The sequence below is a fragment of the Flavobacteriales bacterium genome, assembly GCA_021739695.1.
Classification (GTDB): domain Bacteria; phylum Bacteroidota; class Bacteroidia; order UBA10329; family UBA10329; genus UBA10329.
Map to the genome: position 1 here is coordinate 57,672 of JAIPBM010000006.1, position 57,671 is coordinate 115,342.

Annotated in this window: 63 protein-coding genes and 1 tRNA gene (2 of these 64 cut by a window edge); 20 read left to right on the top strand and 44 right to left on the bottom strand. The window is 42.5% G+C overall.

Translation table 11 applies throughout. The features are described from left to right. Window positions 1-442: the 3' portion of a glycosyltransferase family 39 protein gene (locus tag K9J17_05120; GenBank protein ID MCF8276097.1), read on the top strand. 1,397 nt of this gene lie to the left of the window's left edge; the window shows 442 of its 1,839 coding nt (coding positions 1,398-1,839); the start codon falls outside the window, past its left edge; its stop codon occupies window positions 440-442. On the opposite strand, the gene K9J17_05125 is transcribed toward K9J17_05120, so the two are convergent. The 3 genes from K9J17_05125 to K9J17_05135 form a co-directional block, all read right to left on the bottom strand. Next, the gene (locus K9J17_05125; protein ID MCF8276098.1) at window positions 439-1,365 is read right to left on the bottom strand and encodes a SpoIIE family protein phosphatase; all 927 of its coding nucleotides are present in this window, start codon (window positions 1,363-1,365) and stop codon (window positions 439-441) included. The genes K9J17_05120 and K9J17_05125 overlap by 4 nt on opposite strands. A 71-nt stretch (window positions 1,366-1,436) precedes the next feature. Next, complete coding sequence (locus K9J17_05130; protein ID MCF8276099.1) at window positions 1,437-2,579, bottom strand: FIST C-terminal domain-containing protein; 1,143 nt, start codon at window positions 2,577-2,579, stop codon at window positions 1,437-1,439. Between the two features lie 152 nt (window positions 2,580-2,731). Further along, complete coding sequence (locus K9J17_05135; GenBank protein ID MCF8276100.1) at window positions 2,732-4,546, bottom strand: UbiD family decarboxylase; 1,815 nt, start codon at window positions 4,544-4,546, stop codon at window positions 2,732-2,734. A 47-nt stretch (window positions 4,547-4,593) separates the two neighbouring features. Between K9J17_05135 and K9J17_05140 the strand changes: the two genes are divergently transcribed. Then, window positions 4,594-6,060, top strand: a complete 1,467-nt coding sequence (locus tag K9J17_05140) for a glycosyltransferase family 39 protein (protein MCF8276101.1) — start codon at window positions 4,594-4,596, stop codon at window positions 6,058-6,060. On the opposite strand, the gene eno is transcribed toward K9J17_05140, so the two are convergent. From eno to K9J17_05315, 35 genes are all read right to left on the bottom strand, one after another. Next, entirely contained in the window at window positions 6,047-7,342 is a 1,296-nt protein-coding gene (eno, locus tag K9J17_05145; GenBank protein MCF8276102.1) for a phosphopyruvate hydratase, read from the bottom strand. The genes K9J17_05140 and eno overlap by 14 nt on opposite strands. 26 nt (window positions 7,343-7,368) lie before the next feature. Next, the gene (gene carA / locus K9J17_05150; protein ID MCF8276103.1) at window positions 7,369-8,478 is read right to left on the bottom strand and encodes a glutamine-hydrolyzing carbamoyl-phosphate synthase small subunit; all 1,110 of its coding nucleotides are present in this window, start codon (window positions 8,476-8,478) and stop codon (window positions 7,369-7,371) included. A gap of 83 nt (window positions 8,479-8,561) precedes the next feature. Beyond that, complete coding sequence (gene rplQ / locus K9J17_05155; protein MCF8276104.1) at window positions 8,562-9,110, bottom strand: 50S ribosomal protein L17; 549 nt, start codon at window positions 9,108-9,110, stop codon at window positions 8,562-8,564. Between the two features lie 77 nt (window positions 9,111-9,187). Beyond that, on the bottom strand, window positions 9,188-10,180 hold the full coding sequence (locus tag K9J17_05160; protein MCF8276105.1) for a DNA-directed RNA polymerase subunit alpha: 993 nt from the start codon (window positions 10,178-10,180) through the stop codon (window positions 9,188-9,190). A 26-nt stretch (window positions 10,181-10,206) separates the two neighbouring features. After that, complete coding sequence (gene rpsD, locus K9J17_05165) at window positions 10,207-10,812, bottom strand: 30S ribosomal protein S4 (GenBank protein MCF8276106.1); 606 nt, start codon at window positions 10,810-10,812, stop codon at window positions 10,207-10,209. A gap of 22 nt (window positions 10,813-10,834) precedes the next feature. Then, a complete protein-coding gene (gene rpsK / locus K9J17_05170; GenBank protein ID MCF8276107.1) occupies window positions 10,835-11,224 on the bottom strand; it encodes a 30S ribosomal protein S11 in 390 nt (129 codons plus the stop codon). A gap of 25 nt (window positions 11,225-11,249) precedes the next feature. Then, window positions 11,250-11,624: a 30S ribosomal protein S13 gene (gene rpsM, locus K9J17_05175; GenBank protein MCF8276108.1), complete on the bottom strand. Its 375-nt coding sequence runs from the start codon at window positions 11,622-11,624 to the stop codon at window positions 11,250-11,252. A gap of 33 nt (window positions 11,625-11,657) precedes the next feature. Beyond that, window positions 11,658-11,774 carry a type B 50S ribosomal protein L36 gene (ykgO, locus tag K9J17_05180; protein ID MCF8276109.1) on the bottom strand — a complete coding sequence of 39 codons (117 nt, stop codon included), beginning with the start codon at window positions 11,772-11,774 and terminating at the stop codon, window positions 11,658-11,660. A gap of 7 nt (window positions 11,775-11,781) precedes the next feature. Continuing rightward, window positions 11,782-12,000: a translation initiation factor IF-1 gene (gene infA, locus K9J17_05185; protein ID MCF8276110.1), complete on the bottom strand. Its 219-nt coding sequence runs from the start codon at window positions 11,998-12,000 to the stop codon at window positions 11,782-11,784. A gap of 6 nt (window positions 12,001-12,006) precedes the next feature. Continuing rightward, window positions 12,007-13,356: a preprotein translocase subunit SecY gene (gene secY / locus K9J17_05190; protein MCF8276111.1), complete on the bottom strand. Its 1,350-nt coding sequence runs from the start codon at window positions 13,354-13,356 to the stop codon at window positions 12,007-12,009. 6 nt (window positions 13,357-13,362) lie between these two features. Beyond that, window positions 13,363-13,809, bottom strand: coding sequence for a 50S ribosomal protein L15 (gene rplO, locus K9J17_05195; GenBank protein ID MCF8276112.1), 447 nt, complete (start codon window positions 13,807-13,809; stop codon window positions 13,363-13,365). 19 nt (window positions 13,810-13,828) lie between these two features. Continuing rightward, a complete protein-coding gene (gene rpmD, locus K9J17_05200; protein ID MCF8276113.1) occupies window positions 13,829-14,005 on the bottom strand; it encodes a 50S ribosomal protein L30 in 177 nt (58 codons plus the stop codon). A 22-nt stretch (window positions 14,006-14,027) separates the two neighbouring features. Then, window positions 14,028-14,531: a 30S ribosomal protein S5 gene (gene rpsE, locus K9J17_05205; protein MCF8276114.1), complete on the bottom strand. Its 504-nt coding sequence runs from the start codon at window positions 14,529-14,531 to the stop codon at window positions 14,028-14,030. A gap of 19 nt (window positions 14,532-14,550) precedes the next feature. Next, complete coding sequence (rplR, locus tag K9J17_05210) at window positions 14,551-14,904, bottom strand: 50S ribosomal protein L18 (GenBank protein MCF8276115.1); 354 nt, start codon at window positions 14,902-14,904, stop codon at window positions 14,551-14,553. A gap of 5 nt (window positions 14,905-14,909) precedes the next feature. Further along, the gene (gene rplF / locus K9J17_05215; protein ID MCF8276116.1) at window positions 14,910-15,467 is read right to left on the bottom strand and encodes a 50S ribosomal protein L6; all 558 of its coding nucleotides are present in this window, start codon (window positions 15,465-15,467) and stop codon (window positions 14,910-14,912) included. 20 nt (window positions 15,468-15,487) lie between these two features. Beyond that, window positions 15,488-15,886 (bottom strand): 30S ribosomal protein S8, encoded by a 399-nt coding sequence (gene rpsH / locus K9J17_05220; protein ID MCF8276117.1) that lies wholly within the window; start codon window positions 15,884-15,886, stop codon window positions 15,488-15,490. Window positions 15,887-15,902: 16 nt separating this feature from the next. Then, entirely contained in the window at window positions 15,903-16,172 is a 270-nt protein-coding gene (rpsN, locus tag K9J17_05225) for a 30S ribosomal protein S14 (protein MCF8276118.1), read from the bottom strand. Between the two features lie 6 nt (window positions 16,173-16,178). Continuing rightward, window positions 16,179-16,727: a 50S ribosomal protein L5 gene (gene rplE, locus K9J17_05230; protein MCF8276119.1), complete on the bottom strand. Its 549-nt coding sequence runs from the start codon at window positions 16,725-16,727 to the stop codon at window positions 16,179-16,181. Further along, window positions 16,727-17,044, bottom strand: a complete 318-nt coding sequence (rplX, locus tag K9J17_05235; GenBank protein ID MCF8276120.1) for a 50S ribosomal protein L24 — start codon at window positions 17,042-17,044, stop codon at window positions 16,727-16,729. Before rplX ends, rplE begins: the two co-directional genes overlap by 1 nt. A 17-nt stretch (window positions 17,045-17,061) precedes the next feature. Beyond that, window positions 17,062-17,430 (bottom strand): 50S ribosomal protein L14, encoded by a 369-nt coding sequence (gene rplN / locus K9J17_05240; GenBank protein MCF8276121.1) that lies wholly within the window; start codon window positions 17,428-17,430, stop codon window positions 17,062-17,064. 3 nt (window positions 17,431-17,433) lie between these two features. Further along, the gene (gene rpsQ, locus K9J17_05245; GenBank protein MCF8276122.1) at window positions 17,434-17,697 is read right to left on the bottom strand and encodes a 30S ribosomal protein S17; all 264 of its coding nucleotides are present in this window, start codon (window positions 17,695-17,697) and stop codon (window positions 17,434-17,436) included. A gap of 1 nt (window position 17,698) precedes the next feature. Next, window positions 17,699-17,896 carry a 50S ribosomal protein L29 gene (gene rpmC / locus K9J17_05250; protein MCF8276123.1) on the bottom strand — a complete coding sequence of 66 codons (198 nt, stop codon included), beginning with the start codon at window positions 17,894-17,896 and terminating at the stop codon, window positions 17,699-17,701. A gap of 14 nt (window positions 17,897-17,910) precedes the next feature. Then, on the bottom strand, window positions 17,911-18,333 hold the full coding sequence (gene rplP / locus K9J17_05255; protein ID MCF8276124.1) for a 50S ribosomal protein L16: 423 nt from the start codon (window positions 18,331-18,333) through the stop codon (window positions 17,911-17,913). A gap of 29 nt (window positions 18,334-18,362) precedes the next feature. Then, window positions 18,363-19,064, bottom strand: a complete 702-nt coding sequence (gene rpsC / locus K9J17_05260) for a 30S ribosomal protein S3 (protein ID MCF8276125.1) — start codon at window positions 19,062-19,064, stop codon at window positions 18,363-18,365. 7 nt (window positions 19,065-19,071) lie between these two features. Continuing rightward, window positions 19,072-19,464 (bottom strand): 50S ribosomal protein L22, encoded by a 393-nt coding sequence (gene rplV, locus K9J17_05265; GenBank protein ID MCF8276126.1) that lies wholly within the window; start codon window positions 19,462-19,464, stop codon window positions 19,072-19,074. Window positions 19,465-19,491: 27 nt separating this feature from the next. Then, complete coding sequence (gene rpsS / locus K9J17_05270) at window positions 19,492-19,758, bottom strand: 30S ribosomal protein S19 (protein MCF8276127.1); 267 nt, start codon at window positions 19,756-19,758, stop codon at window positions 19,492-19,494. Between the two features lie 7 nt (window positions 19,759-19,765). After that, window positions 19,766-20,590, bottom strand: coding sequence for a 50S ribosomal protein L2 (rplB, locus tag K9J17_05275; GenBank protein ID MCF8276128.1), 825 nt, complete (start codon window positions 20,588-20,590; stop codon window positions 19,766-19,768). Between the two features lie 6 nt (window positions 20,591-20,596). Further along, the gene (gene rplW / locus K9J17_05280) at window positions 20,597-20,887 is read right to left on the bottom strand and encodes a 50S ribosomal protein L23 (GenBank protein MCF8276129.1); all 291 of its coding nucleotides are present in this window, start codon (window positions 20,885-20,887) and stop codon (window positions 20,597-20,599) included. Between the two features lie 7 nt (window positions 20,888-20,894). Continuing rightward, window positions 20,895-21,521: a 50S ribosomal protein L4 gene (gene rplD, locus K9J17_05285; protein ID MCF8276130.1), complete on the bottom strand. Its 627-nt coding sequence runs from the start codon at window positions 21,519-21,521 to the stop codon at window positions 20,895-20,897. Between the two features lie 2 nt (window positions 21,522-21,523). Continuing rightward, on the bottom strand, window positions 21,524-22,159 hold the full coding sequence (gene rplC, locus K9J17_05290) for a 50S ribosomal protein L3 (protein MCF8276131.1): 636 nt from the start codon (window positions 22,157-22,159) through the stop codon (window positions 21,524-21,526). A 30-nt stretch (window positions 22,160-22,189) separates the two neighbouring features. Continuing rightward, on the bottom strand, window positions 22,190-22,495 hold the full coding sequence (gene rpsJ / locus K9J17_05295; protein ID MCF8276132.1) for a 30S ribosomal protein S10: 306 nt from the start codon (window positions 22,493-22,495) through the stop codon (window positions 22,190-22,192). A 41-nt stretch (window positions 22,496-22,536) separates the two neighbouring features. After that, entirely contained in the window at window positions 22,537-24,639 is a 2,103-nt protein-coding gene (fusA, locus tag K9J17_05300; GenBank protein MCF8276133.1) for an elongation factor G, read from the bottom strand. Between the two features lie 18 nt (window positions 24,640-24,657). Beyond that, window positions 24,658-25,131, bottom strand: coding sequence for a 30S ribosomal protein S7 (gene rpsG, locus K9J17_05305; GenBank protein ID MCF8276134.1), 474 nt, complete (start codon window positions 25,129-25,131; stop codon window positions 24,658-24,660). A gap of 20 nt (window positions 25,132-25,151) precedes the next feature. Continuing rightward, window positions 25,152-25,535 (bottom strand): 30S ribosomal protein S12, encoded by a 384-nt coding sequence (gene rpsL / locus K9J17_05310; protein MCF8276135.1) that lies wholly within the window; start codon window positions 25,533-25,535, stop codon window positions 25,152-25,154. A gap of 342 nt (window positions 25,536-25,877) precedes the next feature. Further along, a complete protein-coding gene (locus tag K9J17_05315; GenBank protein ID MCF8276136.1) occupies window positions 25,878-29,405 on the bottom strand; it encodes a gliding motility-associated C-terminal domain-containing protein in 3,528 nt (1,175 codons plus the stop codon). Between the two features lie 181 nt (window positions 29,406-29,586). On the opposite strand from K9J17_05315, the gene K9J17_05320 reads away from it, so the two are divergent. Together K9J17_05320 and K9J17_05325 are read left to right on the top strand one after the other, a co-directional pair. After that, on the top strand, window positions 29,587-31,929 hold the full coding sequence (locus K9J17_05320; GenBank protein MCF8276137.1) for a UvrD-helicase domain-containing protein: 2,343 nt from the start codon (window positions 29,587-29,589) through the stop codon (window positions 31,927-31,929). After that, a complete protein-coding gene (locus tag K9J17_05325; protein MCF8276138.1) occupies window positions 31,926-32,897 on the top strand; it encodes a hypothetical protein in 972 nt (323 codons plus the stop codon). Before K9J17_05320 ends, K9J17_05325 begins: the two co-directional genes overlap by 4 nt. Here K9J17_05325 and K9J17_05330 read toward each other — a convergent pair. Continuing rightward, a complete protein-coding gene (locus K9J17_05330) occupies window positions 32,883-35,192 on the bottom strand; it encodes a TonB-dependent receptor (protein ID MCF8276139.1) in 2,310 nt (769 codons plus the stop codon). The genes K9J17_05325 and K9J17_05330 overlap by 15 nt on opposite strands. A 197-nt stretch (window positions 35,193-35,389) precedes the next feature. Between K9J17_05330 and K9J17_05335 the strand changes: the two genes are divergently transcribed. Genes K9J17_05335 through rsmD form a run of 3 tightly spaced genes read left to right on the top strand, consistent with a single transcriptional unit; the run spans window position 35,390 to window position 37,528 of the window. Beyond that, complete coding sequence (locus K9J17_05335) at window positions 35,390-36,154, top strand: hypothetical protein (GenBank protein MCF8276140.1); 765 nt, start codon at window positions 35,390-35,392, stop codon at window positions 36,152-36,154. 4 nt (window positions 36,155-36,158) lie between these two features. Continuing rightward, the gene (locus K9J17_05340; GenBank protein MCF8276141.1) at window positions 36,159-36,998 is read left to right on the top strand and encodes a DUF3822 family protein; all 840 of its coding nucleotides are present in this window, start codon (window positions 36,159-36,161) and stop codon (window positions 36,996-36,998) included. Continuing rightward, entirely contained in the window at window positions 36,989-37,528 is a 540-nt protein-coding gene (gene rsmD, locus K9J17_05345) for a 16S rRNA (guanine(966)-N(2))-methyltransferase RsmD (GenBank protein MCF8276142.1), read from the top strand. Before K9J17_05340 ends, rsmD begins: the two co-directional genes overlap by 10 nt. On the opposite strand, the gene K9J17_05350 is transcribed toward rsmD, so the two are convergent. Genes K9J17_05350 through K9J17_05360 form a run of 3 tightly spaced genes read right to left on the bottom strand, consistent with a single transcriptional unit; the run spans window position 37,517 to window position 39,292 of the window. Next, window positions 37,517-38,230: a methyltransferase gene (locus K9J17_05350; GenBank protein MCF8276143.1), complete on the bottom strand. Its 714-nt coding sequence runs from the start codon at window positions 38,228-38,230 to the stop codon at window positions 37,517-37,519. The two genes, rsmD and K9J17_05350, sit on opposite strands and share 12 nt — an antisense overlap. Further along, complete coding sequence (rimM, locus tag K9J17_05355) at window positions 38,223-38,741, bottom strand: ribosome maturation factor RimM (GenBank protein MCF8276144.1); 519 nt, start codon at window positions 38,739-38,741, stop codon at window positions 38,223-38,225. Before rimM ends, K9J17_05350 begins: the two co-directional genes overlap by 8 nt. Window positions 38,742-38,743: 2 nt before the next feature. Next, window positions 38,744-39,292, bottom strand: a complete 549-nt coding sequence (locus K9J17_05360) for a 30S ribosomal protein S16 (protein MCF8276145.1) — start codon at window positions 39,290-39,292, stop codon at window positions 38,744-38,746. Window positions 39,293-39,795: 503 nt separating this feature from the next. Here K9J17_05360 and dnaE point away from each other — a divergent pair. From dnaE to K9J17_05385, 5 genes are all read left to right on the top strand, one after another. Continuing rightward, the gene (gene dnaE, locus K9J17_05365) at window positions 39,796-44,148 is read left to right on the top strand and encodes a DNA polymerase III subunit alpha (protein MCF8276146.1); all 4,353 of its coding nucleotides are present in this window, start codon (window positions 39,796-39,798) and stop codon (window positions 44,146-44,148) included. An 84-nt stretch (window positions 44,149-44,232) separates the two neighbouring features. Further along, window positions 44,233-44,550 (top strand): thioredoxin, encoded by a 318-nt coding sequence (gene trxA, locus K9J17_05370; protein MCF8276147.1) that lies wholly within the window; start codon window positions 44,233-44,235, stop codon window positions 44,548-44,550. Between the two features lie 83 nt (window positions 44,551-44,633). Then, window positions 44,634-45,575, top strand: coding sequence for a DUF58 domain-containing protein (locus K9J17_05375; GenBank protein MCF8276148.1), 942 nt, complete (start codon window positions 44,634-44,636; stop codon window positions 45,573-45,575). Continuing rightward, window positions 45,575-46,333 carry a hypothetical protein gene (locus tag K9J17_05380; GenBank protein ID MCF8276149.1) on the top strand — a complete coding sequence of 253 codons (759 nt, stop codon included), beginning with the start codon at window positions 45,575-45,577 and terminating at the stop codon, window positions 46,331-46,333. Before K9J17_05375 ends, K9J17_05380 begins: the two co-directional genes overlap by 1 nt. Before the next feature lie 63 nt (window positions 46,334-46,396). After that, window positions 46,397-46,470: transfer RNA gene (locus tag K9J17_05385), tRNA-Asp, on the top strand. Window positions 46,471-46,659: 189 nt separating this feature from the next. Here the strand turns inward: K9J17_05385 and K9J17_05390 are convergent. Beyond that, window positions 46,660-49,311 (bottom strand): ATP-binding protein, encoded by a 2,652-nt coding sequence (locus K9J17_05390; GenBank protein MCF8276150.1) that lies wholly within the window; start codon window positions 49,309-49,311, stop codon window positions 46,660-46,662. A 404-nt stretch (window positions 49,312-49,715) separates the two neighbouring features. Between K9J17_05390 and K9J17_05395 the strand changes: the two genes are divergently transcribed. The 8 genes from K9J17_05395 (at window position 49,716) to K9J17_05430 (ending at window position 56,169) form a co-directional block, all read left to right on the top strand. Beyond that, on the top strand, window positions 49,716-50,663 hold the full coding sequence (locus K9J17_05395) for a nucleotidyltransferase (GenBank protein MCF8276151.1): 948 nt from the start codon (window positions 49,716-49,718) through the stop codon (window positions 50,661-50,663). Continuing rightward, entirely contained in the window at window positions 50,664-52,286 is a 1,623-nt protein-coding gene (locus K9J17_05400; protein MCF8276152.1) for a ThiF family adenylyltransferase, read from the top strand. Further along, entirely contained in the window at window positions 52,276-52,758 is a 483-nt protein-coding gene (locus K9J17_05405; GenBank protein MCF8276153.1) for a Mov34/MPN/PAD-1 family protein, read from the top strand. Before K9J17_05400 ends, K9J17_05405 begins: the two co-directional genes overlap by 11 nt. Continuing rightward, window positions 52,739-53,476, top strand: coding sequence for a hypothetical protein (locus tag K9J17_05410; GenBank protein MCF8276154.1), 738 nt, complete (start codon window positions 52,739-52,741; stop codon window positions 53,474-53,476). The genes K9J17_05405 and K9J17_05410 overlap by 20 nt, the downstream gene beginning before the upstream one ends. A gap of 4 nt (window positions 53,477-53,480) precedes the next feature. Beyond that, window positions 53,481-54,269, top strand: a complete 789-nt coding sequence (locus K9J17_05415) for a nucleotidyltransferase domain-containing protein (protein ID MCF8276155.1) — start codon at window positions 53,481-53,483, stop codon at window positions 54,267-54,269. A gap of 35 nt (window positions 54,270-54,304) precedes the next feature. Then, the gene (locus tag K9J17_05420; protein MCF8276156.1) at window positions 54,305-54,574 is read left to right on the top strand and encodes a helix-turn-helix domain-containing protein; all 270 of its coding nucleotides are present in this window, start codon (window positions 54,305-54,307) and stop codon (window positions 54,572-54,574) included. Further along, window positions 54,574-54,861, top strand: a complete 288-nt coding sequence (locus K9J17_05425; protein MCF8276157.1) for a hypothetical protein — start codon at window positions 54,574-54,576, stop codon at window positions 54,859-54,861. Before K9J17_05420 ends, K9J17_05425 begins: the two co-directional genes overlap by 1 nt. Before the next feature lie 183 nt (window positions 54,862-55,044). After that, window positions 55,045-56,169, top strand: a complete 1,125-nt coding sequence (locus tag K9J17_05430; protein MCF8276158.1) for a Fic family protein — start codon at window positions 55,045-55,047, stop codon at window positions 56,167-56,169. Between the two features lie 552 nt (window positions 56,170-56,721). Here K9J17_05430 and K9J17_05435 read toward each other — a convergent pair. Then, window positions 56,722-57,671, bottom strand: the 3' portion of a protein-coding gene (locus K9J17_05435; GenBank protein ID MCF8276159.1) for an SEC-C domain-containing protein. Its footprint extends 2,854 nt past the window's final position; 950 of the gene's 3,804 nt are visible here — the last part of the coding sequence; its start codon lies beyond the right edge, outside the window; it ends in the stop codon at window positions 56,722-56,724.

Sequence of the window (57,671 nt, forward strand, 5' to 3'; positions counted from 1 at the left end):
AGAAAAGGATCAGCCGAGCTACATTTTCAATTTTGAAAAATCAGATGTTTGGAACTTCAATCCAGATGAAATCTTCAAAGATTCACTAGGAAATAGAACCGTTCTTATCTCATCCGAAAACCCATACGGACCAACATTTGCAACCAACGCATTCTCCTTATTGAATAAAGGAATTGAGGAAGTTCTTATTCGTATTAAGATTAAAGGTTTTGATACAGCCCCATCGTTTCAAATGGTTTATGAACAGGCCAACGATACGGCACGCTACGTTTGGGAGTCGGACGAAATAAAGCGACAATTCAAAACTTTAGGGCCGAAGTGGGGCGTGTTCAGCTATAAGCTGACACCTACAGAAGATGAAAAAGACATGATAAAAATCTACCCTTGGTTACCAGATGGTGGACATATAGAAATGTCAGCGATGGAAATCAGGTATCGTTAAAGACGCATTCCAATCAAGAGCACGTCATCCAATTGTACGAGATCACCTTTCCATTCGTTAAAACGTTGTTCAACGAATTTCAACTGTTTTCTCGGGCTCAATTCATGAATATCGAATAGCAGCGAGCGGAAGTTATCGTACTTGAATTTTTTTCCGATAGGTCCACCGAATTGATCGGGATAACCATCTGAAAAGATGTAAACCATATCGCCTTCAATCAGATCGAACGTGTGATTGGTAAACAAGCGAAGACCATCATCCAAAGCAAGTCCAATAGGAAATTTATCTCCTTTGGTCTCCAATAATTTTCCATCGCGGATGATGTAAAGCGGATTGTATGCTCCAGAATATTGAATCTGTTTGTTCTTATAATCGATGCTGATCAAGGCAATGTCCATTCCGTCTTTGATACCGGCTGTCCCTTGATGATCTTCGTCCTTTTGATGTCTGAGCGTTGAACTAACTCCACGATTCAAACTATCGAGAATGAGCGCAGGAGTTGTCAGCCCTTCTTCCCGAACAGCAGCGTTTAGCGCATTATTACCAATGATTGACATGAAAGCACCTGGAACTCCGTGCCCTGTACAGTCTACAGCAGCAATTAGAATCTTGTCATCATATTCTTGCAACCAGTAAAAGTCACCACTAACGATATCTCGCGGACGGTGGAACACAAATGATTCTGGCAATGCACTATGGAAACGGTCTTCGGATGGAAGAATAGCCTCTTGAATCAGTCGCGCATAATGAATACTGCTGAGCAGATCTTCATTCTTCTCGTTCAAAAGGGTTAAGGCATTACTGATCTTGCTTTTAGATTGATTAAGCTCAATTGAACTTAACTCAATGGCCCGTTGAAGAAGCTCCAAGTTCTGTTCATAATGATCATACGCGTCACTGATAATAGCTAAAAGGCCCTCCATCTCTTTCGGGATGGGGGCACCTCTCAGATACTTTCGAATCTGCCTATTAAGAAGTTTGCTATTATACACGTTTATACCTCGGCAAACGTAGTTATTGTCATGGTTTGATTATGCAATTCACACCTCGATGATTCAACAACTGGCGAAATTTCTCCGTAAGAATAGAATCCTGCAATGGTAACATCATTACCCAACACAGATTGCACTGCCTCAACTTCTTCATCTATCCGTTGTCCGAGAATCAGTTTCCGACCAACACAACTGATAAGCAATGCAAGTTTATCGTTTGATGATGAACCTCCTTTTTGGGTCGTATGCTCAGCCGCCAAATTTGCTCCTTCAATCAACTTGTCGAAATTTGCTTTCATCAATCGAACATAGCAGCCTTCAGGAATATCCCCAGCAAAGGTCATGCTGTTCTTTTCTTCGTCAACCGCAAGAACTGTTCGTACGATTGTATCTGAATCCTCATCGAACTTCAATCCTAAAGGAAAAAGCAGTGCTGAACCCGGAAGCTCTGCGGCCTTATCTCCCAAATACATTTTGTACAGATCCAAAGCAGATTGCCCGTCCAACTCATAAAGAACATTTCCTTCTGAACGGGTAACCAAACGCTCGGCCCCGAAATTATCCCAACCACCTACAGAACCGTAGCCAACTTCCAGGTCAGACCCATAAAATCCAACAGCAACGATCAAACTTTCCTGCGGAGCACCGTTCAATCCTACCAAGGTTTTTTCAAAATTGGCAGCATCGCCAGCTAAACCGCCAGTGCAAGGCACGTTTTGCGCTAAAGCAGAATTGATTCCTTTAACAATCTCGCTTCCGTTCACGTGTAAACCATCAGATAAAAGGAACACGTGACACAACCCTTCTCCACTCAGCTGTTGAGCGAGTTTAACCCCAGCGTCCGCACTATCCTTCGCATCGTTGATGTTCATGGATGTGACCTTGACTTTGGTTTTTTCGAAACTAACTGCAGTAACAACAAGAGACTCATCATACACAAGATCTTCCATTATCTCGCCTGATGTGCTGCCCATAAGAATTTGGGCCGATGGATAAAATTGTCTCAGTTCCTCGTACTTCGAGGCATCTTCCAGAATTTTTCTAGAACCAAATGCGAACACAATATCGGCTGAATTTCCGATGTTTTCCATTTTGATCTCTTGCCATCCACCTTCAGCAGTCCACTGTCTTTGTTCTGTTTTCATTTACTGGTTGCGTTTATTACCATTTCGAACGCCCGAAGAAGAACAAGGTTACGATTGGATGTGTATTCGAGCAACTTTGAATAATTTCTACGCAAATTACGTATTCAGCTCTGTGACAAATACGCAATTCAGCTTTGCATTATGGAAGAACCTTAAATAATTCCTGCAAGCGAAGCTCCCTTCACTCCTAGCCTATCCACTCTTTTTTCAATCGCATCATCTTTTACTAGAAGCGGTGCGTGATGAGGCTTAATTCGCGCATCGAACACAACCGAACTTCTACATCCCCAATGCTTGTTCTCAGTAAATTCTTCCACTCCATGAATATCGTGGGATGGATTGCTACGCGTGAAGGTGACCCAAAGAAAATTATTCAGGTTTCGCGCAACGAATTCACTGTCATCAACAACTGTTATCAGCGGAAATCCTTTCAGTTTCTCAGTTTGGTGCGAAAGGCTTGAGGTGAGTTTTTGCATGTCTGTTCCATCGGCATACTTTGACGCTTGCACGGCTAAAACTCCTGAAAAAACAACTTTAGGCAGACTGAATCCATCTGGCAACTGAAGTTCAAAGAGTTCAGAAGACAATTCTCGTTTCTTGGCTCCGACTGCCGCTACGATTAGTTTAGAACCACCATTTAGGTCGGTTCCACTATAATCCAAGGTGTCTATGGTTGTTTTGGTCTGAAAATGAAGATCGCGAGTTGAATCGAATCGCTCAAGAAGATATTGCAAAAATGCTTGTTCATCCTTCGCTTTTGGCGTGGAATCGGTCTGCTTTGCGATAATGAAAAGGAACTTTGCAAGCGACATTTGATTGAACCCAAGTATCGCATTTGCTGTGGTTAACAACTCCTGCGGTCGCTCCACTTCCATGTATGGCGTATATCGTTCGCTACCAACCGCTAGCAAAAGTGGATGAACACCTGCTGCATCTACTGCATTTACTTCATGCAATCCTGGAATGGTCTGTGGTATGATTGAACCAGTTATTTCATGAATCAGCGCTCCGAAACTTGTGTCTTCTTGCGGTGGTCGACCAACAACCGTAAAAGTCCAGATCCCATTCTTTTTGGCCAGCACTTTTTTCACTCGCATTAATGGAAAATCATGCTGCAAACTATAATATCCCAAATGATCTCCAAAAGGTCCTTCGGGCTTGTTCTCCATCGGATAAACCTCGCCAAGAATCACAAAATCGGCATCTGATGAGACCGTAAATCCGTTCTGTTTGAAATATCGAAAATTCCTTCCGCCCAATGCACCTGCAAATGCTACTTCAGGCAATCCTTCAGGCAACGGCATTACTGCCGCAAATGAATGTGACGGTGGTCCTCCTACAAAAACGGCCACTTTCAGCGGTTCTCCAGCCTTGTTGCTTTTGGTCTGATGAACTCCAATACCGCGATGTAACTGATAGTGAAGCCCAATTTCTTTGTCTTGCTCGTAATCGTTTCCGCCAAGCTGAACGCGATACATTCCTACGTTGGAATTCAAGATTCCGGGTTTGTCCCAATCTTCGGAATAAACCTGTGGCAATGTGACAAATGGTCCACCATCGTTGGGCCAACATTTGATCTGTGGTAGGTCTGAAATAGCCACCTCTTCAAACTCCTTTTTCCATTGAAATGGAACAGCATCAACTGCTCCAGAGAGTGCCGAGAAAATCCAAACCGGATTCTTTATGAGCAACGATGGGTCGCCTTTTAGTTGTACCAACCGCTTTACTCTTTCGAGGGAATCTCGAAAAATGAAGCGACTACGTTCAACTGATCCGAATAAATTCGAAACCGCACGAAATTTCGAGCCTTTCACGTTCTCGAACAACAGTGCTGGACCATTATTTTCAAAAACACGAAGATGAATGGCAGCCATCTCCAAATTGGGATCAACTTCCTCTTTGATCCGAACCAAATGACCGTGCTTTTCCAGATCAATTACACACTTCTCTAACGTGCTGTATCCCATGCGTGCTAAAATAACCACTAGCTTGGCGACTTGTTTATTTTCGCTTGATGTCTCAGAAACAATTTTCGATACAACCGATTTACATTTTCGGAATTATTGTGTTCCTAGGCATTGCATTGCACTGGAATATTTGGGAACGCGACATCATGGGAATTCATGCCTGGCGTCAAACTCAGACCATGACGGTGGTGGAAAATTTTGCTTTCGAGAACATGAACATCCTTGATCCCAGAATAAATTCTCGGGGATCTGGCGATGGTATTTCAAGAATGGAATTTCCACTGATGCAATGGATCTTCGCTTGGTTCTATAAGTGGTTCGGGAACAATCTCATTATCGTTCGGATTCTCTCGTTTGTCATTTCGCTGCTCAGCGGCTTAGGTTTTTATCGACTATTGCTTGCTTATCGACAATCTCGATTCATCAGCGCCATCGGTATGTGGTGTTTTGCGTGGTCGCCTGTTCTGTTCTACTACGCTATCAATCCGCTGCCCGATAATCTTGCATTGTGCTTTGCAATCTGGAGTTTGGTTTTTCTCAAGCGGATCCAAACAGAACCATCCTTTTTTTCACAGATATTGTTCTCACTGTTTCTTTCACTTGCTACAGCCGTTAAGCTTCCTTTTATTCTTTTTGGAGCAGGCTACATTCCAATTTTCTTGGGAAGATCAACTTCTAATCGTATCAGGAGAACAGCGTTGGAAACAGGAATCCTTGGGTTGATAATGCTACCTTCTTTGTGTTGGTACGCTTGGGTTATTCCAACTTGGACAAATAAGGCTCTGATAGGTGGTGTTAGCGCAGAATCATCATTCGATTACGCTTCAGCATTAAGCCATATTTGGGGTGTCTTTCACTCGTTGTTGCCCGAGCTTTTCATCAACTATGCTTCAATCCTATTTTTCCTTGTAGGCATTACCGTGCTTTTCCAAACGAAAGGTTTCCTGAAGAAATATTCTTCTGAAATATTCATGTTCGGATCTGTGCTTCTATATTATCTGTACGAGGTAAACATGATCGGACTCGCTCACGATTATTACTTTTTTCCGTTTCTACCAATGATCTTCCTTTTGGTGACTGCTGGTTTCAAACGCGTCACTACTCATCAACAAAAATGGATGCGATATGTCGGTTTTACGGCATTGGCAATTCTTCCGCTGACAGCTTATCTAAGAACCAATCAACGATGGACTTCAATGGGATTCGAAGCCTCACTACTTAAGCATAAGGAAGAACTTCAACTTCTTATTCCCAATGAGGCGCTCGTGGTTGTTGGGAACGACCCATCAACTCACATTTTCCTGTACCACATTAAGAAAAAAGGATGGACGTTTGAACAGAATTGGCTAACGGCAGAAAATCTTAATGATCATATTGATCAAGGCGCAAAATTCCTTTATTCGAACACCGATTTTGTCGAAAACACCGAAAGCCTGAATCAGTTCTTAGGAGAACCATTATTCAATGAAGATGGAATTGCGGTTTATCCGTTGAAATCGACTAGCGCCCTTTAAGAAACTTCATCTGTTTGCCAAGGAATTGCGCCTCATCGCCCAGCAATTCCTCAATTCTGAGCAGTTGATTGTATTTGGCAATCCTGTCTGTTCGCGAAGCTGAACCCGTTTTGATCTGACCAGTTCCTAAGGCAACGGCAAGGTCCGCAATCGTTACATCTTCCGTTTCTCCAGATCGATGACTCATCACCGATGTATACTTATTTGCGGTGGCCAGTTTTACCGCATTGATGGTCTCAGTAAGCGAACCAATCTGATTTACTTTCACAAGAATTGAATTGGCAATTCCTTCATCTATGCCTCGCGCTAAGCGCTCTACATTCGTAACGAATAGGTCATCTCCAACCAATTGAACCTTGCCTCCAATAGTGTCCGTCAATTGTTTCCATCCAGTCCAATCGTTCTCATCCAAACCATCTTCTACCGAAACGATCGGATACTTAGAGGTCCAATCTTTCCACAACGAAACCATGTCTGAACTGCTCAATTTATCGCCAGTAGATTTATGGAGATGATAAACTCCTTCATCCTTCAAATAGAACTCAGAACTGGCCGCATCCATTGCCAGGAAAATATCTTCACCTGGACGATAACCTGCATTTTCAATGGCTTTAAGAATAACCTCAACAGCTTCATCATTCGATTTGAGATTCGGTGCAAAACCGCCTTCATCGCCAACATTTGTTGAATATCCACCTTTCTTCAAAACAGCTTTCAAGTGATGGAATACTTCAACTCCCATTCGCAGGCTTTCTGAAAATGATCCGGCACCAGCAGGCATGATCATGAATTCCTGAAAATCGATGCTATTATCTGCGTGCGAACCTCCATTGATGATATTCATCATCGGTATTGGAAGCAGATTTGAATTCACCCCTCCAACGTAACGGAACAATGGTTGACCAGCTTCTTCAGCAGCAGCTTTAGCCACGGCCATGGAAACACCTAAAATAGCGTTGGCACCAAGATTTCCTTTGTTGGCTGTTCCATCAAGATCAATCATAGCCTTATCAATCAAGTGCTGATCGAAAGCGTGCATTCCAACAATAGCTTCGGCAATGGGTCCGTTCACATTCTCTACCGCTTTCAGTACTCCTTTTCCAAGGTAAACGTCCATGTCTCCATCTCGAAGCTCAACCGCTTCGTGCTCTCCTGTAGATGCTCCAGATGGAACTGCAGCACGTCCGAGCACTCCGTTTTGAGTTACAACGTCAACTTCAACAGTAGGATTTCCGCGAGAATCTAAAATCTGACGGGCTACAACGCTTGATATATAGGTCATGAAAAAAGTATTGAATTGTTGTTTTATCAGGCAAGAACTGACTCCATGTTCTTGATAAATTCATCGAAAAGGTATCGGCTATCATTTGGCCCCGGAGAAGATTCAGGATGATACTGAACGCTGAATACTGGACGGCCTTTCAGCCTCAATCCTGCAACTGTATTATCATTCAAATGAACATGAGTAATCTCAACTGCATCATTTTTCTCGCAATCTTCTCGATTGACAACGAAACCATGATTCTGTGAAGTCACTTCACATTTTCCAGTTATCAGGTTCTTAATCGGGTGATTGATGCCGCGATGGCCATTATGCATTTTAAAGGTTGAAATGCCTTGACTGATTGCCATCACTTGATGACCTAGGCAGATTCCGAAAACGGGAATTCCAGAGTCGATCATTTTTGTGACAGTTGCACTCACATTTGGCATTGCAGCTGGATCACCAGGTCCATTCGAAATCATAAATCCAGATGGATTCCAATCCATAATCTGTTCGAATGGTGTATCCATTGGATAAACTTTCAGGTAGCATCCTCTATCAGAAAGGCATCTCAGAATGTTCTTCTTCACACCAATATCCAATACAGCAACTCGGTGCTCAGCATTTTCATCGCCAAAGAAGAATGGTTCTTGAGTGGAGACTTTAGAAGAAAGCTCCAAGCCTTCCATTGACGGAACCTCTTTCAATTTGCTACTCAAGACTTCAAGGTCCAATTCAGCAGAAGATATGATTGCATTCATGGCGCCTTTATCTCTAATGTGTTGAACGATTGCTCGTGTATCAACATCAGAAATTCCAACAACTTGATTCTTTTCAAAATAGTCTTGGATGTTTCCGTTAGCACTTGGACGACTGTAGTTTGGCGAGAAGTACTTGCAGACCAGACCACTGATCTTCATCGCATCGGATTCTACGTCAGCAGCGCTGACACCGTAGTTTCCAATATGAACACTTGCGGTCACCAGTATCTGTCCGAAATAAGATGGATCGGTAAAAATCTCCTGATAACCGGTCATCCCAGTGTTGAAACAGATTTCTCCAGTGGTTGTACCAATTTTTCCAGCCGCTTTTCCTCGAAAAATAGTTCCATCTTGAAGAAGTAGGATTGCGTCAGGTCTATTCTGGTATTTCATCTATTCTTGGGTTTGGGCAAAAATAAAAAAGGACGAACCTTAATCGGTCCGTCCTTTTATCAACTTTTAAACACGTTTTAAAATCAAGCCTCTTTCGATTCTTCTCCTTCTTCTTTCTCAGGAGCTTCTTCTGCTGCAGGTGCTTCTTCAGCAACTTCAGCTTTCGGCTCTTCAACAACGACTGCAGGTGCAGCAACTGTTTCAGATTTAGCTCCAGAACCAGCTCTTCTGCTTCTTCTTGCTTTTTTAGGCTTAGCTTCTTTTATAAGAAGTTCGTTGAAGTCAACCAACTCAATCAATGCCATATCTGCATTATCCCCAAGACGGTTCTCGAGCTTAATGATTCGAGTATAACCACCTGGACGGTCAGCTACTTTAGGAGAAACTTCTTTAAAAAGCTCTGCAGTTGCTTCTTTATCATTCAAATAGCTAAAAACTACTCTACGTGAATGTGTAGCGTCATCTTTCGATTTGGTGATAAGCGGTTCGATGTATGACCTCAACGCTTTGGCTTTTGCCAAGGTAGTTGTGATTCTCTTGTGCACGATAAGAGAACTCGCCATGTTAGCAAGCAATGCTCTTCTGTGCCCCTTCTTTCTCCCTAAATGGTTAAAACCTTTTCTGTGTCTCATTACTGTAGTTCAACGTTCAAAGTTTGAGGTTCAAAGGTCTAAAAAAGACCTTTAATCCGCTACTTGAAGCTCTATAATTAATCTTCGTCTAGTCTGTATTTGGCAAGGTTCATTCCGAACGTCAAGTTCTTTGCGTGTACCAGATCGTCCAATTCAGTAAGCGATTTCTTACCGAAGTTTCTGAACTTCAATAGATCGTTCTTATTGTAAGAAACAAGATCACCCAAAGTTTCAACGTCAGCTGCTTTCAAGCAATTCAATGCTCTAACAGAAAGATCCATGTCAACCAACTTGGTTTTCAACAATTGACGCATATGCATTGCATTTTCGTCAAATTCTTGCTCTGGTTTCTTCACCTCATCTTCCAACGTGATTTTCTCATCAGAGAAAAGCATGAAGTGATGAATTAGAATCTTAGCTGCTTCTTTCAATGCTTCTTTTGGATGCACTGAACCGTCAGTTGTGATTTCCATCATCAATTTCTCGTAGTCAGTCTTTTGCTCAACACGGAAATTGTCGATTGAATATTTCACATTCTTGATCGGAGTGAAAATAGCATCAATTGCAATAGTTCCAACTGGTGCGCTAGCAGGTTTGTTCTCCTCTGCAGGAACATAACCACGACCCTTATCAATCGTAATGTCCAAGTTCAGTTTTACTGACTTTTCCATATGACAGATAACGTGATCTGGATTCAACACTTGGAAACCAGTAAGGAATTTACCTATGTCTCCAGCAGTGAATTTATCTTGACCAGAAATGCTAACAGAAACTCGTTCGCTTTCTTGAGTGTCTATCTGACGTTTGAACCGTACTTGCTTCAAGTTAAGTATCATCTCGGTCACATCTTCAACAACACCGCTAAGTGTTGAGAATTCATGATCCACTCCATCCAGTCGAACAGAGGTGATTGCGAAACCTTCCAATGAATTGAGAAGGATTCTTCTCAAAGAATTACCGATAGTGATACCGTAACCTGGTTCAAGTGGGCGGAATTCGAATTCTCCAACACGCTCATCTGAATTGAGCATGATCACTTTATCAGGTTTTTGAAAATCAAGTATTGCCATGATTGTTTGTTGCCTTTTAGCAGTTATTACTTAGAATACAATTCAACAATGAGTTGCTCATTGATGTTTTCTGGAATTTCGTCTCTTGTTGGATAATGCATGAACACACCTTCCATACTTGAAGGGTTCCAAGTTAACCAAGCACTGTCGCATGAATTTGAAGACAATGAATCACTTACAACTTCCAGTGCTTTTGATTTTTCCCGAACAGCAATTCTCTGTCCTGGTTTAATTGAACATGAAGGAATGTTGCAAACTGCTCCATCAACAGTAATGTGACGATGAGAAACCAATTGACGAGCTGCAGCGCGAGAGTTGGCAATGCCTAATCTGTAAACCACGTTGTCCAATCTTGCTTCGCAATACTGAAGAAGTACTTCACCGGTAATTCCTGATTTGCTAGATGCTTTCTTGAACAAGTTCTCGAATTGCTTCTCAAGCATTCCGTAAGTGTACTTCGCCTTTTGCTTTTCCATCAACTGCACACCGTAGTCAGAAAGTTTCTTTCTACGTCTGTTGTTACCATGCGCTCCTGGAGGATAGTTTTTCTTCTCCAAGTACTTGTCTGGTCCGTAGATAGCTTCTCCGAACTTACGTGCAATCTTTGATTTTGGTCCTGTATATCTGGCCATGTTCGCTTAAATAATGCGTGTATTAAACTCTTCTTTTCTTAGGTGGACGACATCCATTGTGCGGTTGTGGAGTAACATCAACGATCTCAGTCACTTCAATTCCATTTGCATGGATGTTCCTGATTGCTGATTCACGGCCGCCTCCTGGTCCTTTCACAAACACCTTTACTTTTCTCAAACCTGCATCATATGCAACTTTGGCACAATCGGCCGCAGCTGTCTGAGCAGCGTAAGGTGTATTCTTCTTAGAACCTCTGAAACCTTGCTTACCTGCAGATGACCAAGAAATAACTTCGCCTTTTGTGTTAGTAAGTGAGATAATGATGTTATTGAATGTTGCATTGATATGCGCTTCTCCAACTGCATCAACCTTAACGGTTCTTTTTCTTGTTGTTTTTGATGTCTTTGCCATTTCCTCGAATTATCGAAGTCTATTATTACTTGGTTACCTTCTTCTTGTTGGCAACTGTTTTTCTCTTTCCCTTTCTGGTTCTTGAGTTATTCTTAGTCCTTTGTCCACGAAGTGGAAGACCTGAACGATGACGGATTCCTCGGTAACATCCGATATCCATCAAACGCTTGATGTTCATTTGGGTCAGTGAGCGAAGTTCACCTTCGGTTTTAATAAGACCGATAGCTTCACGGATTGCCGACTGCTCATCGTCATTCCATTCTTCCACCTTTTTATCGCGGCTGATATTGGCGTTATCCAATATTTTACCAGCGGTTACTCTGCCAATACCGTAGATGTAGGTAAGTCCTATCTCACCTCTCTTATTCTTTGGAAGATCTATTCCTGCAATTCTTGCCATGCTATTGTTTCTATACTATTAGTAAGACGGCTATTAACCTTGTCTTTGCTTAAACCGTGGATTTTTCTTGTTGATCACATAGACCCGTCCCTTTCTCTTAACGATCTTGCAATCTTCACTTCTCTTTTTTACTGACGCCCTGACTTTCATCTTGCAATTATTTATATCGGTATGTAATACGTCCTTTTGAAAGATCGTAAGGACTCATTTCTACTTTCACTTTGTCTCCTGGTAGGATCTTAATGTAATGCATTCGCATCTTTCCTGAAATATGTGCCGTGATAACATGACCATTTTCCAATTCAACACGAAACATGGCATTTGATAATGCTTCCACTACTGTTCCGTCCTGACCTATTGATGCTTGTTTCGCCATTTATGATTATGCTGACATACTCATTGATGAACGACCCTTAATTCTACCAGACTTCATCAATCCATCATAATGACGCATTAACAAATGACTTTCAATTTGTTGCAGTGTATCCAATACAACACCTACCATGATCAACAGTGAAGTTCCTCCATAGAACTGAGCGAATTGTGCATTCACTCCGAAAACCATGGCCACTGATGGAAGGATGGCTACAATACCAAGGAAAATAGATCCTGGTAGTGTAATCCTTGACATGATATTGTCGATGTATTCTGCTGTTTTCTTTCCTGGTTTCACACCTGGAATGAATCCACCATTACGTTTCATATCCTCAGCCATTTGGTTTGGATTGATAGTAATTGCAGTATAGAAATACGTGAACACAATGATCAACAAGAAGAACGTGATATTGTAAGTTGGTCCTGTGAAATCAGAAAATGCTGTTACAAACCAAGATGCGCTTTCTCCGGCAAACCCTCCAAGAGTAATTGGAACAAACATGATTGCCTGAGCAAAGATGATCGGCATAACACCAGCTGCATTTACTTTAAGCGGAATGTACTGACGTGTTCCTCCCTGAGGCAATGCTTGACGACCTGAAATAGCAGCTCTTGCAACTTGAACCGGAATTCTTCGTGTTCCTTGAACCAAAAGAATAGAGAATACAATTACCAAGAACAGGAACACCAATTCTACTAGCAAGAACACCGGACCTCCAGAACCTGTAGTGTCCAATTTAGATAGCGCTTCTGCTACGAAAGAGAATGGCAAACGTGCAATGATTCCTACCATGATGAGTAGTGAAATACCGTTTCCAATTCCTTTATCAGTGATCCGTTCTCCCAACCACATTACGAATACAGTACCTGTGATCAGAATAAGCCAAGCTGTAAACCAGAAAAGACTTGGAGATGTTAGGAACGCATCAGATGGCAATTGAGATTGTAGATTCGCTATGTAACCAGGAGCTTGACCTGCAGTGATCAAGATTGTCAGATAACGTGTGTACTGATTTATCTTCTTTCTTCCGCTCTCTCCTTCCTTCTGCAACTTCTGCAATGCAGGAACAGCCATACCGGCCAACTGCAACACAATAGAAGCCGAAATGTAAGGCATAATACCCAAGGCGAAAATGGAAGCGTTAGAGAACGCACCTCCAGAGAACATATTCAACAGTCCAAGGATACCATCCGAAGTTTGTGCCTGAAGCGCACCCAATTTTGCTGGGTCCAATCCTGGCAACACTACGAACGAACCTATTCTGTAGATAAGAATGAAACCTAAGGTGTTGAGTATCCTCGTCCTTAGATCTTCAATCTTCCAGATGTTCTGAAGTGTATTTAAGAAATTCTTCATCTAATCTTATAGCGTAACAACTGTTCCTCCAGCTGCCTCGATTGCACTTACTGCTGTTTTAGAGAATCCGTGAGCTGTAACCTCAATTTTGGCTTTCAGCTCTCCTCTTCCCAATATTTTAACAAGCTCGTTCTTTCCAGAAAGACCATTTTCAACCAACAATTCAGGAGTGATTGTTGTGAATTTCTTCTCATCAACCAATTTCTGAAGAGCATCAAGATTGATTCCGTGATATTCCACTCTGAAAGGATTCTTGAATCCAAACTTAGGAACACGTCTTTGAAGAGGCATTTGTCCACCTTCAAAACCTACTTTCTTCTTGTAGCCGGAACGAGACTTAGCTCCTTTGTGACCACGTGTAGAAGTTCCGCCTTTTCCGCTTCCTTCTCCTCGTCCAATTCGTTTTCTACTTTTTGTAGAACCCGTTGCTGGTGTTAAATTACTTAGACCCATCGTTCTAAATCCTTATCAATTACTTAATTACTTCCACCATGTGGCTGACCTTCGCTACCATTCCCAAAATTGCTGGGTTGGCTTCGTGCTCAACTACTTGATTCAATTTTCTTAGGCCTAGTGCCTGAAGCGTCAACTTTTGTCTTAATGGACGGTTGATAGCGCTTTTTACTTGTTTTACTTTGATAGTAGCCATTTGCTTTATCTCCTTAGACGGTTTATCCGTTGAATACTACGTCTAGTTTAACTCCTCTTTGGTTAGATACCGCAATGGCATCTCTCATTTCGCTTAGGCAAAGGAACGTTGCTTTTACCACGTTGTGTGGATTTGACGAACCTTTTGATTTGCCAAGAACGTTTTTTACACCTGCAGCTTCAAGCACTGCACGCATTGCTCCTCCTGCAATAACACCGGTACCAAGAGATGCAGGCTTCATGAAAACTCGAGCACCGCAATACTTGTTCTCTTGTTCGTGAGGAACAGTTCCGTTGATGATAGGCACACGGATAAGGTTTTTCTTAGCATCATCAATTCCTTTGGCAATTGCCTCTGTAACCTCTTTTGCTTTTCCAAGACCGTGACCAACAACTCCGTTCTCGTCTCCAACAACTACAATAGCTGAGAAGCTGAAAGTTCGTCCACCTTTGGTAACCTTCGTTACACGCTGAATACCAACTACGCGGTCTTTCAGTTCAATATCAGTTGCTTTAACTTTTTTCATCTTTTCTGTCGTGCTGCGATTAGAACTTCAATCCTTCTTCTCTTGCACCTTCGGCCAACGCTTTTACGCGACCATGGTACAAGTATCCGTTTCTATCGAAAACAACATTCTCGATTCCGGCTTCTTTCGCTCTCTCAGCAATAAGTTTACCTACAAGAGTTGCCACTTCTGTCTTATTGATCTTTTCAGCAGCAATTCCTTTATCTGCAGAAGACGCTGCAAGAAGTGTCTTTCCTTCAAGATCATCAACCAACTGAACGTAAATCTCTTTGTTGCTTCTGAACACAGACATTCTTGGTCTTTGAGCTGAACCAGAAACAATGCTTCTGATTCGCTTCTTGATCTTCTCTCTTTTATCTTTCTTAGTAGCCATTCTACTTATTTTTTACTAGCTGATTTACCAGCTTTTCTTCTAACCAATTCTCCAACGAAACGAATACCTTTTCCTTTGTAAGGCTCAGGTTTTCTCAATGAGCGGATCTTTGCTGCTACCTGTCCGATCAACTGTTTGTCATGAGACTTCAATGTGATCGTTGGATTCTTACCACGCTCCATTGCAGTTTCAATTTTGATCTGCTCTGGTAGTAAGAAGATAACGTTGTGAGAAAATCCCAATGAAAGCTCCAATTGTTGACCGTTATTGCTAGCGCGATAACCAACACCTACAAGCTCCATCTTCTTTTCCCAACCTTTGGAAACACCTGCAACCATGTTGAAGATAAGTGAGCGATAAAGACCATGAAAAGCCTTTGTCTGCTTCATTTCATTCAGGCGAGCCAACTCTAATGTTCCGTCTTTCAATTCCATTTTAATAGAACCATCAACTTTCTGAGTCAATGTTCCCAAAGAACCTTTAGCGGTAACCGTGTTGTCTTCACCTATGGTTATCTCAACTCCTTGAGGTACTTCAATCGGTGCTAATCCTATCCTAGACATCGTTCTGTTTCTTTCTGTTCTTAGTAAACGTAGCAGAGAACTTCTCCCCCTACATTAAGCGTTCTTGCTTCCTTATCGGTCATTACTCCTTTTGAAGTTGACACAACTGCAACACCTAGTCCGTTTTTCACACGAGGAATCGTTCCCGCTCCTGCGTATTTTCTCAAACCAGGCTTACTTGCTCTTTCCAATCCTTTGATGGCGTTAACCTTCGTTTGTGGATTGTATTTAAGTGCAATTTTAATGCTGCCTTGCACACCTTCTTCCTCAAACTTGTAGTTAAGGATATATCCTTTTTCGAAAAGGATCTTGGTAATGGCTTTCTTAATGTTAGAGGCTGGGATATCCACAACCTTGTGATTCGCTTGAATCGCGTTTCTAACTCTTGTTAGGTAATCTGCTACTGGATCTGTCATAATCTTTCGAATAAATCGCTTACCAACTTGCCTTTTTAACTCCAGGGATAAGACCAGAATTGGCCATTTCTCTGAACTGGATTCTGCTGATGCCGAAATCCCTCATGTAACCTTTAGGACGACCGGTAATGCTACATCTGTTGTGCATTCTGATGGCGGCACTGTTCTTTGGCATACGAGCCAAAGCTTGGTAATCGCCTTCTTCCTTTAGTCTGGCTCTTTTTTCAGCATATCGCGCTACCATTGCGGCACGCTTACGCTCTCTTGCTTTCATTGATTCTTTGGCCATGTCAGCTTACTTTTTAAATGGCATTCCGAACTCTTTCAATAGAGCGAGTCCTTCTTCGTTAGTTTTGGCAGTTGTCACGAAAGTGATGTCCATACCAAGTATCTTGTTTACTTTCTCAATATCAATCTCTGGGAAAATGATCTGCTCGGTGATTCCAAGGTTATAGTTACCTCTTCCATCAAATCCTTTTGGGCTTACTCCTCGGAAATCTCTAACTCGTGGAAGAGCAACCGCTACCAGTCTTTCCAAGAATTCATACATCTTATCTCCTCTAAGAGTAACACGTGCTCCAATTGGCACACCTTTACGCAATTTGAAGTTAGAGATGTCTTTCCTAGATACGGAAGCAACAGCTTTCTGTCCAGCGATCATTGTCATATCAGCAAGAGCAGACTCAAGAATCTTCTTATCTGATACTGCTTGACCAAGTCCTTGGTTAAGGCAGATCTTTTCCAATTTTGGAACTTCCATTACACTTTTGTACTGGAACTTCTCCCTCAGTGCAGGAACTATCTCTGCCTGGTACTTTGCTTTAAGAGTTGGTGTAGTACTCATCACTTAATTACTTCTCCCGATTTCTTAGAATATCTTACAAGCTTACCATCAACCAGTTTTCTACCAGTTCTAGTAGGTTCACCTGTTTTAGGATCAACCAACATCAGGTTAGATAGTTGGATTGAAGCTTCTTTCTCTACAATACCTCCGTTAGGATGTGCTGCGTTTGGTTTGGTGTGTCGTTTTACGATGTTCACACCTTCAACCAAGGCTCTGTTCTTGGTTGGGTAAACCTCAAGAACTTTACCCTCTTCTCCTTTAGACTCTCCGGAAATCACTTTTACCGTGTCGCCTTTCTTTATATGAAACTTTGCCATTGCTTTGCCTCTTTATATCAAAGCACCTCTGGTGCCAATGATACGATCTTCATGTATTGTTTCTCTCTCAACTCACGGGCAACAGGTCCGAAGATCCGTGTTCCTCTCATCTCGCCAGCTGCATTCAACAGAACCACTGCGTTATCATCAAAACGGATATAAGAACCGTCTTGTCTTCTTGTCTCTTTCTTAGTTCGAACAACAACCGCTTTAGAAACAGATCCTTTTTTCGCATTTCCAGAAGGAACTGCGTCTTTTACTGTTACTACAATTGTGTCTCCGATTCGAGCATATCGTTTTCTTGTTCCTCCAAGAACACGGATGCAAAGAACTTCTTTAGCACCACTGTTATCCGCGACCTTAAGTCTTGATTCTGTTTGTATCATGGCTTATTTGGCTTTTTCAATGATTTCTACCAATCTCCAGTTCTTAGACTTGCTCAATGGACGTGTTTCCATAATTCGAACAGTGTCACCGATTCCGCAGTCATTCTTCTCATCATGAGCATGGAATTTCTTGGTCATCTTTACGAACTTTCCGTACATCGGGTGCTTCACTTTACGCTCAACACTTACGGTAATGGTTTTATCCATTTTGTCGCTAACGACAACCCCGATTCTTTCCTTTCTAAGGTTTCTTGCTGTATTCTCCATCTCAGCTAACTACTTTGCTTCTAGAAGTTCGTTCGGTCATCAACCTTGCGATTAATCTTCGGGCGTGTTTAAGTTCTTGCGGGTTCTCTATAGGAGATACCGCATGATTCATTTTCAATTTAGCAAGTTTCAGTCGCTCTTCGGCCAATCGGTCCAAAAGCTCTTCGCTTGACAATTCTTTTATTACTGCGTTTTCCATTGTCCTCTAAAATCTTAGGCTCCTGTGTAATCTCTTCTCACCATGAATTTGGTGGTAATCGGCAGTTTTTGAGCTGCCAATCGAAGTGCTTCTTTGGCTGTTGCCATGTCTACACCGTCAATTTCGAACATCACGCAACCAGGTTTTACAACCGCTACCCAATATTCTGGAGAACCTTTACCCTTACCCATCCTTACTTCGGCTGGTTTCTTAGTAATCGGTTTGTCTGGAAACACTTTGATCCAAACTTGTCCTTCTCTCTTCATGTATCTCGTTACCGCGATACGTGCTGATTCGATCTGACGAGCGGTGATCCATGCACCTTCTTCCGCTTTTATACCAAATGAACCAAAGGCCAACTGATTGCCACGATTGGCAACACCTTTCATCTTCATTTTATGCATTTTGCGGAACTTCGTCCTTTTTGGCTGTAGCATAGCTTTGCTGTTCTTCCTGTTCTACCTAATTATTGCTTTCTGTCTCGTTTGGCCAAACGTGCTGGTTTCTTGCTTTGAACGGTTGAGTTCGGAGCAAGATCTCTCTTACCATAAACCTCACCTAGCATGATCCATACTTTTATTCCAAGTCGACCATAGGTTGTGTGTGCCTCCACGTGAGCGTAATCAATATCTGCCCTGAATGTGTGAAGTGGAATTCTTCCATCCTTATACATTTCAGAACGTGCCATCTCAGCTCCACCCAATCTTCCGCTCACTTGCACTTTAATTCCTTCAGCTCCCATTCTCATGGTTGAAGCAACTGCCATCTTAACCGCTCTTCTAAAAGAGATACGACCTTCCAATTGGCGTGCAATGCTTTCTCCTACTAACCGAGCATCAAGCTCTGGTCTTTTAATTTCGAAGATGTTGATCTGAACCTCTTTACCAGTGATTTTTTTCAACTCCTCTTTCAATTTGTCAACCTCGCTACCACCTTTTCCGATAATGATTCCTGGTCTAGCAGTGTTTACCGTAACGGTAACTAACTTAAGGGTACGCTCCACAATGATCTTAGAGATACTTGCTTTTGCCAAACGCGCACGCAGGTACTTACGGATTTTGTAATCCTCCTCAATTTTTGCTGGAGTGTCTTTACCACCATACCAGTTGGAATCCCAACCTTTGATGATTCCCAGTCTATTACCTATCGGATTTGTCTTCTGTCCCATGCGTCAATCAGTTCTTGCTATCTAAAACAAGTGTTACGTGGTTTGATCTTTTTCTAATTCTATGTGCTCGGCCCTGTGGAGCTGTCTGCAATCTTTTCAATGCTCGTCCACCGTCTACCGAAATCTCCTTCACAAAAAGTGTTGAAGCATCAACGGTTCCGTTGCTTTTCTGCTCGAAATTTGAAAGAGCAGAAAGCAAAAGCTTTTCAATTCTTCCTGATGCTTCCTTCGGATGGAGTTTCAACGCGTATAGCGCCTTATCAACTTCCATTCCTCTCACCATATCGGCCACCAATCTCATTTTCCTTGGTGATGTAGGCACATTTTTCAATGAAGCGAAGTACTGCGTCTTTCGCGCTTCCTTCATTGCATCTGCCATCAGTTTTTTTCTCTTTCCCATTGCTTTAAGCTTGGAGATACGCTTTTATTACTTCTTACCTTTTCCGTGTCCACGGTATGTTCTCGTTGGCGAGAATTCACCGAACTTGTGACCTACCATGTTCTCAGTTACATAAACAGGGATAAACTTGTTCCCGTTATGCACAGCAATAGTAAGACCTACAAAATCTGGACTGATAACTGATCTTCTTGACCAAGTTTTGATCACAGTCTTCTTTTTGCTTTCTTGGGCTTCAACAGCTCGTTTTTCAAGCTTGAAATCTATAAAAGGCCCTTTTTTAAGTGATCTTGCCATTACCTAATTACTTCTTTCTTTTTTCAACTATGTACTTGCTGGAAGCTTTCACTTTGCTTCTAGTCTTGTATCCTTTTGCAGGAATTCCCTTTCTAGATCTTGGATGCCCTCCAGAGGACTTTCCTTCACCACCACCCATTGGGTGATCAACCGGGTTCATTACAACTGCTCTAGTTCGCGGTCTTCTTCCTAACCATCTTGATCGTCCTGCTTTACCAGACACTTCCAAGCTGAAATCACTATTCGAAACTGTTCCGACAGTTGCTTTGCAGGTTACGAGAATCATTCTGATCTCTCCTGAAGGCATTTTCAATGTTGCATACTTTCCTTCTCTGGCAACCAATTGAGCATAAGAACCTGCGCTTCTGGCAAGAATTGCTCCTTGTCCTGGTCGCAATTCAATACAGTGAACTACTGTACCCATTGGAATTTCACTCAGGAATAAGGTATTACCAACGTTTGGTGCAGTCCCTTTACCAGATAGAAGTGTTTGACCTACTTCAATTCCTTTAGGAGCAATAACGTATCGTTTTTCTCCGTCAGCATAATAGAGAAGTGCAATACGCGCATTTCTATTTGGATCATACTCGACACTTTTAACCGTTCCAGGAATTCCATCCTTGTTACGTTTAAAATCGATGATACGGTACTTTCTCTTGTGACCACCACCAATGTAGCGCATGGTCATTTTACCAGTGTTGTTTCTACCACCTGATTTGCTCTGTCCCTGTACCAAAGACTTTTCAGGTCTATCAGTAGTTACAGTTTCAAACGTACTAGCGACTTTATGTCTTTGTCCCGGAGTAGTCGGGTTCAGTTTTCTTACAGCCATGGTCTATCAGATATTGCTATAAAAATCAATGGATTGTCCTTCGGCCAGCGTAACAATAGCTTTCTTCACTGCAGATGTTCTTCCTACAATAAATTTGCTTTTGGTGTTTCTGCTTCGCTTTTTCCCTGGAATAATCATTGTGTTAACAGACTCAACATTAACGCCATACATCTTCTCCACGGCCTGCTTTACTTCAACCTTATTGGCCTTTCTATTGACAACGAAACCGTACTGACCGAGCTTAGCGCCCATGTCCGTCATTTTCTCAGTTATCAAAGGTTTAACAAGAACTTCCATCGCTTTATTAGCTTAAACTTTTCTCAATTGTCGCAATTGCACTCTCCGAAAGGAGTAGATTATTTGCGTTTAAAATACCGTAAGTGTTTAATTCTGACACAGTTACGACTTTCGCACCCTTCAAATTTCGGGAGGACAAATATATGTTTTTATCCTGCTCATTTAGAACTAGCAAAGTTTTTTTGTCTGATAGCTTCAAATTAGCCAAAAACTGAATGTATTCTTTCGTTTTTGCGGCATCGAATTTGAAGTCCTCAACCACTGTAATGGCATTATCATTGGCCATTAGAGACAAAGCTGATCTACGAGCTGCTTGCTTCAGCTTTTTGTTCAACTTGAAGCTGTGATCGTTTGGACGTGGACCGAATACTCGACCTCCACCTCTCAACAATGGGCTTTTGATGTCCCCAAAACGCGCTCCACCAGATCCTTTCTGCTTTCTGATCTTACGTGTACTTCCACGTACTTCAGATCGCTCTCTAGAGCTGCTGGTACCTTGGCGTTGGTTGGCCAAATATTGCTTTACGTCTAGGTAGATGGCATGCTCATTCGGAGTTATTCCGAAAACGTCTGCGCTCAACTTCACTTTTTTGGAAGTTGCCTTACCTGCTTTGTCTACTACTGCTAATTCCATTATTACTTCTCTACAATAATGTATGAACCTTTAGCTCCTGGAACAGCACCACTCAAAACAAGTAGATTTCTTTCTGCATCCACAGCCAAAACCTGAAGGTTCTGAACTTTAACTCTTTTATCACCGGTCTGTCCACCCATTCTAAGGCCTTTGAAAACCCTAGCAGGATAAGAACATGCACCAACTGAACCCGGGTGACGTGCCCTGTTGTGCTGACCGTGAGTGGCTTGACCAACTCCAGCGAATCCATGACGTTTTACAACACCTTGAAATCCTTTTCCCTTTGATTTGGCGACAACATCCACGTAATCTCCTTCTACGAAGATATCTGCTACTCCGATCTCAGCTCCCAATACGGCAGACTCAAATTGTGTGTAGCCATGTGTTGTTCTGAACTCCACCATCTTACGCTTCGGCTCTGTTTTGGCCTTTTTGAAGTGACCATTGAGCGCTGAAGTAGTTCGTTTGGCTTTGCGTTCGCCAGTTCCTAATTGAATAGCTGTGTAACCATCTGTCTCAGTAGTTTTTACTTGAGTGACAGCACACGGTTCAATTTCGAGAACGGTACATGGAATGTTCTTACCTGTAGCATCGTACAAGCTAGTCATTCCTATTTTCTTTCCTATAAGTCCAGACATGACCTAATTATTTACTGGTTAACTCTAACGTTATACTTTAATCTCCACTTCTACTCCACTTGGCAATTCCAGTTTCATCAACGAATCAACTGTTTTAGCCGTGCTGCTGTAGATATCCAACAGTCTCTTGTAAGAGCTGAATTGGAACTGCTCTCTCGACTTTTTGTTAACGTGCGTAGAGCGAAGCACCGTGTAGATCTTTTTGTGTGTTGGCAAAGGAATCGGTCCACTAACGATGGCTCCGGTTGCTTTTACTGTCTTCACAATTTTCTCAGCGCTCTTGTCAACCAAGTTATGGTCGTACGATTTGAGCTTTATTCTTATTCTCTGTGTCATGATTCTTATTGACTAGTTAGGGTTTGAGGCATCAAACCCCTCTACACTTTTTCTCCTTTTACACGTGCAATTACTTCTTCAGAAACGTTTCTTGGACATGGCTCGAAGTGATCGAATTCCATGGTAGATGTCGCTCTACCTGAAGTAATCGTTCTCAATTGAGTAACATATCCGAACATCTCTGAAAGTGGCACAAGACATTTAACAACCTGAGCTGTTCCTCTGCTGTCCATTCCTTGCATCTGACCACGTCTTCTGTTAAGGTCACCCATAACGTCTCCCATGTTCTCTTCTGGAGTAACAACTTCAACCTTCATGATCGGCTCAAGCAGCACTGGACCTGCTTTTCTAGCAGCTTCTTTGTAAGCGATCTGCGCGCAGATTTCAAACGAAAGGGCATCCGAGTCAACCGCGTGGAATGATCCATCATTCAAGGTCACTTTCATCGTGTCCATTTTGAAGCCAGCCAATACACCATTGTTCATGGCCATTTTGAAACCTTTCTCAATAGATGGGATGAATTCTCTTGGAATGTTACCACCGCTGATCTTGTTTTCAAACTGAAGACCTTCTCCAACGAAATCTGCATCAACAGGTCCCAATTCGAATTGGATATCAGCGAATTTACCACGACCACCAGATTGTTTCTTGTAAACCTCGCGGTGTGCAACCTTACCAGTGATAGCCTCTTTATAAGTTACCTGTGGAGCTCCTTGATTAACCTCAACCTTGAACTCTCGTCTCAATCGGTCGATGATGATCTCAAGGTGAAGCTCGCCCATACCAGAGATAACTGTTTGACCAGAATCTTGATCTGTGTGTACAACAAAGGTTGGATCTTCTTCTGCCAATTTACCAAGAGCAACACCCAACTTATCCATGTCGGCCTGTGTCTTAGGCTCGATGGCCAATCCGATCACTGGCTCTGGGAAATTCATTGATTCCAGAATGATAGGAAACTTCTCATCGCAAAGCGTATCGCCTGTTTTGATGTCTTTGAAACCTACCGCAGCACCTATATCACCTGCTTCGATGAATGGAATTGAGTTCTGCTTGTTTGCGTGCATTTGGAAGATACGTGATATACGCTCTTTCTTCCCTGTACGTGTATTGAATACGTAAGAACCAGCCTCCAATCTTCCAGAATAAGCACGGAAGAAGCAAAGACGACCTACGAATGGATCGGTAGCAATTTTAAACGCAAGTGCTGAAAATGGCTCTGAAACCTCTGGTTTTCTGCTTACAGGCTCATCCGTGTCTGGATTGGTTCCTGTGATGTTCTCCATGTCAAGCGGGCTTGGCATCAATTCCATCACGTAATCCAACATGGTCTGCACACCTTTGTTCTTGAAAGCAGAACCGCACAACATAGGGATTACCTTATTGGCTACACATGCTTTACGAAGAGCCGAAATAACTTCAGCCTCTGTAATAGATGCTGGATCATCGAAGTATTTCTCCATCAAGGTATCATCGAAATCAGCAACTGACTCCAACAATTTCTCTCTCCACTCATCTACTTCAGCCTTCATATCAGCAGGAATTTCTACTTCCTTGAAGGTCATTCCATGATCATCCTCGTTCCATACCATTGCACGGTAGTAAACAAGGTCAACCACCCCTTTGAAGGTCTCTTCTGCTCCGATAGGCAATTGTAATGGAACTGCATTACCACCCAACATTTCGCGCACTTGCTTAACGACTTTCAAGAAGTCAGCGCCTGAACGGTCCATCTTGTTTACAAAACCAAGACGTGTAACGTTGTAATTATCGGCCAATCTCCAGTTAGTCTCTGATTGTGGCTCAACACCATCAACAGCAGAGAAAAGGAATACAAGACCGTCCAATACACGTAGCGAACGATTTACCTCAACGGTAAAGTCAACGTGTCCTGGTGTGTCAATGATATTAATCTTGTAATTGTCGTCTTTGTATTTCCAAAAACATGTAGTAGCAGCTGAAGTAATGGTGATACCACGCTCCTGCTCTTGCTCCATCCAGTCCATAGTAGCGGCACCATCATGCACCTCACCTATCTTGTGATTAACACCTGCATAGAAAAGGATACGCTCAGTAGTTGTTGTCTTACCCGCATCAATGTGGGCAGCAATACCAATGTTCCTTGTATATCTTAAGTCAGCCATCTTCTTTCTACTACCTTATTAGAACTTGAAATGAGAGAAGGCTTTATTTGCCTCTGCCATTCTCAATGTATCTTCTTTCTTCTTGTAAGCTGCGCCTTCTTCTTTTGCAGCAGCAATGATCTCTGCAGCCAATTTTCTGGCCATCGATTTATCATTACGTTTTTTAGCATACATGATCATCCATGTAATACCCAATGCCAATTTTCTTTTTGGACGAACTTCGATAGGAATTTGGAAGGTAGACCCACCTACTCTTCTACTTTTCACCTCAACAGGAGGCATGATATTGTTCAATGCTTTTTTGAACACATCCAACCCGTTCTCCTCTTCGCCTGCTTTTTGATCAACGATAGCAATGGCATCGTAGAAAACAGTAAGCGCTACACTTTTCTTTCCATCAAGCATTAAGCTATTGACGAAACGAGTTACCAAAGTATCCTTGAATTTAGGATCTGGAACTAACTCTCTTTTTTTAGGAATCGACTTTCTCATTGTCTATAGACTCTTAATGCTTATGCTTTTTTCACCTTTGGACGTTTCGTACCATACTTGGAACGACCTTGTTTTCTATCACCAACACCTGCAGTATCCAATGCACCACGAACGATGTGGTAACGAACACCTGGAAGGTCTTTTACTCTACCACCTCTTACCAACACAATAGAGTGCTCTTGTAGGTTGTGTCCTTCTCCACCGATATAAGAGTTAACCTCTTTACCATTGGTTAGACGAACCCTTGCTACTTTTCTCATAGCTGAATTCGGTTTCTTTGGAGTGGTTGTATATACTCTAATACAAACACCTCTTCTTTGCGGACAAGAATCTAATGCAGCCGATTTACTTTTATTAGTAATCGTCTTTCTTCCGTTCCTTACAAGCTGCTGAATCGTAGGCATAGCGCGGCTTTCGTTGATTTTTAGTTCAATACCCTATTATTTAAGGGTCGGCAAAAGTACAAACTTGTTGCTAAAAAACAAGCGGAAATAGATTAAATGCAAATTCTTTTTCTCACATGTGATTTTTAGATCGCCCTGAAATACAAAAACCCGCTGAAAAGCAGGCTTTTAAGTCTTTACATCAGGTATCTCTTGACTCAGATAAAACATTCATAGACTTAGCCCATCGATTATGACCTTGAGCAATTAAATCAAGCGAATGACCATCCATAATGCATGGCTCGTGCTTAAAAAAAGAAAGCCGCTATACAAGCGGCTTCTTTATTCATTATGAATACGATTCTATCTGATAAGCGTCACGTCTCCGTTAAACTTATAGTCGGTTACTTTTTCTCCGTCCACTCCTTTGGCAGTGATGACATAGAAGTAGGTTCCGCTATTGAGTTCAAGTCCGCTGGTAGAACGTCCATCCCAACCTGCAAGCGGTTGTGTCCATTCGTACACCTTCTCTCCCCATCGGTTGAATATCTCTCCTCTGAAATCGTAGATGTTACGGATCTTGAATGGGAAGAAGTCATTCTCAATCGGGTCTATCGGAAACATGTCATTCAGTCCATCGCCATTAGGTGTAATAACGTTTGGAACAATGATCAACGAAGTTGGCTCTACGGAAACACCATCTGTGATGGTCATGGTATCGGTACAACCCGTTACATCGTTGTAAGCCACCAAAGTGAGGCTGAAAGTTCCAGAATCGGCATAGAGGAATTGGAACGAAGCTGTATCGTACGTGGTGATGGTGTTTCCATCGCCAAATATCCATTGGTATGCAGTTCCTCCTTCGGAAAGGTTGGTTACAGTTATTTCAAGTGGCTGCAAACCTGCCTGTGGGCTTAGGCTGAAATCTGCGTTAAGCACAAATGCAGGTGGGTTGATGGTTGCTGTGGCCTGTGCAGTACATCCGTTGCCATCTGTAACTGTTGCAGTAAAGCTGCCTGCTGGAAGCCCCAACGCTGTACTTCCTGTTTGATTGTCTGGATCATTCCAAGAATAACTGTACGGCAAGGTTCCGCCTGACACTTGTGTTTCTGCCATTCCATCTTCAGAATAATCGCAGGTAATGGAAGTGGTAGATGTGACAGTGATAACCAATGCGTCTGGCTCGGTAATGTTGACATTCAACCACTGTGCAGTGCAACCGTTAGCGTCTGTAACTAATGCCGAGTACGTTCCAGGAGGCAGTCCACCTGCCAACGCGGTTGACTGTGCCGTTGGGTCGTCCCACAGATACGTATAGCCTGGAGTTCCTCCTAAGGCACTCACTTCTGCCAAACCATCGGATGCACCATTGCAACTGACGTTCTGTGTCTGAGCAAGGGAAAGTACGATCGGTAATGGTTCTTGTACCAAGATGTTCTGAAAATCGGCCGTGCAGTTATTGGCATCGGTAACGGTTACAGAATAAGATCCGGCAGGAATACCCGTGAGCGGATTTCCTGAAATGTTACCCGGATTCCACGTATACTGATATCCGGGAGTTCCGCCTGAAACAATTGCTTGGATGGATGCATCTGAAAGACCATTACAACTGGCGTTATCAATAGAAACAGCTATCGACATGGCGGAGGCCTGTGTGATAGTGACCGAGCCTGAAGTGGTGCACAGATTAGCATCAGTAACGATTACGTTGTATGTTCCTGCTGCAAGACCTGTAGCACTTGCGGTTGTTTGCAGGTTCGGGTCATTCCACTGATAAGAGAATGGAGCTGTTCCGCCCAAAGTAGTGGCAAGCGCAATACCATCGCTTCCACCATTACAAGACACTTGTTGATTTTGAACCGCAAGCAAGGTGAGAACTGCAGGCTCAGTTATGACCACCGTGATCGTAGTATCGCAGGTTTGAGAAGATGCCACTGTTACATTATAGGTTCCAGCTGCAAGACCAGAAGCTGTAGCTGTTTGCTGCGATGCAGGGTCATCCCAAGAATAACTAAGATTGGATCCATTGGCAGAAACCGTGGCCTGTCCGTTAGATTGTCCAAAGCAAGCTACTTGCTGATCGATAGTGACACTAGCAGCAAACGGAGCTGGCTGGCCTGTGACGACCGTATCGGTTGCCACGCATCCATTTGCATCTGTGACCTGGGCAACCCAAGAACCTACAGGTAGGCTTACTGCTGTAGCTGTATTCTGCGTTTGAGGATCATTCCATAGGTAAGTGTAAGGAGATGTTCCGCCAAAGCCCATCACAGAAGCTTCGCCTGTATTAGAACCGAAGCAGTTTGCATCGATGGTTCCGAAGACCTGTGCCGTCAAAGTATCTGGCTGTGGAATGACCACTGATTGCGTGACCATACATCCGTTAGAATCGGTCACCATCACATCGTAAGACCCTGCAGCTAAGTTGGTGGCAGTTGCAGCATTTCCTCCAACAGGCAACCAAGAATACGTGAATGGTGCTGTTCCTCCCGAAATACTTACGGTTGCTGCACCATCAGCCAATCCAAAACAACTAACGCTATCCACCACTGCTGTAAGCGTTGGAGGAATGATAACGGCAATATCGCCTAAGTGATATGTGCCGTCTGCGGCTACTCCGCCAAAACCAGTTCCACCATTGATAAGCACACTTGCACTGATCACGTTCGGTTGGCAAGGGCTTTGGAAAATTTTGATTCGACCGCCTGAACCGCCACCTCCAAGATTACCACCAGTTCCAGCATTTGCAGAACCACTGCTACTTCCGCAAAACAGAGCGCTGTAATTGCATCCTGAAGTTCCTGTTCCTCCTGTTCCACCATTTCCTCCGTTTCCACCAATAGAACGAAGCGTACCTGTAATAGTTGAAATGCCATTGGCCTGAAGAAGGATTCCACCACCAGAACCTCCACCAGCGCCTCCGCCACCGCCAGCACCTGATGAAAAAGTACGTTCAGCGCAATCGTTGCAAGCATCAGAACAGCAATCGGTTGTTGTACCTCCGTTTCCTCCATTTCCGCCTACTCCACTTGTAGACCCATTGACAGAGATGTTTCCAGCTACGGTAAGGTCGCCAGTGGCGTAGAGAGCAACAAGGCCGCCTCCTGCCCCACCAACAGCACCAGTCGCGCCATTGGAAGCACTCTTACCTCCACCACCTCCTCCAGCTCCACCAGAACCAAGGTCTATATCTGGACCAGTAGTTGTTCCGTACGTTCCTCCGATGACCCCACCTGTACCACCTGTACCTGCAGTTGGGCTAGCGCAACCAGTTATACTCATTCCTGAAAAGTTACCTGAATTGTATGCTGCACCTGCACCACCAGCTCCGCCTTGCAAGGCCAAACCTCCATAGCTTCCGCCTCCAGCACCACCAGCACCTCCAGCTCCGCCAACAAATCCATATTCATCGCCAAAATTCTGACAGGCCTGTTTTGGTCCCATGCCAAGAGAACCACCATTTCCAGAAGCCCCTGAACCTGGCCCAGAACCAGCAGCCCCTGCGGCACCACCATTGACATCAATGACCAAACAGTTGTCTTTATCCAAACATCCGGTAAGTGCACCAACGTTGTTTCCTGCAGCACCGCCCGTACCACCGGCTCCTCCTAAAAATCCAGCACCATCAGCAATGATATCTCCAATGACCTCAATATCTGAGGCATTGATTATCAGCTCCCCACATCCTCCACTTGAATAAGGCGTGACGGTGCAAACCACACCAGCGTCAACCCTAAAGGTTCCTGTGATGTTGTAGGTGCCTGAAAGCGATGTATTGGACGAAATAATAAGGTCTCCTGCAATAGGCGTTGTTCCGCACTGCGCGAACAAAAGATTCACGTTAAGCAGCAACGAAAGGCTTAGTATGGCTAGAAAATAAATTTTTCTCATGGTATCAAATAAAACAACACTTAAGTGGTTGTCACGCAACGAGCAAAGCTATGATTTTTAGATAGATGTGATACACCACCTGCGCACGTGAGGCGCGACCATCGAAAGTGTTGAAAACCAATACAAAATGAGGATTCGAATGGTGATCATTGAATCTTCGATTCCTAATTTTACCGCCAATATGGAGTATTTAAACGAACTGAACCACGAACAGCGAAGAGCTGTTGAACAGATAGAAGGTCCCGTAATGATTATTGCTGGAGCGGGATCTGGAAAAACAAGGGTGCTGACCTACAGGGTTGCACACCTGATCAACAATGGATTTGACCCCTTCAACATTCTGGCGCTGACGTTTACGAACAAGGCTGCGAAAGAAATGCGTGCTCGAATTGAAGCCATGGTAGGTGCCGAAGCTCGAAACATTTGGATGGGCACGTTCCACTCTGTGTTCGCCAAGATCCTTCGTTTTGAAAGTGAACGACTAGGCTATCCTTCCAACTTTACCATTTACGATACGGCAGACTCCAAAAACCTTATCAAAGCCATTCTCAAAGAAGAGGCTTTGGATGACAAAACCTACAAGCCAAGTTTGGTTCTTAACCGAATATCAGCGGCAAAGACGAATCTCATTTCTGCCAACGAATACCTAAAAAATGATGAGCTCATCACGGAAGACCGTATGAGCGCAAAGCCAAAGTTGGGTATCATTTACAAAAAGTACTCAGACCGTTTGTTCAAATCAGGTGCAATGGACTTTGACGACCTACTCTACTGGACGAATGTTTTGCTTCGCGATTTTCCTGACGTTCTGAACAAGTATCAGAATCGGTTCAAAGCCATTATGGTTGATGAGTATCAGGATACCAATTATGCGCAATATCTTATCGTAAAGCGCCTTGCTGCCAAGTTTGAAAACATCTGCGTGGTAGGAGATGACGCACAATCGATCTACGCTTTCCGCGGAGCGAATATTGAGAACATTCTGAATTTCAAGAAGGATTATCCTGACGTTCGAACGTTTAAACTGGAGCAGAACTACCGTTCAACCAAACATATTGTAGGCGCTGCCAATCATGTAATTGAACAAAATCAGGACAGACTGAAAAAAACGGTTTGGACAAGTAATGATGATGGTGAACGCATAAATGTGGTCCGCACACTGACGGATAATGAAGAAGGCATGTCTGTGGCCCGTTCGATCTTTGAAACAAAGATGAACAACCAAGCAACCGAAAAGGATTTCGCCATTCTCTATCGCACCAACGCCCAATCGCGTTCTATTGAGGAGGCACTTAGAAAAATGAATTTGCCATACCGCATCTACGGTGGTCAAAGCTTCTATCAGCGTAAAGAGATCAAAGACCTTGTATCTTACTTTCGAATGGTCATCAATCCTCAAGATGAGGAAGCGTTGAAACGCATTATCAATTATCCTGTACGTGGCATAGGTAAGACGACCATCGAAAAGGCCATTGTACTTGGTAATGATTGGAACAAGGATATCTGGTCCATTATCAGCGATCCTCAAATATTGTATTCGCAATTCAACGCTGGAACGGCAAAAAAACTGGAACTCTTCGTCAATATGATCCGCAGTTTTCAGTCGGAATTAAAAACCACAGACGCCTATGAGCTTGGATCAAGGATCGCTTCGTCCTCTGGAATATTGCGCGACCTTCATGCGGACAAATCTCCTGAAGGAGTAAGCAGATACGAGAACATTCAAGAGCTTTTGAACGGTTTGAAGGAATTCGTGGAAGATGTGCCATCCGAAGACGAAGTTGTTACTGAACCGGAGCCAAAGACGCTTGATCGCTTCACAGCTGATATTGCCCTTTTAACAGATGCCGACAAAGACAATGACCCTGAAAATCGGGATAAAGTATCGCTGATGACCATCCACGCCTCGAAAGGACTTGAGTTTCCATACGTGTACATCGTTGGGTTGGAGGAGAATTTGTTCCCATCTCAGTTGTCATTGAGTTCGCGTCCGGATCTGGAAGAGGAACGGAGATTGTTTTATGTAGCTCTCACAAGAGCAGAGAAACAAGTGAGTTTGAGCTACGCTGTAAGTCGCTTCAGATGGGGAAATCTTGTACATAGCGAACCAAGCAGGTTCATAGAAGAAATACCGGAAAAACATCTGAACGTAACCGCCTCAAAACCAACGATCAATAATAATTCCATACCTTCATCGCCTTGGACTAAAAAGCCCCAATTCAACACTACAAACAATCAATCAGGAACCGTGAGCAGAGCAGACATCAAATCCAGGAATCTTACCAAATACGATGATAGTAGAGAACCAGGAGAGCTTGACACAGGAGGTGGCACAAGTGAGCACTTGAACCGAATGACCCTTGGCACCGAAGTAATCCATGATAAATTTGGAAAAGGTGAGATTATCGCAATGGAAGGTATTTCCCCAAATATTAAGGCTACGGTGTTTTTTCAAGGAGCAGGAAATAAACAACTGCTTTTGAAATTCGCCAAACTTAGAATAGTTGGTAAGGCGAAGCAATGAGCAACGATTTGTTTTCTCCAGAAGAGGAAGCCGAAGATCTGATTGTTGGAGGAACATCGCTGGATGCAGCGATTCCTGTAGTTGCAGCCAAAAAGAAGAATATTGAATGGATTGAACTGATCGGTTCATCCTTCCTCTATGCTTCTGCTTACTTACTCCTCTACATTTTTTATGATTTTATTACAGCCTTGGCTGCCGCCCACTTTGGATTGCAGCCAATTCTGAAATACGACACGATTATTTACACTGGCGGTGAATGGTATCCACATTGCGTTAAACGTACGTTCGTGGTTGGTGCAGTTGCCATCGGGATCTTAGGGTTTCTGTTTTATGGCTTTTTTCTAGCCTTGCGAAAATCGTACATCTTCGTTCGTCTGTTTCTTCTTTGGGGCAGCCTCATTTCTTTCGCAATCCTCGCCCAGCGTATGATTGCTGTTCCTTTTGCGGGTAATTTCGAGTACCGGAGATTGGATTCCATTGCATTTGAACTAGCAATTTTCGCGTCCTATATGTACTATAAACCAAGTACCGAATGGGCTATTGGCTTCTTGGGTTTACTGCTTACCGTTGGAATAGGGATTCTATACGCGAAACCATTTCTTCAAACAGCTTGGTCATCAAAACAAATAGGGTCAGAACTTGAGCGTTACCGCTTTTTGAGATACCAAGTATTACTTCCAGTCGTTTTTGGCGGATTGCTGGTTATCGTTGTTGTTTATCCTGTTAATCTTATCCCTAACACGATCACGTTCATCGTATCTCTTGTAAGCTTATTGATGATGATTATCCATGCTATGCTGATGGGTTCTTTCAAAATACCCCGTCAACAAACTTGGGAACGCTGGCCTATTGTTCCAACAATTGTTTTTGTCCTTGTCATTATCCTCATAAAGACGGTGCTAACAGAAGGTATTGAGATTCCGAATCTGAATCTGTACAAGTTCATTGGTCCATCAACCGATCTTTAACGTATACTGTAAGGTAAAACTTCGGGGCGCTTCCATTATCCCTGGCCGTAACGAATAAAACTCGTTGAGAAAATTCTTAACGATAAAACCAGCTGTAGACCTTTTGGAAATGCGGAAAAGCAGCCTTGCGTCCATCGCCCAAACACCTTTCTTATTAAGCGCCCTATATTCGGTAAAGCCAGGTAAGAACGTTTCAAATTCAGAATCGATTCTGTTCATATAGCTATTGTACGCCACAGTGTATCCAACTGTGAATTTCCAAAGATCCATTTCAACATCCGCTTTGAATACGTTAGTGATTCTGTATTTAAGGATGCTGGACGTAGCTGTCAATGAATCGCTATGCCTGATACTACTGAAGAAATTCTGAAGATATACTTCAACGTTCTGTTGAGTAGTATCTGTTTGAAGATCTGCAGGATAATTGAATGTATAGCCTAAATATGCTCTTACTGGAATTGACCCCAGTTTCCCTTCACCCTGAAGACCAAATTCAACACCGGCAACACGGGCCTTACTTACGTTAAACGGCTTGAAGCCTAAGATCGGCCCATTAGGATCTCCAACATCGAAGATCCCGAATCTGTACTCGACCATATCTCGGAATTCCATCCAAAATAATGCAAAATCAAAATTGGCGTTCCAATTAGATAATCGAAATCCTTGCTTCAGCCCCAACTCTGCTGACCATCCATGCTCGGATTTAAGCTCGCTGTTAGGCAAAACCTTGATCGGCCCTAAACTGGCATCAATGAATTTCTCTCCGATACTGGGGAACCTGAACGACTGACCGAACGAAGCCCTAATATTTGTCTTTTTAGCCACTTCAAAATTAGCCCCTACGCGAACAATCGGAAGACTCGTTTCTTTTCGAAGAGTGACGACTTCATTCCATTCATTTCGGATACCGACCAATAACGAGATCTTATCAATAAATTTCTTCTCCACTTGAGCGTACACAGATGGGTTGTGTGTTACGATCGTTCCTGCTTCTGGATAAAGTGAACTAAAGCTCCATACATATTGATATTGAACCCCAGCGGTGACCCTGAAATTATACTTGAACTCATTCTGATAACGAACATCGAAGAACATCACGTTCGATGCAGACGGGTCTTCCCAATCATCATTCCTTCTCTCAACTCGGTAATAGCGGCTTTTGAGAGAAAAGATACCGATCTTACCTGCGGTGTATTGAACCCAAGGATCAATATTCACGAATGTGTACTTATCCGTAGATGAAGTTCCATCAAGCGGTTTATAGGCTCCGTCTGTGTTGTTTGCCCAAAGGGTAAATCTGCCCGACTGTTGATATTGACCAGAACCATTGAGACCATACGACAATCCTTGAATTTTAACACTCTGAACCCTGGTTTTGAAATTGAGCCTGAATGCCTGACGATGACCTCTCTGCAAATAGGTCAAATCTGAGCTACCATGAGCTCCGATCACGAAATCAACGTTCTTAACCTTCTGCCTATGCGAAAAGAACACACCTGTAAACACTGGACTGAAGGTCTTATCCCACCATCGAGCTTCTTCCACTTTAGGGTTACCGTAAATTCCCTGATAAATCCGGAACGTGGTTTCAGGTTTTTCCGTTCCCCAACCTGTTCGGACATTTATAACGCCATTCATTGCGCCTGACCCGTACAAAACGCTAGACGAACCTTTCACTACTTCAATTTGCTGCGCAGTCTCCATTGGAATGGCACTCCATTGAATATCTTTCAAGTCACCAGTAAGCAAGGGCACGTCATCAACTACCAATTGCACACGGCTTCCTACACCATAGCTATAGCCGCCACCCCCTCTGATCGAGGCCTGCCCGTCCAAAATGGTAACCCCAGGAACTTTACCTACGGCTGCTTTAAGGTCGGGCGATGCTGTATTTTCAACCAAATAAGGTTGAACAACATCAACACTCACCATCTCTTCACTTAACTTCTTCTCATATTGACTTCCTGTTATTACCACCAAATCCAATGTGGTACTTTCAATAGCCAATTTTGTATTGAACTCTATTGTTTCACCCTCTTTGAAAACAAAGGACTTCTTCAATGTCTCATACCCGATGAATTTGAAAGTGATATTCTGCTGTCCGGGTTTTAACTGTAGCGAAAAGTTTCCATCAATGTCAGTCGAAGTACCCACATTATCTTGGTTGAAGATATTGACCCCAATCAGCGTTTCGCCATTAGCGTTATCTGTGATTTTTCCTTTCAGCGTTTGCGAAAAAACAGATATCGGTAGTAATAAAACCAGTAGTACAATCGTTAAAACAGACTGCCTCATGTTGAATAGATTTGGGGCGCAAGTTAGATAACAGCTGTAAAGACCCTGTTGATGTATTCGATTATTTATGAAATAAAAAGTGTTAATACATCGCCTTAAAACTGAGCATATTCACAGCCTGTGAGTAAAGATTCCCGTTTGAAAAAAAATGTAGTTTTGCACGCATCCGTAAAATTTGACTTTCTAGCAGTAAGTAAATGAAGAATATTGGCAAAAACATAGGCGACATTGTAATTGTAGCACTGGTAATCCTTTTTGGTGGATTGATTTTTTTCTCCGCAGTGGTTGGACGACAAAATGAATATCTGATGCTTGGTGGCGGACTGATCCTGATCATTGGAATTTTTGCCGTATTGATCAAGATGGGATTGCTGAATAACACGATTCAAAAAGTACTTTTCTTTACCTTCCTACCACTTGCTGCTGTTACGGGGTACTTCGCTTACCGTTCTATTCAGGCTCCTATTGAATTCAATATTGAAAAGGAAAAGAGATACGCTAAGGTGGAGGCCAGACTGAAAACAATCAGAGATTGGCAACTTGCTTATAAGTCTGTCTATCGCACATACGCTTCAGATTTCGATACGCTCATCAATTTCGTGAACACAGATTCATTCCCAGTTATTAGAGCGTTAGGAACTGTGCCTGATTCATTGACAGAGCAGCAAGCCGTTGATATGGGATTGGTTACCCGTGACACGATGCACGTCAGCGTTCGCGATTCGCTTTTCAAATTGGGTGGAGACATTAACGATGTGAAGTTCATTCCTTATAGTAAGTCACAGCCATTTGCAATGGAAAGTGGTATCATAGAAAAAGGTCAAGTTAAAGTTCCGGTATTCCAAGTGAAAGCATCCAACGTGTACATATTCGATGGTATTGCGCCAGAATATTACGACCCACGTCTAGGCTTAGAAGTCGGCTCAATGACCGAACCGTCAACTAGCGGAAACTGGGAATAAGCGTTTGACTTCTTCCATTTTCAAACAAGAGTTTCATCTGAAGGCCGATAACGAGCAGGAAACTGCTGGTGTCGGTCTTCTTTCGTTTGTCAATATTTCAAGGTCTGGTGTACAGCTTTTAAAACGAACAAAAGCATTCAAAGCTGTAGAATTCCAATCGTTCCTCTTTCCATATTCCAGTGTTAATTCAATTTGGGCTCAGAACGTTCTTGAAGTACTTAAGCATCCTGAATTCGTAACAATAGAAGGAACCGAACCGTCCTACTTTATTTCTGACCGTTTTAACACGCTTATTCCTGCCCCGCTATTTTCAGAAAAGCAACAAACGAAGAATTTTGAATTTGTATTTGGTGAGTTGGAAAGCGTGAACGTTGTACAACAAACTATGACCAGTTCTGATTCGGTTGGTCTTTTTACTATTCCAACGGAGATTGCAAATGTTACAGGAACAGCTATTTCATCTTCATTCCTTACTTGGATTGATGCAGGTTCAGAAAAACCGACAAAAGCAGTTGCGAATGTGTTGGTGGAAGATCATCAGTTCGCGTTGGTCATTTTCAAAGAAGGAAAACTCGCGTGCTCAAATTGGTTCCAAATCAATAAAGCCGATGATGTTCTTTACTTTTTGATGGCAGCCTTGGAAACCCTCAAAATTCTTCATTCTGAAATTGAAGTTGTTTTAAGTGGTAATGTATCAAAAAGCGATGAAGTCCATACATTGCTGAATAAGTTCATTTCGAAATTATCTTTTTCCAAGCGCCCTAAAAATTTGAGCTATAGTTATTCTTTCGCCCAACTTCCAGAACACAGATATCCATTCATATTTGCTGCAGCATGCGCATAATCAGTGGTTATCATAAAGGACGCACCATTCGTCCACCAAAGAATTTGCCTGTTCGCCCGACAACAGACATGGCCAAAGAGGGCTTATTCAACATCCTGAACAATCTAGTCGATTTTGACGAGCTGAACGTGCTAGATCTTTTCTGTGGAACGGGAAACATCAGTTTCGAATTCGTTAGCAGAGGAGCCGTTGCGGTTACAACCGTGGATATGAATGCGAGATGTGCTGGTTTTGTAAAATCCACCTTCGATGAACTTCAATATAAATCAGGAACGGTTGTTAAAGCGGATGCATTGAGATTCGTGGAATCTTCGAAAAGCAAGTGGAACATGATCTTTGCGGACCCTCCATATAGCTACGAGAATTATCAGGAACTAGTGAAGACAATTTTGGAAAAAGGCCTGTTGGACGCAAACGGACTTTTGGTGGTTGAGCATCCGGCCGAAGTCGACTTCAGCACCATTCCAGCGCACACTCAAACCCGCAAATACGGGCGTGTGCATTTCAGCTTCTTTGAATTAGAATCGTAGGAAGAAATCCTTGGTCAATTCCTTATACTCGTCAGAATAATCGTGGCGTTTATCCGATTTCTCAATCATGAAATCCTTTCTGCTCGGTTCGCCAACGTTTTCCTTCGTGAAATTCACTAATAACCGAATCTCAGGATAATCAGGCTGTGGAAATACATCCAGCACATCTTTAGGGAAGAATCCTTCAGCTTTTGCTGACCGACAAAAAACGTCATACTCCGTTTTTGGAAAAATAACTGCAAACCTTCCTTCGGGATTGAGCAGTTTGCTCACGTGCGAAAAAAGATCTTGCGGCTTAAGCGTTATTGTATGTTTCGCTAAGCGGATGGAAACATCTTTGGAAGGCTGCGAATGCGAGAAGAACGGAGGATTGCAAACCACTAGGTCGTAGTGCTTCTCGCGCTTCACGAATTCAGCAACATCCTCATTATACACAAACATATTCGAGAAAGGCGAACAGGAGACATTCCTAATAGCTTGCGATGCCGCAATCGGATTGATCTCAATCGAATCAATGGATACCTTGGCCCGTTGTGCTATCATCAACGATATCAGCCCTGTTCCAGTGCCAATATCAAGCACCTTATCCCCGTCCAATACTGGAGCCCAAGCGCCAAGCAATACGCCATCTGTCCCAACCTTGAAACCACCGGCCGAATGGTACACCCTGAACTTCTTGAACTGAAAATACGGTTCAGCCATTCACGTAAAGATCGATCAGACCATCAGGTGCCTCGATATGGATCGTTCGGGCATCCTCATCCACTTCTTTAACAATAGCTTCAACCCACGGAATAAGAATGGTCTTTTCCCCGTGGCTAATTTCCAAAATTGGATGCTGAGGGTTTTCCAGAACGCCAGAAACCACACCAATTAAGCCTTTCTCTTCATCAAACACCTCAAAACCGAACAACTCATCAGAAGCATCTGCTTCGGGAGCTTCAAATCGCTCGCGCTCCAGAAAAAGCTCCTTCCCTATCATCTGCTCTGCTTTGTCCAGCGAATCGACACCTTCAATCTTCATGATCAACTTATCGCGCGTTGCAAAAGAGCATTCTTCCACAAAAAAAGGAACCGGTCCACCCTGTAATTGGATGAAGACCGGTTCGTCTTTTTCTAGTGCCGGAACTCCAGCACTCTGTATGTTTACTTTAAAAGCTCCTTTAAGTCCATGAGACCGAATAATGGTTCCAAGGACCTTCAGATCAACCACGCTTATTCAGCTGGTTTTTCTTCCTCAGATGCTTCTGCAGCAGGAGCTTCTTCAACTGCTTCTTCCGTAGCAGCTTCCACTTCTTCCGCAAGCGGAGAGTTTTTAGCAAGTACTTTAGCGGCAATCGCAGCTTTCTTAGCCTCTTCAGCTTTCAAAGCATCAGCTTTTGCTTTCTCTTTTGCTTTCACAATAGAGTCAGCTCCAGTTTGGATCTTCGAAGACTTATCGTTCAACCACTTTTCAAATTTGGCATCAGCCTCTTCCTGAGAAAAAGCACCTTTCTTAACTCCACCCAATAGGTGTTTCTTATAGAGAACTCCCTTGTAAGAAAGAATTGCCCGACACGTGTCGGTAGGCTGAGCTCCATTCTCCAACCACGTCAACGCACTATCAATATTAAGCTCGATAGTAGCTGGGTTCGTGTTCGGATTGTAAACTCCCAACTTTTCAATATTCTTCCCATCTCGTGGGGCGCGCGAATCGGCTACTACAATATGAAAAAATGCGTAGCTTTTTCTTCCGTGTCTCTGCAATCTAATTTTAGTTGGCATATGACTTTATTAATTGTTTAAAAATTTCGGGCTGCAAAAATGCGATAATCCTTACGAATAAACAAGCACCTTTTCCAATTCATTTTCAGCAAGTTAAAAATCTCCTCATTTGGGGGTTCCCCCAAGCTGCGCAAGGGGTCGGGCTTTCCGCTCATACTCCTCGCTACGCTGCGGGGTATCCGCTCCAATCCCTAACCCACGCGGCCAATAATCGTCATTACTTCATTCCAACCTCACCTTCGTTAAAAAAAACCTGAACATCGAACAATAACCAACGAAACCTTGTCGTTTAAATAAGCAAACGCACGGTCATGATACTCGCTTATGTCGTTTTCTCAGCAGCACTTTTAGCCCTTGCGGTAGACGTGGTCACTAACGACTGAACCTATTGGTTCGCGTGCTATTTCGTGCTCAATCATCTTCTTTCATCAGTTTTCAACATGCCTAATTCGAGGCTTTCAAAACCCTAACTTCGGCTGTCTGTTTACTAAGCCGAATCATTCATGTTTTTGATCTACGATACGGAGACCACTGGTCTTCCGAAAGACTACAATGCCCCCATAACTGACGCAGATAATTGGCCACGACTGGTACAATTGGCGTGGCAGTTGCACGCGGCTGATGGTTCGTTGATCGAAGCTGACAATTTCATCGTGAAACCAGATGGTTTCGACATTCCGTACAACTCAGAAAAGGTTCACGGCATTTCTACCAAAAAGGCGTTGGAGGAAGGAATTCCGCTTCAGGAAGCCTTGGACCGATTTACAGAAGTGCTTGGCAAAACTAAAGTAGTTGCAGGCCACAACATTGAATTCGACATCAACATTATGGGTGCCGAATACATGCGAATGGGCGATTCGGAACCGCTCACCTCCATTCCTGCAATTGACACTAAGAACGAGTCAACCGAATTCTGCGCCATTCCAGGTGGTCGTGGAGGACAGTTCAAATGGCCAAAACTGACCGAACTTCACGTAAAGCTGTTTGGTGAAGCATTTGACGAAGCGCACAATGCAGCTGCAGACGTGGCAGCAACATCTCGTTGTTTCCTCGAATTGGTAAGGCTTCAGATCATTCCTACTTCAAAAACAGGATTAACCACAGATGAATTCAAGGTATTTCAAGATGTCAATCCAAATCCGTTCAAAACGGAGGATATTGACGTTGGAAATCAAGTTGCCGCGTCCAAAAAAGCGGCAATCAAAAAAATCGAAACGGCTGCACCGAAAGTTGAGATAACACACGATTTTGCTCACTTACACTGCCATTCGCAGTTCAGCGTACTTCAGGCAACCATTCGTATTAAGAATCTGGTTACTCGTGCTGTTGAGTACGGAATGCCAGCAGTTGCGCTCACCGATCACGCCAATATGTTCGGCACATTTCATTTCGTCAATGAAATTGAAGCCGCCAACGCCAGTGTTGCCGATCATAATGCAAAAATTGAAGCTGGCGAAGCTCAAGGACAGCTTAAAAAGCCGATCAAAGGAATCGTTGGCTGCGAGTTTTATGTGACCGATGATCACAAGGACAGAACGCGACAGAACAACGGTTATCAAACGGTACTTCTAGCCAAAAACAAAAAGGGCTATCACAACTTGGTTAAGCTGAGTTCCATTTCCTATGCCGAAGGTTTCTATTATGTGCCACGTATTGACAAGGAACTGTTGCTCAAATACAAGGACAACCTGATTGTTAGCACCGGTGGACCTGGAGGCGAAGTGCCGAATTTGATCTTGAACGTTGGAGAAAAACAGGCGGAAGAAGCATTCATTTGGTACAAAGAGCAGTTTGGCGAAGACTTCTACGTAGAGCTCGTTGACCACGGATTGGAAGGCGAAAAACGCGTCAATCAGGTGTTGTTGGAGTTTGCGAAGAAGCATGGCGTCAGTTACTTCCCGAGCAATAACGTCTACTATCTATCTCAGAAAGACAAACGTGCGCACGACATTTTGATGTGTTTGAAAGAAGGCGTCAAAATGGAAGATGACTCACGCGGTCGAGAATTCATCAAGCGCCTCTTTCCAAACGATCAATACTATTTCAAAGGTCAACAGGAAATGAAGCAGATCTTTGCTCATTTACCTGAGGCATTTGAGACGATCACGGAAATTGTAGAGAAGATCGAACCATTCAGACTGAAGCAAGATGTGTTGCTTCCTGTGTTCGATATTCCATCTGAATTTCTGGATCCTGCCGATAAGGAAGATGGCGGTAAGCGTGGAGAAAATGCCTACCTGCGCCATCTGACCTACGAAGGTGCTGTAAAGCGCTACGGAGAAGTGACTGATGAAATCCGTGACCGGATAGATTTCGAACTTCAAACAATTGCCAATTCAGGTTATCCTGGCTACTTCCTCATTGTTCAGGATTTCACCTCGGAAGCTCGAAAGATGGGTGTGGCAGTCGGTCCTGGTCGTGGATCAGCAGCTGGTTCTGTAGTGGCTTATTGCGTTGGAATTACCAATGTGGATCCAATAGCATACGACCTACTCTTTGAGCGTTTCTTGAACCCTGACCGTGTATCGCTACCGGATATTGACATCGATTTTGATGATGAAGGTCGAGGGAAGATCATTGATTGGGTTGTTGCCAAATACGGCAAGAATCAAGTGGCGCAGATCGTTACTTACGGCAGCATGGCGGCCAAATCGGCCATTCGAGATACCGCACGCGTTCTGAATCTTCCTCTGTCGGATGCTGACCACATCGCGAAGCTAATTCCCGACATCAGCCTTGCCAAGATCTTTGACCTTTCTGAGAAAGAGCTGAAGTCAAAATTGGGCGATTCTGAGAAAGTGGAACAGGCCATGCAGCTTCGGAAATATGCTGAAGGCAATGATGAAATTGCCCGAACAATTAACGAAGCGCGCGTTCTCGAAGGTTCCATCAGAAATACGGGAATTCACGCCTGTGGCGTCATCATCACACCGGATGACATCACCAACCATATTCCTGTAACTACTGCCAAAGACTCCGAACTTTCCGTCACGCAGTTTGACAATAGTGTGGTAGAATCTTCGGGTATGCTGAAGATGGACTTCTTGGGTTTAAAGACCTTAACCATCATTAAAGATGCCATCAAACTGATCAAAGCCCGGCATGGCATCGATATCGATCCGGATGAAATTCCGCTTGATGATGAGAAGACCTACAAACTTTATCAGCGCGGACAGACCAATGGAACATTCCAGTTCGAATCTGCTGGAATGCAGAAGCATTTGCGCTCGCTGAAACCAGACAAGTTTGCGGATCTTATTGCGATGAACGCACTTTATCGCCCAGGTCCATTGAAGTACATTCCGAACTTCATTGCCCGTAAAAATGGTGAGGAAGAAATAACCTATGATCTTCCAGAAATGGAGGAATACCTGGCTGAAACCTACGGTATTTCAGTCTATCAGGAGCAAGTAATGCGGCTTTCGCAGAAGCTTGCAGGTTTCTCGAAAGGCGATGCGGACGTTCTGCGAAAAGCGATGGGTAAGAAGATCTTTGCCCTGCTGGCAAAGTTGAAACCTCAGTTTTTGGCAGGCTGTGAGAAAAACGGTCACGACCTGAAAATTGCAGAGAAGATCTGGAGCGATTGGGAAGAATTTGCGGAATACGCATTCAATAAATCGCACTCCACCTGTTATTCAGTTGTAGCGTTTCAAACAGGATATCTGAAAGCGAATTATCCTGCCGAATACATGGCTTCGGTAATGACCCACAACATGAACGACATCAAAAAGGTGACGTTTTTCATGGACGAATGCCGCAGAATGGGCATGGCGGTTTTAGGACCAGATGTGAATGAAAGTCAATTCAAATTTGCTGTAAACGATAAAGGCGAAATCCGTTTCGGACTAGGCGCCATCAAAGGTGTTGGCGAAGGTGCTGTGGAAGCAATCATCGCGGAGCGAACCTCTAATGGAAATTTCAGCTCCATTTTTGACCTTACAAAACGTATCGATCTTCGCGCAGCAAACAAGAAAGCATTGGAAAGTCTTGCCATTTCTGGAGCGTTTGACTCGTTCGAAAACAGCCATCGCGCACAGTATTTCTTTGACGATGGCTCTGGCCCGTTCCTCGAAAAGGCGATCAAATACGGCTCAAGCTTCCAATCAGCAGAAAACAGCTCGCAGGTTTCACTCTTCGGAGAAGCTTCAGATGTTCAGCTTCCAGAACCGCAGGTTCCGAAGTGCGAGAAATGGGGGAACATTCAGGAATTAAAAGCCGAAAAGGAAGTGGTTGGCGTTTACATTTCCGGCCATCCGCTTGATGACTTTGAATTGGTGATGCAGCGTTACTGCAACATCAACCTTGGCATTCTCGAATCGGAAGAAGCCAAGAAAAACCCGAACGAATATAAGTTTGCCGGAGTCGTTTCAGCGGTTCAGCACCGCATGTCAAAACAGAACAATCCGTACGGGATCTTCGAAATTGAAGACAAACAAGGGTCGATGGAATTCCGGCTTTTCGGAGAGGATTACACCAAATTCCGTCAATACCTCGACATGGAGTTTTTCTTATTCGTACGAGGTGTTTGGAAGGAAAAACGTTGGGGATCTGCAGAAGGTGTTCCTGCAGAAAAGGAATTCAAACTCAACAGTATTGAACTACTGAACGACATGTTGGAGAAGAAAACCACCAGCATCACCATCACTATGCCGCTAGAAGAAGTGAAGCCTGAGAACATTTCAGAACTCCAGTCGTTTCTGGAAGGACATCCGGGCAGTTGCAAGGTGAATATGAGAGTAATAAATAAGCAAGGTGTTTGGGTTGATATGCACTCTAAAAAGGTGCGTGTGAAACCGGAACAAAAGCTGATCTACGATATTCGGGAACAACTTGGCTTGGAAGTTTCGTTCAAATGATTGTCGGGAAAAAGATAACGGCTGGCAGTGAGTTTTATACTTTTGGCAGCACTTGGTTGAATTAATAGATAAACAATAGATACAATGGCATTAGAATTAACAGACGCGAATTTTGAAGAGCTTGTAATGAAGTCAGACAAGCCTGTTTTAGTGGATTTTTGGGCAGTTTGGTGCGGACCGTGTAGAATGGTCGGTCCAATCGTTGAAGAATTGGCTGGCGATTACGAAGGAAAAGCAATCATCGGAAAAGTTGACGTGGACAACAACCCTGAAACTGCTGCCAAATTCGGAATCAGAAACATCCCTACTCTACTCTTCTTCAAGAACGGAGAGATCGTAGATAAGCAAGTTGGAGCTGCGCCAAAGCAGACTTTTTCGGCAAAGCTTGATGCTTTGATTTGATTTCAACAATAACATTCTTGGACTGCCGTCCTATGCTCCAACGCAATTGCGATATTTGAAGCAGGACGGCAGTCCTATTTTCCATGAACAGCATTTCATTACATAGTCAGCGCGTTAAGCAATTCAGCAAGCTCGAACTCATTGCCAAACAGGTGGTTGAGGGATTTATTACGGGGTTGCACAAAAGCCCATTCCATGGGTTTTCGGTTGAATTTGCAGAGCACAGACTGTACAACAATGGCGAATCAACCCGCCACATCGATTGGAAACTCTATGCTCGCACAGAAAAACTTTTCGTAAAACGGTACGAGGAAGAAACCAATCTACGCTGTCAGATCGTAATCGACACTTCATCTTCCATGTATTTTCCGATCAAGGAAAACGACTCTGAATTGGATGAGAATAAGATCGGGTTTTCCACTTATGCCGCAGCTTCGCTGGTTCATCTGCTAAAACGACAACGCGATGCTTTCGGCCTATCACTTTTTTCGGATAAAGTAGAAATCCATACCGATACGAAATCAACAACTACGCATTCGCAGTTGGTTTTTGGCGAGTTGGAAAAGTTACTCTTACCACTTGGAAAAGAAACCAGTAAACGAAGCTCAGGCGCTCAGGCGCTTCACGAAATTGCCGATAAACTCAAACGAAGATCGTTGGTCATCCTCTTCAGCGACATGATTGAGAATTCAGAGAAAAGTCAAGATGACCTGTGGAATGCGCTCCAACATCTGAAGCACAACAAACATGAAGTAATTCTTTTTCACGTTACAGATAAAAAGAAAGAGTTGGATTTTGATTTCGAGAATCGTCCGTACCGTTTCGTTGACATGGAAACGGGCGAAGAATTGAAGTTGAATCCGATAGAAGTTCGCGAAGCATATCAAAAATCTATGCAAAAGTTTGAGCATGATCTGAAACTGAAATGCGGTCAATACAGTATAGACTTGGTGCACGCAGACATCTCAAAGGGATTTGACCAAGTTCTGTTGCCTTACCTATTAAAGCGCAAAAAACTATATTGATGAGAATCTTAATTGTCTTTGTATTGCTTCTCCAAACCACCGTTTCGTTTGGAGTGGATTTCTCCAAACTTTCACGAAGCGAGCCCATTACCACTTTATATCCAGCAAACTTCAAATGCTATGTGGACGTTTCGCTTTTTTTGAATGTTCTTGACGCCTACAAAGGCCCTGTTTTCCTTCGTGTAAGCTACGTGATCGGTAACGATACACTGAACGATAACCTAGAGATAAACGGCAGTTTCAATGGAGTGATCAAGCAAATATTTCTTGATGAAGGTGAACGATTAACTGCCTTCATTCACTTGAACAACGGGGAAACCGAAGAAATCGATGGAATTGAAGGTTCGCTTAGAATCGTTCGTAATCCTGACTTCAAACCTACTGAAGAACAAGGAAAAAGCACATTTTTGAGCGGTGTATGGAAATCTGATCAAACACCTCTTTTTCGAGTTGCAGTCAATGATTCAACACCAAAGCTTTTTCGTCTCAAACTAACAGTTGATGAGAATTTTGAATTTGATAAACTGTATTTTAAGATGAAGGTCATTAGTCCTGCGGTTGGGATACTGATGCTTAACAAGCAAATTAGCGTGAACGAAGGCGCAGCTTTGGATCTGCGTAAGAAATCATTCAAAGTAGACTTAGAAGAAATTAACCTGTCAACCGTAGGCACTTACTACTTTCAGGTTATGCCAGACATGAATGCGATGCGCCTGAATGGAGTTCGGAAAATCGAGTACGAAATAGTCGCAGAATAATTTTTTCACATTGCTTTCTGATTTGACAAATTAAATTACATTTGCAGCCCAAGAAATTACTATGGTTCGGTAGTTCAGTTGGTTAGAATACCTGCCTGTCACGCAGGGGGTCGCGGGTTCGAGTCCCGTCCGGACCGCATTGAGAATCAAGCAGTTACATCGATAAAAGATGTAGCTGCTTTTTCTTTTTAGGGCGTTTGCGTGTGTTTTGCGTGTCTTCTGAGAACTAGGGCTTGAACGTTTCACAACCATAATGACTCGGTTAGTAACTTTCTAAAGGTTCTATCAACCAAGTATTAAACAAGAGTGACTCATTATTTTCGTGTTCATTGTTTACCACTTAAGAAGCTCCTATTCTTTATTAACGAGATTAAAACTCTTTCCGAATAATCATAAACTGAGTCACGATTGTCTTTTCTCGTCGATGGAAGTTGGTGCAATTCAAATGCGATTCTATTATCTTCGAAGACTGAAACAACTTTATTTAGGATATTCCTCTGTATTTTAGTCCCTATCTCCGAAGTCCAGATACGCAACGCACTGTCAGCCTCGTCTATCGACTTCCTAGTAACATTGAGTTCAAACCTAGCATCACCGAAGAAATTCGCGATACCAGAGCACGTCCCAATTGGAGCAATATTGCTACATCTTATAGGTAATCGAATCCCATCTTGATAAACACCATTGTGGCGTTCTTCAGAACTAAGAAAGTTACTTAAATACCCAATGTCATCAAGGAACTCGGAGTAACTCCCATCCATATCCTCAACGAAATAATGCATCATATCATACCTTTCAACAGTATTCGAAACTAAATCTGCAACCATAAAATTTGTTTCCCCTTCAACTAATTTGGAATTTTCAAATAAAAGAGACCTGTCATGAAAAAGCGAGTCGCGATTCTCCCCTCTTAGGGCTTTCATCATTTGCTCTACTTTATCGTGTACCGTTTCGGTCACGTCATCATCAAGGTAATCACCAATAAGTTCAATCCCGTTCTCCACCCATTCATCGGAACTGGCAATTACTGACTCAGCAAGACCACTTTGCCCCTCAAAGGTTTGGGTAATAATATCCTTCTTATATAGGTAATCATGAATAATGAAGCCATGAACTGAGTACCATTCGATGCCAATTTCAGGCATGTTAATCTCGATTGGGATATACAGCAAAGACACATTACTGGAGTTAGAACTCTCATATTTAGTTGAAACTTGTTCAACCTGGAAATTTTCATCCAACTTCAAAAACAATGGCTTATCAATCGCTAAACTCTCTAAACCCCTTTTTGATGGAATCGTTAGTGTCAAATCTGAAACAAACGGTAAACCATGTGTATCCATGTCTCCTCTTACGTGTGAAGCCATCTTAAACAATTCTTCATAATCAGACGCAGAACTACAGTGGGCAAGCTCTTTTTCCAATCTGTCCACCATTCCCGCTCTTTCAAAGATATTGGCCAGTCCATCATAATCGAAGAATACTAAGGGCACGGAGGGGGAATAAAAGGTAGAGCCAACGTAGTTGACAAGTCGACCAAAATCTAAGTTGGTTTTCAGCTTGGTTGTCACCTTGGTTCCAAAATCGACTGAAGCTTGAGCACAGAATGTATTCAGAGACTCCGTCCTGAGGACAACCTCCCTGCCAATTTCACTCGATTCCTTTCTTGAGCGCGTTTCTATAATTACCGTATTTGCTTTGGTGAGACATGCGACAAATCCGATACCAAACTTTGCAATTGAAGGAAATTTTATTTTTTGAAAATTCTGTATTTCTCCGTATCCAGTGCTTGCCACGTTGAATAGAAATTTTTTCAAATCGGCCACTTCCATGCCAATACCGTTATCAGTAACAGACAACTCAGCTCCATTACCCCGTAAACAAACAACCGTGCAAGGCGAGTACCCCTCCAACTTCCAGTGTTTAGGATTAACAGTATCTAAGTTCGACCCATTGCTTTCATAAATCCATCTTAAACATGCATCAATACTATTTTGAATAAGCTCCCTAATGAAATCATACTTTCCAGTATAAACTGATTTAGATATCACATCCCAAATTCTTCCTTTTTCATCAATTTCGAATCTAAGTTGCCATAGCTCGTAATTTGCTCCTTCTGCACGTTTAATATCAAACTCAGGTTTAGGTAATGCGAAAATCTTGAGGTTACCGGTAAGAACATATGTATTGGCATGAATGATATCTTGTTTCAAATAACCAAACCACTCTGTCCAAATCGTGTGTTCTTCTATTGAACTTGCTTCTACTTCTATTTGAATTTGGGTACTATCGTAGTTAAAGTGTCTAACCCCTTTGTGGCGATGGTGGTGAGCATTAGACTCTTCATTCGGGAAACTGTTCTCCATGAATCTTTTTACAGGGTCGCAACTTCTTTCCGAATCCAAATCCATTAGATCACCCACCCTTAGAAGTATAGCAAGTAATCCTATCCTAAACTCTTGGTCAAAAACTCTTTCGGTCTGAGTAAATAATCGCGAAGAATTCAATTCATCCCATGTCAATCCGTGGGCCCGCGCCACAAATCCAATACAAGCAGATAATCGAGGTATATATTCACTAATTGATGCACATCTCTCAACCAAAAATTCCTGAATAAACTTATCTGACTCGACATGATGATTTCTTCTTAACAAATCCAAATCACCCGTTGATTGAATCATTCCTACATCGTGAAACCCAGCAGAAACAAGTAAACCGAATATCTCAACAGATGTTAGGTGTTCTTTCGCTTCATCAGTTAAGATACATTCTATTTTCCTGAGAATCCTAAGTGAATGTTGAATATCATGACTTGTAAAACTTGGGTAATTTTTCCTCACGAACCCGAGCAACTCTGCTGCATCACCAAACAATGACGTAGCCAAGCCCAATAATACGGTAGCTTCCTTTTCTCCATCTACAGAACGACATTGTAACTTCTTAAATAACGTAAGCTGACCTAATTCTACTGGCACCATAAACAGAAGATTTTATACTCGTTGACAACGCACCAATTTAATCATATGTATGCAAAACCAAGCCTCTTAATCAAGTCCTTTATTCGTTGGTCAGTACCGTCCCCTTGTTCATGTTATTTCAAAGGAAACAATCAACGATTTCTGAAGCTCATAGTAATGGGAGTTGCCTTTACATTTCCATGAATTTATGTAGGATTGAAACCTAAGATTGGACACTTGGGTTGCTTGACTACAACTTTTGAACGTTTCAACACATACTCTGTCAGTTACAAACCTGACAAAATTTCCTATCTCTACGGGTCTGGAGAAAAAATAACCGCTAAACAATGCCCAATAATAGTTTGGCATCAATAATGACGGTGGGTAAAGTGCCATAGCAATAGAAACCAATAAACGGACCTCCAATGCCAACCAACAAAAGTGAATACCTACAAGACGTACTCAGTTCTCATAAAATGAATCATGTCCAGACCCTAATGGACAAATACCTTACAAAGCGAGACTTTGTAAAAGCCGCTCTTAGTCTTAAGTACTCTGACAAGAAGGCAACAGAACCTATAAATTCTGGATCCTATGCCAAGCATACAGCAATCAACACAAAATTTGACATCGATGTTTGTATTCCATTTAAACGAAACAGTTTTGATACGTTGGAGAAAATGGCAGATGATGTTTACACCTACTTCCAAAATGAGTATGTCGATTCACAACTGATAAAACCAGTGCGAAAGCAACGAGTTAGTGTTGGACTCACATTTGTCATAGATGGTGAAGAAATACAAATGGACATCGTTCCAGGGAGAGAAATCAATGTGGACGAGTATTCGAATACAAATGATTTGAAACTATTTGTCAGGAAAAAAGATGAAATCCCTGCTTCCGAGACAAAAACCAATATTAAAAAGCATATCGATCATGTCAGTGGGAAGAATGCTGAACGCGATATAACCAGACTGCTCAAAATTTGGAAAGTCTCGAATAGTAAAAAGTATAAATCATTCTTCATCGAATTGTTCACGATTCGAGCGTTTGAGTATAACTCAAGCAGCATTCCAAACGGATTGTGGCCAAAATTGGAAATGGTAATGAAATTCATTAGAGAGAATGCAGAGACCATTCAATTAAAAGATCCTGCTAACTCAAACAATATTGTTTCTGACACGCTAACTGCGGGAAAGAAAACCAGCCTTGCAAACGACATGAAAAATATGTTGCGAAAAATTGAGGAGGACAGTGACAACATTAGACTATACTTCCCTATCAACGATGATTTTGGAAGTCATCCAAACTCCAGTAATGAGCAATCAAAAAATACGGGGCCTTCAGTTTTGAAAACACGAAGCTTTGGTTAGATGGTGGACAAAATTGTCCTTTACAACGAATTTTTCTCCGCTCAGGAGAGAATTGAACTATACTCGGTTTTCGCACAAAAAAGCGAGAATGTATCAGGACAAATAATCGTTCAAACCGAAAAAGGCCCACTCCCTTTTTCCGTAGAAATACCCTTAGGCTATCCATTAGGGAATTCTAGGACATCAATTGTGTTTACCTGTGATAGCATTTCTGGATATGAACATCAGAATTTTGACAATTCCATATGCCTCCACCCCTCTCCGACCAACTGCATAGAAGAAAAGCTACAAGAGGAAATCAATCTCCTATATGAGTGGATTGACTACTATTATGTTGAAGAGAGTCGTGATTCCAATTATGGTTATCTTCTTACAAGCCCAAACAACGTTTGTTTGCTCTTTGACGAAACCCCAAATAGCCTAATCAAAAATGATTCTGGGTATTTCTTATTCAAGTCGTTTGGTAGGGATTCGCTGACGGGGGTTGAACGAATAATCGTTACTAAGATAGGAGTTCATGATGCGGGTTTTGCTAACCACTTTTTGGAGTACAAACAAGAAAAGCCGCTAGAAGGCATATGGATTTACATTAAGGATGAACCCGTTATAGAAAGACGAAAAGCCGTATTGTCTTGGGAAGATTTGCAACCATATCTGACATCTACGAATGTTGATTCCATCTACCAGTATCATCGTGATGTCATGCGTGGTAGAAATAAGCCGGATAATTTCCTTGTGCTTCTCGGTCATGATATCCCCACAGATAACGGACACGAGATACATTGGGTATGTGTACGAATAAACACATCTAATCTACCTATTGAAGGTGTCAAAATCAGTGGAGAATGGCGAGGTCAGTCTACCAACCAACGGCTGGATTGGTGTAGCACAGTAAATTGTTCATATGCGCGTTATTTTGGAAGAGGCAAGCTGTCTGATGCTATTACCTTAAAAAACATCCTTCTAATTGGAACTGGAGCGATTGGAAGTAGTCTGGCTAAAACATTGGTAAGAGGTGGAATTAGACGCCTAACAATCATAGATTTTGATGTGGTTGAAGCTGGAAACATATGTCGTTCAGAATTTACCTTGAATGACATCGCTCATCCCAAAGTATATGCACTCATTAGCAAGCTGATTGCTATATCTCCATTCGTTGATGTTAAGCCTCTTTTACATCTCGATAAACGACTGCCAGATGACCCACATTATATTCAAACAAAAGAGTTCCTCAACAGTTTCGAATTAATTTTTGATTGCTCTACCGATATGGAAATTGCTTACATGATGGACAAGATGAGCCTAAGTGCTGAAATTTTCAATTTGTCGATAACGAATAAAGCGAATGAACTTATTTGTGTTCACGGGAAAACAACCATTTCAAAACAAAAGCATCAGATTTTCGAAACCCTTTCCCCGGAAAGCCAACAAGCCAATTTCTACCCTGAGGTCGGATGTCAGTACCCGACTTTTGAGGCTGGGTACACCGATCTTAATGCGCTACTTCAATTTGCAGTAAAGAACATTAATCACAAATACGAGAAGGGGTTTTCCCAAAGCACTTTCGTCCTTCGCCCAATCGAATCTGAACACAACTACAAAATTGTTGTAGATGAATATTAAGTTCCAACAACCAAAGCTAGGTCTCACCTTGCTTTTACCTGAAAAAATTCTTCAGCAAATTCAACATTTGGCCAGCCAGCACTACCCAAAAGAATTTGGAGGCATTTTTCTCGGTTCCTCGGTTGATGAGACTACAACTCTCATTTCATGTAGCGTCATCCCTGATAAGTACGTGAGTGACAAAACCAGTTTTACCCGACACCCTGACAACTTGAATGATGAAATACACAGAGCTTATAATGAATCAAATGGTCAAATCAACTATTTAGGAGAATGGCACACACACCCAGATGGAAGCCCTAACTACAGTACAAAAGACCTAAATACAATGAGGGACATTGGGGAATCTGATACAGTGGTCACGGACCATCCACTCCTGCTAATCATGGGAATAAAACGTTCCAAGTGTGCTATCAAACTTTATATATTACACAATAAATCATTATTCGAATATGGGCAAGCTAGACATTAAGCAACTCTTCCTAGGTCTTCAGCGCGAGATGATCGCTGAAATGCAAACTATTAGGGAAAATATCGACCACGCCCCAACTATGGGAGACGGTTCTGAAAGTGTTTGGGCAACTTGGTTACGAACCAACCTTCCGAATAGATATAACGTTGACAAAGCGATTGTCATAGACCATGAGGGAAATCAAAGCGAAGCCATCGATGTAGTTATTTACGATCAACAATACACCCCTTTTGTATTGTCCAAGAACAGCGTTAAGCTAATTCCAGCAGAAAGTGTTTATGCGGTATTTGAGGCGAAACAGGATATAGATAAGGCTCATATTCTTTATGCCGGTGGGAAAGCAAAAACCGTGCGGTCGCTAAAGCGAACTTCAGCCAAAGTTGTGGACAAAGGGGTTGTTAAGGATGCTCCAGTGTTATTCACAATAATGGCTGGAATCCTGACTCTTGGAAACGGATGGAAAAAATCCTTGCCCGATAATACTTTCTTCTCAAATGCAATGGGTGAACTCAAATCAGGAGAAGAATTAAATCTCGGTTGTGTCCTTATGGGTTCTTCCTTTGACGCTAAATACAATCCTTCGCTTGAAATTAAGTTTAGTACCGAAGAAGAAAGTCTAATATTTTTCTTTCTAAGACTTACTGAAGAACTACAGAAGCTTGGCACCGTTAGGCCTATTGACTTGAGAGCATATAGTCAAGCCCTAGATTCAATATAAATCCATGATAGGAGATGCCCACATATTAAAAGTCATCAAGCAGAAAAAACTAGAGCCGCTAAGCAAGACTGACCCAAGGCTTAAACCACTACTGAATACCTTAAAATCTTGGGCGGGAGAATCTTTAGCAGGCAACGTTACTTCTGGAATTAAGGTGTCTGGATCGACAGCAAAAGGAACAGCTTTAAAAGGAAAAGCTGATCTTGATTTGCTTATTTCCTTAAAGGATTCTACCAAAGGCACATTAGAAGGCAGATACGACTCTCTGTTCAAATATTTGCAAATTCATGAAGAGAGACTCGGTATCACGAAGAGACGAAGACAAAATGTCTCCATTCGTGTCTATACTAAAGATTATAAAATAGATCTCGTTCCAGCCAAAAAATTACCAGGCGTGCATAATTGGCATTATATACTCGTCAGAAGAGATTCCAAAAATCGTACTAAGACTAATGTAGATTTACATATTCAAACGGTTAAAAAGTCTGGTAGACAAAATGAGATTCTTGCCACTAAAATTTGGCGGGACAATTTAAAATTAGACTTTCCTTCAATCTATCTTGAACTTGTCGTAATAGAGAGTCTTCGTAACAAAGGAAAAGACCAAATTGCTCTAAACTTCACCAGAGTACTTGAGTATTTGAGTACTGACTTTGTCGACAAAAAAGTTGTAGATCCCGCAAATGCCGCTAATACAATTTCAAACCTGCTGAGTAAAACTCAGAAAAAGACTATCGCCACTCAAGCTAGACAAACACTCAAGGAGCGTTTTTGGGTCAACAAAATCTGGTAGACGAAGCATCATTGCTCTTATCTTTATCATACACAATGGACGTAATTTGTTTACAAGAAGAAGCCTTTTACAAACTTATTGAAACAGTAGTTGACCGTATCAATGAGAAGAAAGGTATTTCCGAGAATCGCTGGATTCGTGGTGAAGAAGCCATGGAGGTGTTAGGCATCAAGAGCCGGACTACGTTGCAGAAACTTCGTGATGATGGTTGGATTCGCTTTTCGCAGCCAAATAAGAAGATAATCATGTACGATAGAGCTTCCATATTGGAATACCTTGAGAATCACGCAAAAGACTCATTCTGATGACTGACAATGACGGTAATGAAATGGATGCATCTGAGCTCGAGGACGACTTTGATGAAGTCGAATTCGAGGTCGGATTCAATCAAGGATATACGATGAGTGAATTAGACTCTGAGCTTGCTCTAGAGCTTGATAATGGCATAAAAGAAGCTACTAGTCATTCGAGTGGTTTTGTGGCTGGCATTCGGGAGTTCTTGCGGTCTCGGGAGGTTCAAAAAAGTCGTGAAGATGAATTGAATGAATTACGTAACGGCAAGACAAATCGGAATCTGAACAGAGACCGATAGGGATTACGTGTTTGCTCTAGGTAAAACTGGACGGTTCCGTATTTAACAGGTAGAATGAGTAGTAAGGAATGGCATTCAATTTTTTTGACCATTACTGGTTAAACTTAAAATAGCACAATTCCTTATTTTAAGTTCGTCAACTAAGTTAAAATAACGTCCTTTGTTATTTCAACTTCAAATCCTATGAAACCTTTCAAATCAGGCAAATTCATACAACAGTATAAGTACAAGAGTTTCCTTCCAACATTATTGAAGGAGACTTTTGATTGGAGGAGTGCAACTGTCCTTAGTCTATTGGAAAAGGCATCAGCCCAGTTAGGAGAATTGAACTCGTATAGTAAAACTGTGCCTGACATCAACTTCTTTATTGAGATGCATAAGGCAAAGGAAGCTACCACCTCAAGTAGAATTGAAGGAACCCGAACAAGTATTGATGAAGCGGTTCTCTTTGAAAGTGATGTGAATCCTGAAAAGAGGGATGATTGGGAAGAAGTTCAGAACTATATCAAGGCTCTTAATCACTCGCTGGCAAGATTAGGCGAACTTCCCCTTTGTATTCGTCTGTTACGAGAAGCACATGAAATATTGCTTTCAGGTGTTCGTGGTGAGAATAAGTTGCCCGGAACTATTAGAACAAGTCAGAACTGGATTGGTGGTGCAGATATTAAAAGTGCCATGTTCATTCCTCCACATCATAATGACCTTTCAGACCTTCTGACCGACCTTGAGAATTTTTGGCATGAAGAATCTTCGGAAATGCCTTTGCTTATCAAAACAGCAATCAGTCACTATCAGTTTGAGACAATCCACCCTTTTCTTGACGGAAATGGAAGGATTGGCCGATTGCTTATTACCCTACAATTGCTGGACTCACAGCTTTTGGACAGACCAACATTATATATTTCAGACTTCTTTGAAAAGAACCGTTCTGCGTACTATGATGCACTTATGACAACTCGTGAATCTAACGACATGGATCATTGGTTGCGGTTCTTTCTTACTGGTGTTATCGAAACTGCTAAGAGTAGTAAAAAGACATTCGTTCAAATTGGAGCATTACGCAAATCATATAATGAACGAGTTGCACAGTTAGGTAGAAGGTCAAAACTAGCCGATGCTTTAATTCTGAAAATGTACTCAAACCCAATCATGTCTCCTAGAGAGGTTGAAAGTGAATTGGACATTGCACCTGCTACAGCAAATAGCTTACTTAAGGCAATGGAAGAAATTGGACTAGTTGAAGAAAAATCAGGAAGAGCAAGAAACCGACTGTACGTGTTGCATGAGTATTTGGGGATTTTTGAGTAACCATACTTCAACTAGTATTATGGAGGGTTTTGGTTTATAAACAAACCCTTTACAAATCTCAACGACCATTGAGGTTTCTTGTTCGTTTGTTTCTAAGCTGAACCCAATGTGTCTGACTTTCATCCTGTCTCCCCCGGAATAGTACGTAGTACCGTGCAACCTATCCTCATCCAAGCTCCAAAAGTTGTCTGATTTGAACAAGATATTATCATGCCGGAGAAGAATAGAACTTCGACTGTATTGACCAAAGCTTTCATTGTACAAATGACATATTACTTCTAGGCGGCTCCTTATCGATTTCAAGTCCAATACAGACCACCAAATTTTGAGAAACGATGTCATCGACATCCAAGAGAACCAAAACCTTGGATATCTCCTCCATATTATGTTGAAGATTTCCGGTTGGTCTTACTACGATTTCCTGAAGTTGGTGAATCAGTTGCATAACACTTCTCTAATATATTTATCAATTATTTAGCTGCCCATTCATTTTAATTCGGCACTTGTTTCTTACCATAAATGGTTGGACAAAGCCACAATTACGCTCAAAAGTTACCGCACATTAAAAGCGGCAACCCCATTCCGCTTAAGTGATGGGAAAGAAACTAGCGGTAAAGGGCTTTTTTCTTTTGCTAGATAAATCACTGGAAGATCGGTTGATGTTAAGAGTAAAGAGACGATTTTAAACTTTTCGGGATTTTCCACAAATTCCCCAAGCAAATTTTGGTTTTTCAATAGCCATTCATGTCTTCTTGCATGCTTGTGAACCCATGAATCAGCCTCTGTCCTACCCAAGTACTTATCCATTTCCGTCTTCATTTCATGCATGACCCTCGCCCCAACAGTATTTTTACATTCTATGGAGTAGAATACTCTACGTGTTTTATCGATTGCCGCAATATCAATGTCGCCAAACTTTCGGTCTTCGTCCAGCCCGCTTAATCTGAAGGGTTTAACCTCATGCGGAACTATTTCCAATGAAGTTTCTTGACCGAGCCAAGTCGCAACATCATTCCTAAAATCCTTTCCTTTTTGAACATTGACCCCCTTGATGAAGGCACTCAGTTTACCGCCATCCTTAGCCTTCAATCTTCCGGTCTGAATTAGGAATTGGAGATTGTGAACACAGTCTATCATATGTCGATAACTCCAAAGACATTTGTCATTTAAGTCTCGGATGATTGGTTTACGTAGATAGGACAATTCTCTATTATATCGCCATGGATATATGTCTCCTTGCTCAAAACCTTTCGGGACTTTGACTATTGACTTGCGAGGGTACAAGCTCAACAGTTCTATTGCCGTGTCCACTTCCGATTCAGCCATGCTTTTCATCTTTCCTGTCAATTTCGCTAAATCATCAACATCCTTAATTGCTACTGAATCACCTCCATCGATAGCTATCTCTGCTAAGGCCCACATAACCTTTAACAGAGCGGTATACTCAATCCCAAATTCCTCTTTAAACGCTTCATCCAGCTTAGTGGCCATTAATGGCTTGT

Coding starts and splice junctions, on each gene's coding strand:
- K9J17_05160 (MCF8276105.1), bottom strand. CDS start 10,180: ATGGCAATACTTGATTTTCAAAAACCTGATAAAGTGATCATGCTCAAT.
- rpsN (MCF8276118.1), bottom strand. CDS start 16,172: ATGGCCAAAGAATCAATGAAAGCAAGAGAGCGTAAGCGTGCCGCAATG.
- K9J17_05140 (MCF8276101.1), top strand. CDS start 4,594: ATGTCTCAGAAACAATTTTCGATACAACCGATTTACATTTTCGGAATT.
- rpsJ (MCF8276132.1), bottom strand. CDS start 22,495: ATGACACAGAGAATAAGAATAAAGCTCAAATCGTACGACCATAACTTG.
- K9J17_05125 (MCF8276098.1), bottom strand. CDS start 1,365: ATGGAGGGCCTTTTAGCTATTATCAGTGACGCGTATGATCATTATGAA.
- K9J17_05410 (MCF8276154.1), top strand. CDS start 52,739: ATGGGCAAGCTAGACATTAAGCAACTCTTCCTAGGTCTTCAGCGCGAG.
- rplF (MCF8276116.1), bottom strand. CDS start 15,467: ATGTCTAGGATAGGATTAGCACCGATTGAAGTACCTCAAGGAGTTGAG.
- rsmD (MCF8276142.1), top strand. CDS start 36,989: ATGCGCATAATCAGTGGTTATCATAAAGGACGCACCATTCGTCCACCA.
- K9J17_05330 (MCF8276139.1), bottom strand. CDS start 35,192: ATGAGGCAGTCTGTTTTAACGATTGTACTACTGGTTTTATTACTACCG.
- rplQ (MCF8276104.1), bottom strand. CDS start 9,110: ATGAGACACAGAAAAGGTTTTAACCATTTAGGGAGAAAGAAGGGGCAC.
- rpsM (MCF8276108.1), bottom strand. CDS start 11,624: ATGGCAAGAATTGCAGGAATAGATCTTCCAAAGAATAAGAGAGGTGAG.
- rpsL (MCF8276135.1), bottom strand. CDS start 25,535: ATGCCTACGATTCAGCAGCTTGTAAGGAACGGAAGAAAGACGATTACT.
- K9J17_05405 (MCF8276153.1), top strand. CDS start 52,276: ATGAATATTAAGTTCCAACAACCAAAGCTAGGTCTCACCTTGCTTTTA.
- rplV (MCF8276126.1), bottom strand. CDS start 19,464: ATGGGAAAGAGAAAAAAACTGATGGCAGATGCAATGAAGGAAGCGCGA.
- rplP (MCF8276124.1), bottom strand. CDS start 18,333: ATGCTACAGCCAAAAAGGACGAAGTTCCGCAAAATGCATAAAATGAAG.
- rpsS (MCF8276127.1), bottom strand. CDS start 19,758: ATGGCAAGATCACTTAAAAAAGGGCCTTTTATAGATTTCAAGCTTGAA.
- rplC (MCF8276131.1), bottom strand. CDS start 22,159: ATGTCTGGACTTATAGGAAAGAAAATAGGAATGACTAGCTTGTACGAT.
- carA (MCF8276103.1), bottom strand. CDS start 8,478: ATGAAATACCAGAATAGACCTGACGCAATCCTACTTCTTCAAGATGGA.
- rpsE (MCF8276114.1), bottom strand. CDS start 14,531: ATGAAAAAAGTTAAAGCAACTGATATTGAACTGAAAGACCGCGTAGTT.
- rpsC (MCF8276125.1), bottom strand. CDS start 19,064: ATGGGACAGAAGACAAATCCGATAGGTAATAGACTGGGAATCATCAAA.
- rpmC (MCF8276123.1), bottom strand. CDS start 17,896: ATGGAAAACGCAGTAATAAAAGAATTGTCAAGCGAAGAGCTTTTGGAC.
- rplR (MCF8276115.1), bottom strand. CDS start 14,904: ATGGCTACTAAGAAAGATAAAAGAGAGAAGATCAAGAAGCGAATCAGA.
- rplW (MCF8276129.1), bottom strand. CDS start 20,887: ATGGAAGTTCTTGTTAAACCTTTGATAACTGAGAAAATGACGGACATG.
- K9J17_05325 (MCF8276138.1), top strand. CDS start 31,926: ATGAGCAACGATTTGTTTTCTCCAGAAGAGGAAGCCGAAGATCTGATT.
- rpsG (MCF8276134.1), bottom strand. CDS start 25,131: ATGAGAAAGTCGATTCCTAAAAAAAGAGAGTTAGTTCCAGATCCTAAA.
- rplN (MCF8276121.1), bottom strand. CDS start 17,430: ATGATACAAACAGAATCAAGACTTAAGGTCGCGGATAACAGTGGTGCT.
- K9J17_05390 (MCF8276150.1), bottom strand. CDS start 49,311: ATGGTGCCAGTAGAATTAGGTCAGCTTACGTTATTTAAGAAGTTACAA.
- fusA (MCF8276133.1), bottom strand. CDS start 24,639: ATGGCTGACTTAAGATATACAAGGAACATTGGTATTGCTGCCCACATT.
- K9J17_05395 (MCF8276151.1), top strand. CDS start 49,716: ATGCCAACCAACAAAAGTGAATACCTACAAGACGTACTCAGTTCTCAT.
- rpsD (MCF8276106.1), bottom strand. CDS start 10,812: ATGGCCAGATATACAGGACCAAAATCAAAGATTGCACGTAAGTTCGGA.
- K9J17_05360 (MCF8276145.1), bottom strand. CDS start 39,292: ATGCCAACTAAAATTAGATTGCAGAGACACGGAAGAAAAAGCTACGCA.
- rplX (MCF8276120.1), bottom strand. CDS start 17,044: ATGGCAAAGTTTCATATAAAGAAAGGCGACACGGTAAAAGTGATTTCC.
- rpmD (MCF8276113.1), bottom strand. CDS start 14,005: ATGGCTACTATCAAAGTAAAACAAGTAAAAAGCGCTATCAACCGTCCA.
- rplE (MCF8276119.1), bottom strand. CDS start 16,727: ATGAGTACTACACCAACTCTTAAAGCAAAGTACCAGGCAGAGATAGTT.
- K9J17_05415 (MCF8276155.1), top strand. CDS start 53,481: ATGATAGGAGATGCCCACATATTAAAAGTCATCAAGCAGAAAAAACTA.
- K9J17_05380 (MCF8276149.1), top strand. CDS start 45,575: ATGAGAATCTTAATTGTCTTTGTATTGCTTCTCCAAACCACCGTTTCG.
- K9J17_05315 (MCF8276136.1), bottom strand. CDS start 29,405: ATGAGAAAAATTTATTTTCTAGCCATACTAAGCCTTTCGTTGCTGCTT.
- infA (MCF8276110.1), bottom strand. CDS start 12,000: ATGGCGAAACAAGCATCAATAGGTCAGGACGGAACAGTAGTGGAAGCA.
- K9J17_05135 (MCF8276100.1), bottom strand. CDS start 4,546: ATGGGATACAGCACGTTAGAGAAGTGTGTAATTGATCTGGAAAAGCAC.
- K9J17_05350 (MCF8276143.1), bottom strand. CDS start 38,230: ATGGCTGAACCGTATTTTCAGTTCAAGAAGTTCAGGGTGTACCATTCG.
- rpsK (MCF8276107.1), bottom strand. CDS start 11,224: ATGGCAAAGACATCAAAAACAACAAGAAAAAGAACCGTTAAGGTTGAT.
- dnaE (MCF8276146.1), top strand. CDS start 39,796: ATGTTTTTGATCTACGATACGGAGACCACTGGTCTTCCGAAAGACTAC.
- eno (MCF8276102.1), bottom strand. CDS start 7,342: ATGACCTATATATCAAGCGTTGTAGCCCGTCAGATTTTAGATTCTCGC.
- K9J17_05130 (MCF8276099.1), bottom strand. CDS start 2,579: ATGAAAACAGAACAAAGACAGTGGACTGCTGAAGGTGGATGGCAAGAG.
- ykgO (MCF8276109.1), bottom strand. CDS start 11,774: ATGAAAGTCAGGGCGTCAGTAAAAAAGAGAAGTGAAGATTGCAAGATC.
- K9J17_05425 (MCF8276157.1), top strand. CDS start 54,574: ATGACTGACAATGACGGTAATGAAATGGATGCATCTGAGCTCGAGGAC.
- K9J17_05400 (MCF8276152.1), top strand. CDS start 50,664: ATGGTGGACAAAATTGTCCTTTACAACGAATTTTTCTCCGCTCAGGAG.
- K9J17_05320 (MCF8276137.1), top strand. CDS start 29,587: ATGGAGTATTTAAACGAACTGAACCACGAACAGCGAAGAGCTGTTGAA.
- rpsQ (MCF8276122.1), bottom strand. CDS start 17,697: ATGGAGAATACAGCAAGAAACCTTAGAAAGGAAAGAATCGGGGTTGTC.
- trxA (MCF8276147.1), top strand. CDS start 44,233: ATGGCATTAGAATTAACAGACGCGAATTTTGAAGAGCTTGTAATGAAG.
- K9J17_05375 (MCF8276148.1), top strand. CDS start 44,634: ATGAACAGCATTTCATTACATAGTCAGCGCGTTAAGCAATTCAGCAAG.
- K9J17_05430 (MCF8276158.1), top strand. CDS start 55,045: ATGAAACCTTTCAAATCAGGCAAATTCATACAACAGTATAAGTACAAG.
- secY (MCF8276111.1), bottom strand. CDS start 13,356: ATGAAGAATTTCTTAAATACACTTCAGAACATCTGGAAGATTGAAGAT.
- rplB (MCF8276128.1), bottom strand. CDS start 20,590: ATGGCTGTAAGAAAACTGAACCCGACTACTCCGGGACAAAGACATAAA.
- rplO (MCF8276112.1), bottom strand. CDS start 13,809: ATGGGTCTAAGTAATTTAACACCAGCAACGGGTTCTACAAAAAGTAGA.
- K9J17_05420 (MCF8276156.1), top strand. CDS start 54,305: ATGGACGTAATTTGTTTACAAGAAGAAGCCTTTTACAAACTTATTGAA.
- K9J17_05335 (MCF8276140.1), top strand. CDS start 35,390: ATGAAGAATATTGGCAAAAACATAGGCGACATTGTAATTGTAGCACTG.
- rplD (MCF8276130.1), bottom strand. CDS start 21,521: ATGGAATTAGCAGTAGTAGACAAAGCAGGTAAGGCAACTTCCAAAAAA.